Origin of the sequence: Carboxylicivirga longa (assembly GCF_050589825.1) — a bacterium.
Lineage (GTDB): Bacteria > Bacteroidota > Bacteroidia > Bacteroidales > Marinilabiliaceae > Carboxylicivirga > Carboxylicivirga longa.
In genome coordinates this window covers 1-57,671 of record NZ_JBNGOZ010000006.1, presented here as the reverse complement: position 1 = coordinate 57,671, position 57,671 = coordinate 1, and the positions used below count along the sequence as shown (strand labels likewise).

Annotated in this window: 49 protein-coding genes and 1 rRNA gene (1 of these 50 running past the window's edge); 23 read left to right on the top strand and 27 right to left on the bottom strand. The window is 43.9% G+C overall.

Features of this window, described 5'->3' with window-relative positions:
* From ACRD7A_RS06895 to glsA, 10 genes are all read right to left on the bottom strand, one after another.
* A protein-coding gene (locus ACRD7A_RS06895; protein WP_430810400.1) for a hypothetical protein crosses the window boundary here: on the bottom strand, window positions 1–279 show its beginning. 585 nt of this gene lie to the left of the window's left edge; 279 of the gene's 864 nt are visible here — the first part of the coding sequence; its start codon is at window positions 277–279; its stop codon lies beyond the left edge, outside the window.
* A gap of 8 nt (window positions 280–287) precedes the next feature.
* Entirely contained in the window at window positions 288–1,598 is a 1,311-nt protein-coding gene (kamA, locus tag ACRD7A_RS06890; RefSeq protein WP_430810399.1) for a lysine 2,3-aminomutase, read from the bottom strand.
* A gap of 53 nt (window positions 1,599–1,651) precedes the next feature.
* On the bottom strand, window positions 1,652–2,692 hold the full coding sequence (gene kdd / locus ACRD7A_RS06885; RefSeq protein WP_430810398.1) for an L-erythro-3,5-diaminohexanoate dehydrogenase: 1,041 nt from the start codon (window positions 2,690–2,692) through the stop codon (window positions 1,652–1,654).
* A 91-nt stretch (window positions 2,693–2,783) separates the two neighbouring features.
* Entirely contained in the window at window positions 2,784–3,611 is an 828-nt protein-coding gene (gene kce / locus ACRD7A_RS06880; RefSeq protein ID WP_430810397.1) for a 3-keto-5-aminohexanoate cleavage enzyme, read from the bottom strand.
* Between the two features lie 52 nt (window positions 3,612–3,663).
* Complete coding sequence (locus tag ACRD7A_RS06875) at window positions 3,664–4,440, bottom strand: CoA-transferase subunit beta (protein ID WP_430810396.1); 777 nt, start codon at window positions 4,438–4,440, stop codon at window positions 3,664–3,666.
* A 20-nt stretch (window positions 4,441–4,460) separates the two neighbouring features.
* The gene (locus ACRD7A_RS06870) at window positions 4,461–5,444 is read right to left on the bottom strand and encodes a CoA transferase subunit A (RefSeq protein WP_430810395.1); all 984 of its coding nucleotides are present in this window, start codon (window positions 5,442–5,444) and stop codon (window positions 4,461–4,463) included.
* Between the two features lie 56 nt (window positions 5,445–5,500).
* Window positions 5,501–6,748 carry an aspartate aminotransferase family protein gene (locus ACRD7A_RS06865; RefSeq protein WP_430810394.1) on the bottom strand — a complete coding sequence of 416 codons (1,248 nt, stop codon included), beginning with the start codon at window positions 6,746–6,748 and terminating at the stop codon, window positions 5,501–5,503.
* A gap of 318 nt (window positions 6,749–7,066) precedes the next feature.
* The gene (locus tag ACRD7A_RS06860) at window positions 7,067–8,551 is read right to left on the bottom strand and encodes a dihydrolipoyl dehydrogenase family protein (RefSeq protein WP_430810393.1); all 1,485 of its coding nucleotides are present in this window, start codon (window positions 8,549–8,551) and stop codon (window positions 7,067–7,069) included.
* An 85-nt stretch (window positions 8,552–8,636) separates the two neighbouring features.
* Window positions 8,637–9,587 carry a glycine N(alpha)-acyltransferase GlsB gene (glsB, locus tag ACRD7A_RS06855; RefSeq protein WP_430810392.1) on the bottom strand — a complete coding sequence of 317 codons (951 nt, stop codon included), beginning with the start codon at window positions 9,585–9,587 and terminating at the stop codon, window positions 8,637–8,639.
* Between the two features lie 31 nt (window positions 9,588–9,618).
* Window positions 9,619–10,455 carry a lyso-glycine lipid O-acyltransferase GlsA gene (gene glsA / locus ACRD7A_RS06850; protein ID WP_430810391.1) on the bottom strand — a complete coding sequence of 279 codons (837 nt, stop codon included), beginning with the start codon at window positions 10,453–10,455 and terminating at the stop codon, window positions 9,619–9,621.
* A 202-nt stretch (window positions 10,456–10,657) separates the two neighbouring features.
* Here glsA and ACRD7A_RS06845 point away from each other — a divergent pair, with 202 nt between their 5' ends.
* The 14 genes from ACRD7A_RS06845 (at window position 10,658) to ACRD7A_RS06780 (ending at window position 26,419) form a co-directional block, all read left to right on the top strand.
* A complete protein-coding gene (locus ACRD7A_RS06845) occupies window positions 10,658–11,128 on the top strand; it encodes a division/cell wall cluster transcriptional repressor MraZ (RefSeq protein WP_430810390.1) in 471 nt (156 codons plus the stop codon).
* 5 nt (window positions 11,129–11,133) lie between these two features.
* Window positions 11,134–12,042, top strand: coding sequence for a 16S rRNA (cytosine(1402)-N(4))-methyltransferase RsmH (rsmH, locus tag ACRD7A_RS06840; RefSeq protein ID WP_430810389.1), 909 nt, complete (start codon window positions 11,134–11,136; stop codon window positions 12,040–12,042).
* Window positions 12,039–12,419, top strand: a complete 381-nt coding sequence (locus ACRD7A_RS06835; protein ID WP_430810388.1) for an FtsL-like putative cell division protein — start codon at window positions 12,039–12,041, stop codon at window positions 12,417–12,419. The genes rsmH and ACRD7A_RS06835 overlap by 4 nt, the downstream gene beginning before the upstream one ends.
* Window positions 12,420–14,522, top strand: a complete 2,103-nt coding sequence (locus ACRD7A_RS06830) for a penicillin-binding transpeptidase domain-containing protein (protein ID WP_430810387.1) — start codon at window positions 12,420–12,422, stop codon at window positions 14,520–14,522.
* A complete protein-coding gene (locus ACRD7A_RS06825) occupies window positions 14,522–15,982 on the top strand; it encodes a UDP-N-acetylmuramoyl-L-alanyl-D-glutamate--2,6-diaminopimelate ligase (RefSeq protein WP_430810386.1) in 1,461 nt (486 codons plus the stop codon). The genes ACRD7A_RS06830 and ACRD7A_RS06825 overlap by 1 nt, the downstream gene beginning before the upstream one ends.
* A 10-nt stretch (window positions 15,983–15,992) precedes the next feature.
* Window positions 15,993–17,225, top strand: coding sequence for a phospho-N-acetylmuramoyl-pentapeptide-transferase (gene mraY / locus ACRD7A_RS06820; RefSeq protein WP_430810385.1), 1,233 nt, complete (start codon window positions 15,993–15,995; stop codon window positions 17,223–17,225).
* Window positions 17,226–17,232: 7 nt separating this feature from the next.
* Entirely contained in the window at window positions 17,233–18,570 is a 1,338-nt protein-coding gene (gene murD, locus ACRD7A_RS06815; protein WP_430810384.1) for a UDP-N-acetylmuramoyl-L-alanine--D-glutamate ligase, read from the top strand.
* A 9-nt stretch (window positions 18,571–18,579) separates the two neighbouring features.
* Entirely contained in the window at window positions 18,580–19,764 is a 1,185-nt protein-coding gene (locus ACRD7A_RS06810; protein ID WP_430810383.1) for an FtsW/RodA/SpoVE family cell cycle protein, read from the top strand.
* Window positions 19,765–19,766: 2 nt separating this feature from the next.
* Entirely contained in the window at window positions 19,767–20,861 is a 1,095-nt protein-coding gene (murG, locus tag ACRD7A_RS06805; protein ID WP_430810382.1) for an undecaprenyldiphospho-muramoylpentapeptide beta-N-acetylglucosaminyltransferase, read from the top strand.
* Window positions 20,862–20,867: 6 nt separating this feature from the next.
* Window positions 20,868–22,256, top strand: a complete 1,389-nt coding sequence (gene murC, locus ACRD7A_RS06800) for a UDP-N-acetylmuramate--L-alanine ligase (protein ID WP_430810381.1) — start codon at window positions 20,868–20,870, stop codon at window positions 22,254–22,256.
* A 95-nt stretch (window positions 22,257–22,351) separates the two neighbouring features.
* Window positions 22,352–23,080, top strand: a complete 729-nt coding sequence (locus ACRD7A_RS06795; protein WP_430810380.1) for a cell division protein FtsQ/DivIB — start codon at window positions 22,352–22,354, stop codon at window positions 23,078–23,080.
* 6 nt (window positions 23,081–23,086) lie between these two features.
* Window positions 23,087–24,424, top strand: a complete 1,338-nt coding sequence (ftsA, locus tag ACRD7A_RS06790; RefSeq protein ID WP_430810379.1) for a cell division protein FtsA — start codon at window positions 23,087–23,089, stop codon at window positions 24,422–24,424.
* 18 nt (window positions 24,425–24,442) lie between these two features.
* Window positions 24,443–25,942: a cell division protein FtsZ gene (gene ftsZ / locus ACRD7A_RS06785; protein ID WP_430810378.1), complete on the top strand. Its 1,500-nt coding sequence runs from the start codon at window positions 24,443–24,445 to the stop codon at window positions 25,940–25,942.
* 27 nt (window positions 25,943–25,969) lie between these two features.
* Window positions 25,970–26,419: a GatB/YqeY domain-containing protein gene (locus ACRD7A_RS06780; RefSeq protein WP_430810377.1), complete on the top strand. Its 450-nt coding sequence runs from the start codon at window positions 25,970–25,972 to the stop codon at window positions 26,417–26,419.
* 61 nt (window positions 26,420–26,480) lie between these two features.
* Here the strand turns inward: ACRD7A_RS06780 and ACRD7A_RS06775 are convergent, their stop codons facing one another.
* The 12 genes from ACRD7A_RS06775 to ACRD7A_RS06720 all read right to left on the bottom strand — a co-directional run bounded on the left by ACRD7A_RS06775 (window position 26,481) and on the right by ACRD7A_RS06720 (window position 37,529).
* The gene (locus tag ACRD7A_RS06775; RefSeq protein ID WP_430810376.1) at window positions 26,481–27,344 is read right to left on the bottom strand and encodes a protoheme IX farnesyltransferase; all 864 of its coding nucleotides are present in this window, start codon (window positions 27,342–27,344) and stop codon (window positions 26,481–26,483) included.
* On the bottom strand, window positions 27,341–28,294 hold the full coding sequence (gene coxB, locus ACRD7A_RS06770) for a cytochrome c oxidase subunit II (protein ID WP_430810375.1): 954 nt from the start codon (window positions 28,292–28,294) through the stop codon (window positions 27,341–27,343). The genes ACRD7A_RS06775 and coxB overlap by 4 nt, the downstream gene beginning before the upstream one ends.
* A gap of 2 nt (window positions 28,295–28,296) precedes the next feature.
* Window positions 28,297–28,584, bottom strand: coding sequence for a cytochrome C oxidase subunit IV family protein (locus ACRD7A_RS06765; RefSeq protein ID WP_430810374.1), 288 nt, complete (start codon window positions 28,582–28,584; stop codon window positions 28,297–28,299).
* A 10-nt stretch (window positions 28,585–28,594) separates the two neighbouring features.
* Window positions 28,595–29,200, bottom strand: coding sequence for a cytochrome c oxidase subunit 3 (locus ACRD7A_RS06760; RefSeq protein ID WP_430810373.1), 606 nt, complete (start codon window positions 29,198–29,200; stop codon window positions 28,595–28,597).
* Window positions 29,197–30,810: a cytochrome c oxidase subunit I gene (locus ACRD7A_RS06755; protein ID WP_430810372.1), complete on the bottom strand. Its 1,614-nt coding sequence runs from the start codon at window positions 30,808–30,810 to the stop codon at window positions 29,197–29,199. The genes ACRD7A_RS06760 and ACRD7A_RS06755 overlap by 4 nt, the downstream gene beginning before the upstream one ends.
* Before the next feature lie 11 nt (window positions 30,811–30,821).
* On the bottom strand, window positions 30,822–31,586 hold the full coding sequence (locus tag ACRD7A_RS06750; protein WP_430810371.1) for an SCO family protein: 765 nt from the start codon (window positions 31,584–31,586) through the stop codon (window positions 30,822–30,824).
* A 161-nt stretch (window positions 31,587–31,747) separates the two neighbouring features.
* Window positions 31,748–32,023, bottom strand: a complete 276-nt coding sequence (locus ACRD7A_RS06745; RefSeq protein WP_430810370.1) for a DUF493 family protein — start codon at window positions 32,021–32,023, stop codon at window positions 31,748–31,750.
* 158 nt (window positions 32,024–32,181) lie between these two features.
* Entirely contained in the window at window positions 32,182–32,589 is a 408-nt protein-coding gene (locus ACRD7A_RS06740) for a YchJ family protein (protein WP_430810369.1), read from the bottom strand.
* A gap of 61 nt (window positions 32,590–32,650) precedes the next feature.
* The gene (locus tag ACRD7A_RS06735; RefSeq protein ID WP_430810368.1) at window positions 32,651–33,283 is read right to left on the bottom strand and encodes a DEAD/DEAH box helicase; all 633 of its coding nucleotides are present in this window, start codon (window positions 33,281–33,283) and stop codon (window positions 32,651–32,653) included.
* A gap of 130 nt (window positions 33,284–33,413) precedes the next feature.
* On the bottom strand, window positions 33,414–33,641 hold the full coding sequence (locus tag ACRD7A_RS06730; RefSeq protein ID WP_430810367.1) for a hypothetical protein: 228 nt from the start codon (window positions 33,639–33,641) through the stop codon (window positions 33,414–33,416).
* Window positions 33,642–33,890: 249 nt separating this feature from the next.
* Window positions 33,891–35,513: a phosphoenolpyruvate carboxykinase (ATP) gene (gene pckA, locus ACRD7A_RS06725; protein ID WP_430810366.1), complete on the bottom strand. Its 1,623-nt coding sequence runs from the start codon at window positions 35,511–35,513 to the stop codon at window positions 33,891–33,893.
* Between the two features lie 411 nt (window positions 35,514–35,924).
* On the bottom strand, window positions 35,925–37,529 hold the full coding sequence (locus ACRD7A_RS06720; protein WP_430810365.1) for a fumarate hydratase: 1,605 nt from the start codon (window positions 37,527–37,529) through the stop codon (window positions 35,925–35,927).
* Between the two features lie 320 nt (window positions 37,530–37,849).
* On the opposite strand from ACRD7A_RS06720, the gene ACRD7A_RS06715 reads away from it, so the two are divergent.
* From ACRD7A_RS06715 to ACRD7A_RS06700, 4 genes are all read left to right on the top strand, one after another.
* A complete protein-coding gene (locus tag ACRD7A_RS06715) occupies window positions 37,850–39,217 on the top strand; it encodes an alanine/glycine:cation symporter family protein (protein WP_430810364.1) in 1,368 nt (455 codons plus the stop codon).
* A 55-nt stretch (window positions 39,218–39,272) separates the two neighbouring features.
* Window positions 39,273–39,962 carry a head GIN domain-containing protein gene (locus tag ACRD7A_RS06710; protein ID WP_430810363.1) on the top strand — a complete coding sequence of 230 codons (690 nt, stop codon included), beginning with the start codon at window positions 39,273–39,275 and terminating at the stop codon, window positions 39,960–39,962.
* A gap of 191 nt (window positions 39,963–40,153) precedes the next feature.
* Window positions 40,154–41,971 (top strand): DUF3857 domain-containing protein, encoded by a 1,818-nt coding sequence (locus ACRD7A_RS06705; RefSeq protein WP_430817935.1) that lies wholly within the window; start codon window positions 40,154–40,156, stop codon window positions 41,969–41,971.
* A 22-nt stretch (window positions 41,972–41,993) separates the two neighbouring features.
* Window positions 41,994–43,961, top strand: coding sequence for a DUF3858 domain-containing protein (locus ACRD7A_RS06700; RefSeq protein WP_430810361.1), 1,968 nt, complete (start codon window positions 41,994–41,996; stop codon window positions 43,959–43,961).
* A 10-nt stretch (window positions 43,962–43,971) separates the two neighbouring features.
* Here ACRD7A_RS06700 and recG read toward each other — a convergent pair whose 3' ends face one another.
* The 3 genes from recG to ACRD7A_RS06685 all read right to left on the bottom strand — a co-directional run bounded on the left by recG (window position 43,972) and on the right by ACRD7A_RS06685 (window position 48,777).
* Window positions 43,972–46,071 (bottom strand): ATP-dependent DNA helicase RecG, encoded by a 2,100-nt coding sequence (gene recG / locus ACRD7A_RS06695; protein ID WP_430810360.1) that lies wholly within the window; start codon window positions 46,069–46,071, stop codon window positions 43,972–43,974.
* 111 nt (window positions 46,072–46,182) lie between these two features.
* Window positions 46,183–47,160, bottom strand: a complete 978-nt coding sequence (locus ACRD7A_RS06690; protein WP_430810359.1) for an HAD family hydrolase — start codon at window positions 47,158–47,160, stop codon at window positions 46,183–46,185.
* Between the two features lie 78 nt (window positions 47,161–47,238).
* A complete protein-coding gene (locus tag ACRD7A_RS06685) occupies window positions 47,239–48,777 on the bottom strand; it encodes an arylsulfatase (protein ID WP_430810358.1) in 1,539 nt (512 codons plus the stop codon).
* A 383-nt stretch (window positions 48,778–49,160) separates the two neighbouring features.
* Between ACRD7A_RS06685 and ACRD7A_RS06680 the strand changes: the two genes are divergently transcribed.
* Window positions 49,161–50,348, top strand: coding sequence for a tetratricopeptide repeat protein (locus ACRD7A_RS06680; RefSeq protein WP_430810357.1), 1,188 nt, complete (start codon window positions 49,161–49,163; stop codon window positions 50,346–50,348).
* Window positions 50,349–50,626: 278 nt separating this feature from the next.
* Here ACRD7A_RS06680 and ACRD7A_RS06675 read toward each other — a convergent pair whose 3' ends face one another.
* Complete coding sequence (locus ACRD7A_RS06675; RefSeq protein WP_430810356.1) at window positions 50,627–51,874, bottom strand: hypothetical protein; 1,248 nt, start codon at window positions 51,872–51,874, stop codon at window positions 50,627–50,629.
* Between the two features lie 335 nt (window positions 51,875–52,209).
* Here ACRD7A_RS06675 and ACRD7A_RS06670 point away from each other — a divergent pair, with 335 nt between their 5' ends.
* From ACRD7A_RS06670 to ACRD7A_RS06660, 3 genes are all read left to right on the top strand, one after another.
* Entirely contained in the window at window positions 52,210–52,929 is a 720-nt protein-coding gene (locus tag ACRD7A_RS06670) for an O-methyltransferase (protein ID WP_430810355.1), read from the top strand.
* Window positions 52,930–53,048: 119 nt separating this feature from the next.
* Window positions 53,049–53,753, top strand: coding sequence for an ABC transporter ATP-binding protein (locus ACRD7A_RS06665; RefSeq protein ID WP_430810354.1), 705 nt, complete (start codon window positions 53,049–53,051; stop codon window positions 53,751–53,753).
* Between the two features lie 212 nt (window positions 53,754–53,965).
* Window positions 53,966–54,187, top strand: a complete 222-nt coding sequence (locus ACRD7A_RS06660) for a DUF2795 domain-containing protein (RefSeq protein ID WP_143304314.1) — start codon at window positions 53,966–53,968, stop codon at window positions 54,185–54,187.
* Window positions 54,188–54,270: 83 nt separating this feature from the next.
* On the opposite strand, the gene ACRD7A_RS06655 is transcribed toward ACRD7A_RS06660, so the two are convergent.
* Window positions 54,271–55,863 carry an OstA-like protein gene (locus ACRD7A_RS06655; protein ID WP_430810353.1) on the bottom strand — a complete coding sequence of 531 codons (1,593 nt, stop codon included), beginning with the start codon at window positions 55,861–55,863 and terminating at the stop codon, window positions 54,271–54,273.
* A gap of 809 nt (window positions 55,864–56,672) precedes the next feature.
* On the opposite strand from ACRD7A_RS06655, the gene ACRD7A_RS06650 reads away from it, so the two are divergent.
* A 16S ribosomal RNA gene (locus ACRD7A_RS06650) occupies window positions 56,673–57,671 on the top strand; the annotation flags it as partial.

Genomic DNA, 57,671 nt, shown 5'->3' with positions numbered 1-57,671 from the left:
GGCCTTCTCTATCCTGAATAAAGCGTTGCTTTTTTGCAACATGGGATAGCTGCTTACCACACCATCGCCCGGCTCGCACTTAACCTGTGGCTTGGCACGACCATCAATCTGGTCGTGTTGCTCACCATCCACCCCTATGGTAGCAAACGCCGGTGATTCAAGCCTCCTAATGCTGCTTAAAACCCAGTTCATAAAAGTGGTTTTACCTGCATTCTTTCGGTTGCCCATCACAAAGGTGGTGGTGTTAGTAAAGCGATATGGCGCGTATCCTGTGTTCATATACCTTCTCAGTTGCTCTCGGCTTTTGCCTTTACATAGTGTTTGCTGTTGCCATTGGTGCGTTTCTCGCGACGAAGTGACTGTGGAATGATGGTGCCGCCTTCATTCAGCAATTTGGCTACACCATCTTTGGCCACCAGGGCTTCGTCGCTGCAAAAATCACAGTCCTCAATTTTATGACCTTGGTAATCGGAGGGTTGTGTGTAGCTGGTGATCATGCCTTCGTAGTTGCGCAGCACCACACGTTTCTCGGTCTGTGAAATCAGATAGTCAGGCATCACCGGTATTTTGCCACCGCCACCGGGTGCATCAACAACAAAGGTAGGTACGGCCATTCCGGTGGTATGGCCACGCAGGTTCTCAATAATCTCAATGCCTTTGGAAATGGTGGTGCGGAAGTGAGATATTCCTTCGGACAAGTCGCACTGATAGATATAATAAGGCTTCACGCGTATGCGTAATAAGTCGTGCATTAGCGCTTTCATGATGTTGGAGCAGTCATTGATACCTTTGAGCAGTACCGATTGGTTGCCTAGTTGGACACCAACATTGGCCAGTTTTTCACAGGCTAAACGTGCTTCATCAGTTATTTCCTTGGGGTGATTAAAATGGGTGTTGACATATACGGGGTGATGCTTTTTGATGATCTCGCACAAGTTATTGGTGATGCGCTGGGGTAATACTACCGGCATGCGGCTGCCGATGCGAATAATCTCCACATGATCGATCTTACGCAGCTCTCCCAGGATATAGTCAAGACGATTGTCGCTGAGGATCAGTGGATCACCGCCAGAGATGACGATGTCTCGTATTTCGGGTGTTTGAGCAATGTATTCAAAGGCCTGCTCTAAGTGTCCTTTGGCCATGTCTTCATCGGTTTCGCCCACAATGCGTCGACGAGTGCAATGACGGCAATACATTGAACACTCATGGGTTACCAGCAGTAAGGCGCGGTCGGGATAACGGTGCGTGAGTCCGGGTACCGGCGAATCCACATCTTCGTGCAGAGGATCACTTAAGTCAGACTCATCAATGTGCAGCTCGTTGAGTGCTGGCACGGCCAGTTTGCGCACCGGGCATTTGGCATCTTCCCTACTCATCAGCGCCGCATAATACGGAGTAATAGCCATTTTGAATTTCTTCAGGGTGCTGGCCAGGTGTTCCTGTTCTTCTGTGCTTAAGGGTAATACCTTTTGTAAGCTGGGTACATCGCGAATGGCATTTCGCATCTGCCACTTCCAGTTGTTCCAATCCTCCTCACTTACATCTTTAAAGAGGGGGATGCTTTTATAATCAACGTTCGTAAATTTTCTTTTCATTGTGTAGATTTTTTGTTCGATGCTTGCGTAGTGAACTAATTACTGAGCACTTTTTATGTGTACAGTTCTTCGTATAGGCTTCTGATTTTTTTATTCCTTCTTAAAATGTCGATGGCCATGTTGGCATGCCCCACAGCATATCCGTTGCCGATGAGCATATTCACGTCTTTGCCCACGCCTTCGGCACCCAGCGCCGCCTTGGTAAAAGAGGTTGCCATGCTGAAGAAATACACGGTTCCACGCTCTTTGCACATTAAAATGCTGCCCATCTCTGTGTTGGGTATGTTAACATTGTTAATTACCACATCGGCCATTTTTCCCTCACTCAATGCTTCGATGGTCTGATAGCAGCCCAGTGCATCGGTGGCATTCAGCTTTATGGCCTTGTGGCATACCTCCACCTGACGAAGACGTTCTATGTTTTCATCGGAATAATCAGCGCCGATGACCAGTCCCTGGTCACCTACCATCTGTTTAGCCACGGCACAACATAAAATTCCGGATTTACCACCGGCACCCAGCACTACCACTGTATCACCTTCTTTCACCAGACGTGCAGTTTGTGCGGGGGCACCACATACATCCAGTACCGCCAGCGACAGAGTTTCCGAAAGGTCATCAGGTAGTTTGGCATATATGCCGCTCTCAAAAAGAATGGCTTTTCCCTTGATTCTTACCTGGTCTATGTCGGTCTTAATATCCAGTATCTCATCGATGCGCAGCGGGGTTAGGGAGAGCGATATCAGGGTGGCAATACGATCGCCTTCCTTCAAGTCAATTTTACCTTGCAGCGCCGGGCCTATCTTGTTGACGGTGCCAATGAGCATGCCCCCTGACCCGGTAACCGGGTTTTTCATTTTTCCCTGCTTTGATACGATATCCAAAATAATGGATTTGATGGCTTCCTTGTCTCCGTTGGCCTCCTCTTTAATCTGTGTAAAGCTGGCGGAGTCAATATTTAGCACGTCCACATCAATGAGCAGTTCATTGTCGTAGAGGGTATTTATGTTATTGTTCACCTTGGTGGCCGGTTGGGGGAGTACGCCTTGGGGTTCGATGACCCGGTGTGTACCGTATTTGTTTCCTATCTTCATTTTTTATCGTAGATAAAAGAAAGCTAATTGCTGATAGCTTTTCGTTTGTGGAATCAATAGACTTTGTAGTTAAATCTGTCTTTTAAAGACATTATTGAATTCCTTTTAATTGCAATATTTCACGTACATCGGCCGGTGTGGCAATTTCGTAGCCCGCATCGCGCGATAGTTTGGCCGTGCGCTCTACCAGCTGTGCATTACTCTCGGCCAGCACACCTTTCGAATAGTACACATTGTCCTCGAAGCCTACACGAATAAAGCCATTGCCAAGGGCAAAAGTTCCATAGTGCGCCGGCACACAGGCTCTGCCAACGCCCATCACGGTCCAGAAAGCACCTTTTGGAATACGATTTACGAGCAGATTGAGCAGTTCTACATCGTAGGGGATGGCCGCCGGCACATTCATTACAAAGCCATAGTGGTACGGAGGGGTTAGCAGCCCTTCTTTAATCAGGATATCGGCAGCTGTCACATGCGATATGTCGAAGCATTCGAGGGTGGGACGCACCTGGTATTTATTCATCTCTTTGGCAAAGCGTCGCATGGTCGGCAGGGTATTTACAATGTATTCATCGCCGAAGTTAACGGTGCCACAGTCCAGCGAGGCCATCTCAGGCTGTAGTTCTTTAATAACCGCCACCCGCTCGTCATCGGTCATGCCTACGGCGCCTCCTGTTGTTATTTCAATAACAATGTCGCAGCGCTCGCGAATGAGTCGTATGGCCTCTTTAAATACTTCCGGATCCTGCGTGGGTCCACCATTCTTATCGCGTACATGCAGGTGCACAATAGCGGCACCGGCCTTGTAGGCATCGTAAGTGGCTTCGGCAATCTCTAGTGGTGTTAAGGGTAGGTTAGGATTGTGCTCGCGGGTGGTTTCCGCCCCGCAGACTGCACAGGTAATTATCATTTTTTTCATTTTTTCAGAGTTTTAGTTGTTGATTAAAGGTGTGGGTGTGAAGAAGGGGTTATTAGCCACGTCCAATGATCACGCCGCATGGATCTACTTTCTCACGCAATATTTTTAGTTCCTCGGCGCTGGGTTTAAGTGTTGTTTTGTAGTCATCGGGTATGATGATGTCGAACTGTGCATTGGCTTTCACATCCTCCAGTGTTTTTCCGGGATGCAAGGACAATAACATCATGGCTTTGGAAGTGGGATGATAACCATATACACCGATATCGGTAATTACCTTATAGGGGCCGGTGTGAGCCGGTAGTCCGGCATCGGTGCGCGAGGTACCTCCTTCCAGATAGCCCGGCGATGTGATGAAATCTACCTTATTGGCAAAGCGCTTGGGGTTTTGGGGCGTTACCACCAGGGTACGCCAGCACAGCGAGGCAAGGTCGTTGGCACCGCCACTGCCGGGGAAGCGTGTTTTGGGCTTGTTGTAATCATCGCCGATAAGGGTGGAATTGAGGTTGCCAAATTGATCAATCTGTGCCCCTCCCAGGAAGCAGTAATCCACCACGCCGGCCTGGCATAATTCCATAATCTCGGCCATGGAAGTAGCTTTCAGTCCTTTGTGGGTGGTGCGCGAATCGCCTACTGAGATGGGCATGGTGGGCAGTAGGGGTGCTATTCCGCCGGCCTCAAACATAATTGTGAGGTTGGGTGACTGGGTCATCTGTGCCAGCATGGCAGCAGCCACCGGAACACCTGTTCCAACGACCACCATTGCGCCGTCTTCCAGACTACGTGCGGCAATCGTAATCATCAGCTCCATTGGATTATATGAATTTTCCATGTTGTTGGGTATTTTTATTGTTAGTACAGGTGTTCATCTTTCATGAGTTTGCGCATCTTGTTCATGCCGCCATTCTTCGATAGGTAGTCGTAAAAGTCTTTTGACGACAGGATATGGTGATCGATAAACTTTTTCAATGCTTCCTCGTCCTTTTCGGTCATTAACCAATCGGTAAGATGTTCTTCGTCAGAGAAGTATTCGCCCGGCATATTGCCAGGATAGGAACCAAAGGGAACTTCAATCACGGCATCTACACACCAGTAGGGGATAACAGTTTTTGAGGGTTCGCGTCGTATTTCTTCGTTGGATATGATTTTTTCAGTGGTGATGATAACGCGCTTGGAGGCTTTGGCAATATCATCATCGGCCACTAGGATACCATCGATTTGGCAGTTGCCGTACACATCGGCACGGTGCACATGAATGATGGCCACATCAGGATAGAGGGCTGGCAGAGCGGCTAGCTTTTGTCCTGTGAATGGGCAGGCTACTTCTTTGGCAGCCGAGTGTTTAAAGGTATCGGTGCCTAGCATTACGCGTGAGGGCAGATAGGGCAAACCCATGGCGGCTGCCTTAAAGCGCCACGACAGGGCTCCATTGGACCATTCTGTTACCTTCACATTACCTGATTCGAACATGCGGCGCGAGTTTTTAGACAGTCCCCGTGCTTCCAAGCCCACGATGTAGGCCGCATCGCAGCGATTAAAAGATTGACCGGCACTCAGCAGCTGACAATCGTGCGTGGATACATGACCGGCAAAGCCCAGATCTTTTTTCTTTTTGCGAATGATTTCATGAATCAGTGCCGTGGGTATGCGTACGCCGCCAAAGCCACCAATGGCCAGGTAGTCGCCATCATTCACCAGTGTGTCGATGGCCTCTGATACTGTTGTCACCTTGCTTTTTAGTTGCTTTTTTTTGTGGCGCAGAAAGTCCCGCATTTGGTCGGCATCGGGCGACATAAATAGTTCGCCAATACCGTTTTTTAATTGTTGATTGCTCATATCGGGGAGGGTTTAAAACCACTGAGACCCTTCAGAGCCTCAGCGGTACTTTGTGTTTAGTAATTATCAGTTAAATATTGCAGGGCTTCTTCAATGGCCTTCACAGTGTAGTCCAGGTCTTCCTGTGTATGACGATGGCAGATGTAACCATGGTGATAGGGCTGCAGGAATACTTTGCGACGAATCAGTTGAGTGTAGAAATCGTTGCGTTTCTTTTTGTAGCTTCCATCTTCATCTTTATCAAAAGTGATGAACATCATTGGAGCAATACCACTAATGCGTGCTCCAACCGGATATTTCGTCAGCAGCTTCTCAATTTTTCCGTTAAACTCTTCGCCTTTTTCCCAAATTTTGTCCAGCACCTTGTCGCGTTGAAGTATTTCAATGGTTTTAAGGGCGGCTATATAGCTCAGACTGTTGGGGAAGAAGGTGGAGGAGATGAAAACATTGGACTCACCCTCTTTCATAATTTCAGCCTTCCCGGTAACGGCTCCTATGGGATATCCGTTGGCCATGGCCTTGCCAAAAACGGCCAGGTCGGGTGTTACTTTGTAGAGCTTTTGCGCTCCGCCAATGCTGGCACGGAAACCGGTGCGAATTTCGTCAAAGATCAGCACCACGCCGTATTGTTCACACAAGGCCTTTACGCCTTCGAGGAAACCGGCCTTGGGCTCGGTAATGGGTGCCGCCAGGGGATGCCCCAGGGGCGTGATGATAACCGCTGCGGTATCGTCACCGTATTCTTTCAGTAGATTTTCCAGCGAATCCAGGTTGTTATACTCAAACTCATGCACGTCTTCATATAACTTTTTGGGGATGCCGCCTTTTACTTCCACGCACCAGTCGTGCCAGCCATGATAACCGCAGCGCATCACCTTGTTACGCTGAGTGTAGGAACGGGCCAAACGAATGGCTGTGGTGGTAGCATCAGAACCTGTGCAAACAAACAGACTCATTTCGGCGCAGGGAATGAGTTCGTTCATTTTTTCGGCCAGCATGTTTTGATAGGTCTGTGTTAGTGAGAAACAAAAACCTTTGTTCTGAATTTGTTCAATCACTGCGTCGTCCACTTCCTTCTCGCGGTTCCCCAGTATTATAGGGCCGTAGGCACACAGATAGTCGATGTATTCGTTACCGTCGATGTCGGTAACGCGTCCACCCTGACCATGATCGAAATAAATGGGGAACTCACCTTCTACGAAGTTATAGGGGCGACGAATGCCTAATACTCCGCCGGGAATCAGGGTTCTACCTTTTTCTAATTCGTTTAATGACTTCTCTAATTGTAGCTTCTTTGCTTCCATAATATTATATTTTTGAACTTTTCAATGTGTGGAGGGGCCCAGGGGGGCTAAATGTGTGGGTGCAAACAAGTAGTTACGTGTCTGGCGAGACTGTAACGGGCAGATTTAGAAGTCAGTAACTTCTATGCGTTCAAACTTGTCGTAGATAAATTTAAATACCCAATGCATATTTATATAGATTAACACACTGTGATAAATGTTAAAATATACACAAATATAAAGATGTAGTTAAAAATACAACATGATAAAGCGCAGTTTTTACTTGCGCCGTCATTCATAATAGTTATTTATACTCATTCTAAACGGAGGGGTATTGCTTTATTCAGGTCGCCACTCTCTGATGTTGATGAGGTCGGGAAATGCTTCGGGTTTGAAGATAGATTTGCCACTGAGGGTGCGCAGGCATTCTTGTATGCCTTCCGGTATGCTGGGGTGAGGATAAAATATTTTAAGTACTTCGTGCAGGCTATTGCCCTGATTAATTAGGTGGGCTACCGATACAATAAAGGCTGATGCCTGGGGGCCTGCAGCGCGCATGCCCAATATGCGTTGCTCCTCATCGTTACTCACAAGTATTTTTACAAAGCCATTGGTGTTGCGCATAGCGATAGCGCGGTTAACCAACTGGTTGGAGTAATAGGCAGCCTTATAGGCGATCTTCTTTTTTTGTAGCATTTTTTCGTTGGCGCCAACGGCCGCTACCTCCGGTTTAAAGAACATAAGAGTGCTCATGTGGGAGTAGTCCAGGGGATATTCCGGTACATTACCAATTTTTTCGGCCGCCAGGCGTCCCTGAAATTCAGCTACGCTATACAGTTGCGTGTGTCCGGTAACATCACCCGCGGCATACACATGGCAGTGGCCTTTGTCATCTTCCAAAAGGCAGTCGTCTTTGATAGGAATGGTGCCGTTTTTGTGTAGCTCAATGCCAATTTTCTCCAACTGGAGGCCTTCGGTATTGGGAACACGACCAATGGCCACCAGTGCCACATCCACTTCAATTACCTTACTGTGTCCATCGTGGTAGTCAAGCACAACCTCCAGGTGATTGGGGTGCTTGCGAATGTGACGCAGGGTGGCTGTGTGGTGAATATTTACACCGTTGGTTTCCAGGTTGTGCGACACGAAGTTACTTACATCGTCATCTTCGTAGGGTAGCACACGGTTGGATCGATCCAGCAGGTGTACTTCTGTTTGGCCAAAGTTGGAAAAGATGGTGGCAAACTCGCAGCCAATGATGCCGGAGCCAATGATGAGCATGCGTTCTGGAAATTCTTTCAGATCGAGAATGCCATCGGAGGTAATGATACGTTGGCCATCAATTTGTAAGCCTTCGTAGTGGCGGGGGCGCGACCCGGTGGCAATCACAAAATTCTTACCTTTAATAAGTTTGCGATCATTTTCATTACTTACTTCAATGTGGTCGCTGTCAACAAAGGCGGCCCAGCCGTACTCAATGGTTAAAGCGCCTTTTTTGTTCTGTGCCGGCGAAAAGGTTTCAATCTGACTGAGCATTTGATACTGCTTTTCTTTGGCAGCCTGAATTACGGTTTTCTTGACCTTCTCAAAATTAACACTGAGTGATGATACACGATAGCCTCGATCAACGCGTGCGGCGATGGCGTAATCCATGGATAGTTCATACATGGTTTTGGAGGTGAGAGCGCCGTTCATAATGCCTGCGCCGCCCAAGTGCTTGCCTTCAATTATGCAAACATTTAATCCATAGTCTAATGCGCGAATGGCGGATGAGAAACCGGCGGGGCCGCTGCCAATAACAACTAGGTCGTAAGTGTGTATCATCGGTTAAAAACTTATAACACTATAAAAAAAAAGAGTCGCAATTGTTTATTGGCGACTCTTCTTTCTTTATATCTAGTTGATAAGATTATTTTTCGTGTGTTTCATTGGGCTTGAAGGTGTCCACGTGACGGGTAATTTTTTGTTTATACAATTCATTGATTGTAAGAATTATGCCCGTTTCTTCCACATCGCCAAAGCGATCGTTGATAGCAGTGCCAAAGGTTTTCATAGAGGGCGATAAGTTCATGTATGCATTGATTAGCGGAGGTATGTTTTCGCCAAATTCACGCACTCGCTTCGTTAGGATTTTATAATCCTCCTGATAGTTTTCACCACAAAAAATTTCTTTCAAGTCCTGTTCGCTTAAATCTATTTTCACGGGTTCGTGAGGATAGAGCAATTTGTCGGGATCGTTAAAATATTTCTGCATGAAGCCCAATATCAGGTCGCGCGCATAACGGTTGAAATGGGTGTACATGGTTACCTTGCCAAAGAAATATTTCATTTCAGGGTGACTTACGATCAGCGAACCCAATCCGTCCCATAGGTTGTCCAGTGCAAAAAGACTTTTGGTACCTGCTTTGGATGACTGATAGGTGGGTTGCACAAAAGAGCGGCCCAGTTCAATCATGTGGGGCAGGTATTCTTTTATAAATTTATCGGAGAAATGAAACAAGCGCGAGGTGGCCAGTTTTACATTACCCAATTGGTCAACGGGAATATCGCTACCCAGCAAATAGCGGTAGCCCCCCAGAATTTCTTTTGCCTGCGGATCCCACACGATTAGCTGTCGGTAGGGTACCTCGGCTGTATCGTAATCATCTATATCCGCTTCCTTTCCGGTGCCGCCACCAGCCATACGAAAAGTGATTTCACGCAAGCGTCCCACTTCGCGCATTAAGGCAGGTGCCTGCTGTGCTGTGAAGTCGTATATCTTGTTGTCACCTTTGTTGGTGTTGCGCACAAACGTCTCCTGATTTAGCTCAGCTTCCAATTCTTCCCTCGGCACAGGAGGTATTATTTCTTTTACTCTCATTCAGTGAAATCTTAACAAGTAGGCTACAAATTTAATGTAATTTTGGTAAGGCATACACTTCATCTTTTATTTTTTGTGCCCACGCTTTACCTGTTTTTAGTTCTTCTACGTCACTTATTTTAATTGGTTTCCCAAAAGTAATGGTAATTGTTTTATGGCGCTGCAGATAAAGTTCGTCAACCAGGTAAAGCATTTCTATGTTGGCCTTGATGCCTAGTTTCTTACGCCAATTGGCCAGGTTGTAAAAGCGATTGGTGTTACGTCCCGAAATATGTACAGGAATAATATCCCGCTTGTGTGTGCGGGCTTTTTTAATAAAATTGGGTTTCCATTCCAGGTCTTTGATACTGCCATCTTTTCGTTTACGCGATACCAGGCCGGCCGGAAACATGAGTATTTGGCTGTCGCTGGCGTAGGCATCGTCAATGGCGCGTGCGGCTTCTCGACTGTGTCCGCCGTGTTTGTTAATGGGAAGGAAAATTTCTTTCAGGTTGGTGATATTCATAAGAATATCGTTAACCGGGAATTTTAGCTTATTAAAATAGCGCCCCACAGCCGCAACAAACACCATTCCATCCATTCCGCCCAAGGGATGATTGGCTACAAAAACAAAGCGACCCTCTTTGGGTATATTTTCTTCTCCTTTAATTTCGTAGCGCGACTTAAAGTTGGCAATAATGGCTTCAGCATAGGCGATGCCGTAAATGTCTTTGTGATCGGCAATAAAAGTGTTGATCTCTTCCTGATGGGTGATGCGCTTTAGGTAGTTGATCAGAAACCTCGGGATAAAACGCTTTAGTTGAGGGTTTTTATCGTGGAAGACTTTGTCGATGTCAATAAATTTATCTTCTGTATTCTTTTTCTCCATATTAGCTTGTTCAAACAGAGTTCAATTTTAGGAAATATTTTAGAAACTATGTGAATTTAGCAGTATTTCCTCAATTTTCCTGATTTATTGCAAAGGTACTATTGTAGCGTAAAAGTTATCAACAAGTGTCATAAAGTGGTTTAAAGTGGTTGTATGTGGGTTGAAAGTTTTGTACTTTTACGATTGAGATAGGCAATTTATAATGATCACATTTATAGGCGATTTTGTTTGTAAGCCCGATGCAAAAGGGCGCATTGTGCTGCCATCACTCTTTAAAAAAGTGATGAGTGAAGCCGGGCAATCGTCGTTTGTGGTTCGTAAAGATCTTTTTGACAATTGCCTTGTTTTGATACCGCAGAGCGAATGGTTGAAGGAAGTTCATATTTTTGAGCAGAAGCTTAGTGGTTTTCGTCAGAAGGATAAGCGATTGAAGCGTGCTTTATATCGTTCAACGGCCGAGGTTAATCTGGATGCTAATGGTCGTTTTTTAGTGCCTAAGCGTCTGATGGAGATGATTGATGTGCAGGGCGAAGTGGTATTGTTAGGGGTAGGAAGTAATATTGAGCTATGGAGTAAGCAGCAGTTCGATAAGGATGATTTGAGTGCTGATGAGCTCGGAGAGTTGGCAGAAGAGTTACTAGGTGGTAACTTTGCGGGCGAAGAAGAAAATTAAATAGTATGGAGCAGGGGTATCACATACCGGTTTTACTGAAGGAATCTGTAGATGGGTTAAATATTCATCCGGATGGCGTATATGTTGACTTGACCTTTGGTGGCGGAGGACATTCGCGCGAGATCTTATCGCGATTGGGTGCGGAAGGTAAGCTTATTGTTTTTGATCAGGATGAGGATGCTTATGCCAATCGTCCCGAAGATGAGCGGCTGATTTTTGTGCGTCATAATTTTCAGTACCTATCCCATTTTCTGCGCTACCTGGGCATCAATCATGTGGATGGTATTTTGGGTGACCTGGGTGTGTCGTCGCATCATTTCGATGCGGCTGAAAGAGGTTTTTCATTTCGCTTTGAAGGGAAGTTGGATATGCGCATGGGGCAGGGTCTGAAGATGACAGCGGCCGATCTGGTGAATACCTATCCGCTGGATGATCTGAAACGCATCTTTTGGCAGTATGGAGAGATAAAATCATCTTATAAACTGGCTTCTGAAATAATCAAACAAAGAAGCAGTAAGCTCTTCGAGACCACTACCGATTTAAAATTATTAGCCGAGAAGATTGGTCCTAAAAAAGAGCAGTCAAAGTTTCTTGCGCAGGTATTTCAGGCTTTACGCATTGAGGTGAATAAAGAGATGGATGTGTTGAAATCGGTGTTGATGCAAAGTGCGGCGGTGATAAAGCCGGGTGGGCGACTGTCGGTTATTGCTTATCACAGCCTCGAAGATCGTTTAGTTAAGAATTTTATCCGTTCAGGTGATTGCGACAAGAGTCAGCCTGACAAAGATATTTATGGCAGGGCTGAGTTGCCCTTTAAGGCCGTTAATAGAAAAATCATCATTCCCGGTGAGGAGGAGATAGAGCGCAACAACAGGGCGCGCAGTGCAAAACTGAGAATAGCAGAGCGACTATGAAGTTGAAAATGGATAAAATACCTGATTTTATTCTTTCCAAAGAAGAAGTTGATGAGCTGAAGAATATCTCGGTGCGTGAGCTTATAAACGGAAGGCTTTTTACCCGTTCGTTTATTGCCAAGCAGTGGTCTTTGGGTCTGTTCCTGGCGTTTTTCTGCTTTCTATATATTGGTAATCACTATAAAATGGAAGAGCAGATGCGCCGCATTGATTCGCTTAATCAAGAGCTGAAATCCTTGCGTTATGAAGCCATTACCACATCCTCGGAGTTGATGTATATGAGTAAGCAGAGTGAAGTTTTGAAACAGATAAAGGAAAAAAGCCTTGACTTGGAAGAATTAACAGAACCGCCGCGGCGCTTAAAAGTGAAGAAGTAAATGCAGATTAAGAAGAGTATCATATTACGATTTGGTTTGACGTATATATGCCTCTCTGTGTTGGCAGTGGTCATTCTTGGCAAGGCTGTTTATCTGCGTGTGGCTCATGGTGAAGAGTGGGAGGAGCTTGTGGAGGAGCATACCAATAAGGATATAGTAATTGATGCCAACCGGGGCGATATTCTGGCCACAGATAATCGTAAATTGGCTTGTTCGGTGCCCAGCTACCGTATTTATATGGATATGCGTGCCCATGGGCTAACCGATGAGGTATTTAATGCCAATATCGATAGTTTGGCGCTTATGTTATCGCGATTCTATGGCGATCGCACTTCAACAGCTTTTAAACGCGACCTGAAGCAGGCGCGGGTGAAGGGGCGACGTTATTACCGGGTGCATCCGCGCCGTATCTCTTTTACTGAGCTGAAAAAAGTGCGTGAGTTCCCCATATTTCGTTTGGGAGCGAATAAAGGAGGGTTCATTGCTAAAAAGTATGAAAACCGCGAGTTACCTTTTGGTGAGCTGGCGGCCCGTACCGTAGGAAGCCTCTATGCCGAGAAAGATCTGGGCGGACGCTTCGGACTGGAGATGGCTTATAACTACCGTTTGAAAGGGGTTGCCGGCATTAGTACGCGTACACGGGTGAGTGGTAACTGGGTAGAAGAGGAGCAGGTGGAGCCTGTGGATGGTAATGATATTGTAACCACTATCGATATTGGCTTGCAGGATGTGGCCGAAACAGCCTTGTTGCAGCAATTGCAGCGGCATAAGGCTGATCATGGCTGTGCTGTGCTAATGGAAGTAGCCACGGGTAAGATACGAGCCATTGCCAACCTGGGACGTACAAGCACCGGAAAATACATAGAGAAATATAATTATGCCATTGGGGAGGCCACCGAGCCCGGTTCCACCTTTAAGCTGGCATCTATGATTGTGGCTCTGGAGGACGGAGTAGTGAAGTTAACGGATAGCATACAAACGGGAAAGGGGTATTGTTATTTTTACGATCGAAAGATGACGGATAGTCACCGTGGTGGCTTCGGTAAGTTGTCAGTGCAACAGGTGTTTGAGAAATCCTCCAATGTGGGGATTTCAAAAATTATTTTTGATAACTACCGTGCCAACCCCAGAAAATTCGTCAATCGCATATACGAGATGGGCCTTAACAAACCCCTGGGTGTTGAGATAAAAGGTGAAGGGCACCCTTTGATAAAATATCCGGGTGATAAAACCTGGTCGGGTGTAACCCTGCCTTGGATGTCCATTGGATATGAGATAAAACAGACTCCGCTACAAGTACTAACCTTCTACAATGCGGTGGCGAATAATGGCAAAATGGTGAAGCCCATGTTTGTGGAGGCCATACAGCATCATGGTGAAAATGTGGAGGAGATGGAGCCTACGGTGTTGAATCCATCGATCTGCTCATTGGAAACCATTGAGAAGGTTCATAAGATGCTGGTGGGCGTGGTGGAGCGTGGAACAGCCGGAAATATACGAAGTGACCGCTACCTGATTGCCGGTAAAACGGGTACGGCACAGATTTCCAACGAGACGACTTCTTATGATGATAAGAAGCATCAGGCCTCTTTTGTGGGTTATTTCCCGGCCGATCGTCCTTTGTATTCTTGTATTGTGGTAGTAAATGCGCCATCAAAAAATGTCTATTATGCCAATGTGGTGGCGGGCTCTGTTTTCAAGCAAATAGCCGATAGGGTATATGCTCAAAGCTACAACCATGACGATGTGGAAACTGAATACGAAGTAGAGCTGGCTCGTCATCAACCCTATTCAAAGGGAGGGAAGAAAGAGGAGATATTGACGGTGTTGGACGAGGTGGGTGTGATGGTACAGGGGCAGGAGGTAAATTCTGAATGGATATCCGCTTCGGCCCGTGAGCACGATGTTACGCTGCAGCGTAAAAGTTTTCCGAAAGGGATAGTGCCCAATGTAAGGGGCATGGGCGCCAAGGATGCTGTATCTATACTCGAGAATATGGGATTTAATGTTGTTTTGCGAGGTGTGGGGCGCGTTGTGCAGCAGTCTATTTCTGCCGGCCAAAACTACACCAAAGGTTCAACTATTTATTTAAGCCTGGGATAATGATGCATAAATTATCAGATATATTAGTGGATGTGCAGGTTGAGAAGCGCATCAATACAATGGATTGTGATATCGAGAATATTGTGTTTGACTCGCGTCAGGCAGGGGCGTCAAGCCTGTTTGTAGCCATGCGGGGCACGCAGGTAGATGGACATGATTTTATTGAGCAGGTGTTGGCCGCCGGTTGTCGGTGTGTGGTGTGCGAAGAATTACCTGCTGCCTATCCTTCAGATGCAGTTATGATTAAGGTGGTCGATAGTGCAAAGACACTGGGTTTGCTGGCCGCTGCTTTTTATGGTCATCCTTCACAACAGCTTAAGCTGGTGGGGGTAACCGGCACCAATGGAAAAACAACAACGGCTACCTTGCTTTATCATCTAGTGATGGATCTGGGCTATAAGGCCGGATTGTTCTCTACGGTGGCCAACTTTATTGGCAAATCTAAAATACAAGCCACGCATACAACGCCCGATGCGGTGACGCTAAATAAAATAATGGCCGATATGGTGGCCGCTGGCTGCGAATACTGTTTTATGGAGGTGAGTTCTCACGCTCTGGCACAGAACAGGGTGGCGGGTTTACAGTTTGCAGGTGCCCTGTTTACCAATATTACGCACGATCATTTGGATTACCATCTTACATTTAAGGCATATATCGCTGCCAAGAAGTTGTTCTTCGATGAATTGGGAAAAGAGGCTTTTGCCCTCATTAATGGAGATGATAAAAACGGGCAGATAATGGTGCAGAACACCCAAGCTTCCGTTTATCGGTATTCGCTGAAGAGCATGGGCGACTTTAAAGGTCGCATTATCGAAAGTATGTTTGAGGGCATGCAGCTGGAGCTGGATGGGCAAGAGATATGGACGCAGTTTGTGGGCGATTTCAATGCCTATAATCTGTTAAATGTATATGGTGCTGCCTGTTTGCTGGGGCTTGATCGTGATGAGGTGCAGGTAGCGTTAAGTCGTTTAAAACCGGTTGATGGTCGCTTTGAAACCATACGGTCTGCCGCGGGTAAAACGGCCATTGTGGATTATGCGCATACACCCGATGCCCTAAAGAATGTGATTGAAACCATTAACCAGGTGCGTCAGCCCGATCAGCAGTTGATTACTGTGGTGGGTGCCGGGGGCGACCGCGATGCATCCAAACGACCCGAGATGGCTCATGAGGCTGTGGTGGGCAGCTCCAAGGTAATTCTTACTGCGGATAACCCGCGCAGTGAAGAGCCGGAAGATATTATTGCCCAGATGATGGAAGGCGTAAGCTTTAAAGAGCGTATCAAAGTATTGTCTATCGTAAACCGTCGAGAGGCCATACGCACGGCTTGTATGGTGGCTGGCCCGGGCGATATTATTCTTATTGCCGGCAAGGGACACGAGACCTATCAGGAAATTAAAGGGGAGCGCATTCATTTTGATGATCGCGAGGTGGTGAGTGAAGTATTTAACGAAGGATAAAATCTGAAACATGCTATATTATTTATTTGAATATCTTGAAAAAATGAACGTACCCGGAGCCGGTGTTTTTCAATACATCAGTTTTAGGGCAGGTATGGCCATTATTGTGGCACTACTCACGGCAACTATTATTGGCAAAAAAGCCATTTTGATGCTTCAGAAACAGCAGATTGGCGAAATAGTGCGTGATTTGGGTTTGGAGGGGCAGTTTGCAAAAAAAGGCACACCTACCATGGGCGGAGTAATTATCATTGCCTCCATCCTGTTGCCTGTACTGTTGTTTACACAGCTGGATAATATTTACATTATACTGATGATTATTTCTACCGTATGGCTGGGTACTATCGGTTTTATCGATGATTATATTAAGGTATTTAAAAAAGATAAAGAGGGATTGGCCGGGCGCTTTAAAATTGCCGGCCAAATTGGTCTTGGCCTTATTGTGGCCATCACCTTGTTTAGTAGTGGTGATGTGGTAATTCGTGAGAAGGTGCCAGGTGAAACGGTAATGGTGCAACTTGAGGATGGCAGTCAGGTAGAGCGGAGTGCTACGCGTGAGGTGAAGTCAACGGTTACCAATATTCCTTTTGTGAAAAATCATCAGTTCGATTACTCATCTTTGTTGTGGTTCTTGGGTGATCAGGCCAAGAAGTGGGGCTGGCTTATTTTTGTGGTGGCTGTTATTTTTATCATTACCGCTGTGTCCAACGGGGCTAATATGACCGATGGGCTCGATGGCCTGGCCACGGGTACCTCTGCTATTATTGGAGTTACTTTGGGTATTTTTGCGTATCTGTCCAGTAATGTGATTTATGCCGACTATCTTAATATTATGTACATCCCTCATTCGCAGGAATTGGTGGTCTTTATGGCGGCATTTATAGGTGCTACAGTGGGTTTTCTGTGGTACAACTCCTTTCCGGCACAGGTATTTATGGGCGATACAGGCAGTCTCACCCTGGGAGGTATTATTGCTGTGTTTGCCATCTTACTGCGCATCGAACTGCTGATACCTATTTTATGTGGTATCTTCCTGGTAGAGAATCTGTCGGTAATGATACAGGTGTCGTGGTTTAAATATACTAAGAAGAAATATGGCGAGGGACGACGTGTGTTTAAAATGGCACCCTTGCACCATCATTATCAGAAATTGGGATATACCGAGTCAAAGATTGTAACCCGCTTCTGGATCATCGGCATTATACTGGCCGTGTTAACAATAGTAACCCTCAAAGTACGATAGGAAGGATATGCAAAAACTGGTTGTATTAGGAGCTGGCGAGAGTGGTGTTGGAGCAGCCTTGCTGGCGAATCAGCAGGGCTGGGATGTATTTGTATCGGATAATGGAAAAATCGCCGATAAGTATCAGCAGGAGCTGGATGCTGCCAATATTGATTGGGAGCAGGGGGGGCATACGCTGGAGCTGATTTTTCAGGCGCATGAGGTGGTCAAGAGTCCTGGCATTCCCGATACGATACCCATGATACAGCAGTTGCATAACCGCGATATACCGGTAATTTCGGAAATTGAATTTGCCGGCCGTTATACTACGTCAAAAACGATATGCATTACCGGAAGCAATGGAAAGACTACTACCACCATGCTTATCTATTTTCTGCTGAAGCAGGCTGGTGTAAAGGTGGAGATGGCAGGTAATGTGGGTACGAGCCTGGCGCGCCAGGTGGCCATGGGAAAGCAGCCAGAGTGGTTTGTCATCGAGCTGAGTAGTTTTCAGTTGGATGGTATGTATCGCTTTAAGGCTGATATTGCCGTTTTGCTTAATATTACACCCGATCATCTTGATCGTTATGATTATTCGATGCAGAAGTACATCGATAGCAAGTTTCGTATTGTCCAAAATCAAACGCCCGATGATGTGTTTGTGTATTGTCAGGATGACGAGGTGATTGCCCGGGAGTTGAAAAGCAGGATATTACAATCTGAATTATTACCCTTTACGCAGCATGATATTTTGAAGCAAGGAGCTTATTCAACCATGGATGAGCTCATTATTAATTATAACGATGAAACCATGAGCATTTTAGCCAAAGAATTATCGTTACAGGGGCGCCATAATATTTATAATTCAATGGCGGCCGGTATTGTAGCCAAGGTCTTGAATATTCGAAAGAAACTGATCCGTGAGAGTCTTGCGCGTTTCAAAGGGGTGGCCCATCGTTTGGAAAAAGTAGCTGCCGTGCGGGGTATTGAGTTTATTAACGACTCAAAGGCTACTAACGTAAATGCTTGTTGGTATGCTTTGGAGTGCATGCATCAGCCTGTTGTGTGGATCGCCGGCGGGGTGGATAAAGGAAATGATTACAATGAGTTGATGCCACTTGTTGAGGAAAAAGTGAAGGCTTTGATTTGCCTGGGTGCTGATAATTCGAAGTTGCACGCAGCCTTCGGTAATCGTATCAAAACGATAAAAGAAACCCAATCGATGGAGGAAGCTGTGAAGATGGCATATAAGCTGGCCCGGAAGAACGATGTGGTTCTTTTTTCACCGGCCTGTGCTAGTTTCGATTTGTTTGATAACTATATGCAGCGCGGCGATTTATTTAAGGAACATGTGCGTAACCTTTAATCAGAACGAATGAACGAGCAGTTGAAAAATTTTATTAAAGGCGACCGTATTATATGGTATGTTATTTTATTGCTGGCGGTTTTTTCCAGCCTGGTTGTTTACAGTGCAACCGGAAACCTGGCTTACAAGCAGCAGGATGGCAATACTGTGTATTTCCTCTTTCGTCATGTTAAATTTATGCTAGTGGGTATCGGACTTATTGTACTGGTGCATCGCATTGACTACAAGTGGTTTGCTCGCTTTGCTACCATTGGCCTTTATTTTTCTATGCTGTTGTTGTTCATTACCGCCGTATCCGGCGATAGTCTTAACCAGGCAAGTCGCTGGCTCACCATACCTGTTGTGGGTTTTCGATTTCAGCCCTCTGAAATGGCCAAGGTGGCACTCATGGTGTATATTGCCAAGGTGTTGGCACAGTACCAGGCCAATGATCGCACAGCCGATGAGGCCTTTAAGCCTATTATTATTCACGTGGGACTTGTGTGTGCCCTCATTTTTAAGGATGATTTTTCAACAGCTGCACTCATTGGATTTGTCAGTATGCTGGTAATGGTGATCGGGCGTGTCTCGCTTAAGAAGATCGCTTTGACGGTGATAGCGGTCGCAATGCTTATTTCCGTGGTTATCTGGCTGTCGGAGTATGTGCCTTTACTGCATCGTGCATCCACTTGGAAGGCCCGTGTTGAGCGTTTTATAGGTGGTGATGAAGAGGGTAACGAGGGAGGCTCAACGGCCGACTATCAATCGCAGCGTTCGCAAATAGCCATTGCCACCGGAGGTGTCTTTTGGGGGCGTGGACCCGGTAATAGCCAGCAACGATATTTTCTGCCGCATCCCTATAGTGATTTTGTGTATGCAATTATTATGGAAGAGTGGGGTATATTTATTGGGGGTGTTCTTATTATGTTTGCCTATCTAATACTCTTGTTTCGCGTGGGCGTAATAGTCAGAGCCTGTAGTCGTACCTTTCCGGCCTTTCTGGTCATTGGCCTGGCTACTATGATGGTGGTGCAGGCATTTATTAACATGGGGGTTGCTGTGGGTGTGTTACCTGTTACAGGACAGCCATTGCCCTTGGTAAGCATGGGAGGTACATCAACTTTATTTACCTGTTTGGCCTTTGGTGCTATTCTCAGCGTAAGCCGAACGAATATGGTGGATAAAGAACAGTTGGAAAACGAGGAAAAGAAATAAATATGAAGCCAATAAAAGTGATTATTAGTGGAGGGGGCACCGGTGGCCATATTTTTCCGGCCATTGCCATTGCCAATGCCGTAAAAGCTATCCGGCCTGATGCCGACATACTGTTTGTGGGAGCTCTGGGAAAGATGGAGATGGAGAAAGTTCCGGCAGCCGGTTATCGCATCATCGGCTTGCCTGTTGCGGGTTTTCATCGTAAGCTCACCCTAAGAAATTTAGCTTTCCCCTTCAAGCTCATTAATAGTCTATGGCAGGCCCGTAAAGTAATCCGTGATTTTGCACCCGATGTAGCAGTAGGCGTTGGGGGGTATGCCAGTGGCCCTGTTTTGCAAATCGCCTCGCAGCAGGGTGTGCCTTGTTTGTTGCAGGAGCAGAACTCCTATCCCGGTGTTACTAATCGGCTACTGGCAAAGAAATCAGCCAAAATATGTGTGGCATACGAACAGATGGATCGTTTCTTCGATCGTGAAAAGATATTGATAACCGGTAACCCGGTGCGCAATGATTTACTTAACCAGATTCAACATAAAGAAGCGCTGGACTTTTGGCGCCTGGATGAGGGCAAAAAGACACTTTTGATTATTGGGGGGAGTCTGGGTGCCCGATCCATAAATCATGGTATTATTTCAAGTATTGATGAGCTGCCTCCTGATGTTCAGGTGATATGGCAAACGGGACGTTTTTACCTTGATGATATGCGATCGCAGCTGTCCGATCACTTGAAGGAACGCGTTATTATAACAGATTTTATCAGTCGCATGGATATGGCTTTTGCAGCTGCTGATTTGGTGGTGTCGAGAGCCGGTGCTAGCTCCATCTCAGAGCTGGCCATACTGGGTAAACCTTGTATTTTTGTGCCATCGCCTAATGTTGCTGAAGATCATCAGACAAAAAATGCCATGGCCCTTGTACATAGAGGAGCGGCTGTTTTAGTGAGTGATGATAAGGTAAATACATTGATTGATAAAGCAGCTGAATTGCTGAACGATGGCAGTCGACTTGAGGCGCTTGCTACCAGTATTAAGGCTTTCGCCAAGCCAGATGCTGCTCGTGATATTGCCCGCGAGGTGATTGGTTTGGCTAAAAAATAGAAGGATATGTTAGAGTTGAAAGATATACAAAGTGTTTATTTTGTGGGGATTGGTGGTATTGGCATGAGTGCCTTGGCACGCTTTTTTAAATGTGAAGGTTTGCATGTAGCCGGTTACGACCGCGTTGCCACAGTATTGACAAGTGAGTTAGAGGTAGAAGGAATAGCAATTCATTATGAGGATAATATTGAAAAGATTACCCTGCCTTTTCGTGATAAGAAAACTACGTTGGTGGTATACACGCCAGCGGTACCTTCTGATCATAAAGAATTAAATTATTTCCGCGATAAGGGGTTTGTTGTGCGAAAACGCGCCGCTGTGCTGGGGCTTATATCCGCGGGTATGAATAGTGTTTGTGTGGCAGGTACCCATGGTAAAACAACGATATCGTCTATGACGGCCCATCTCTACACGCAGTCGGAAGTGGGCTGTAATGCCTTTTTAGGAGGTGTAGTAAATAACTATAAGACTAATTTCCTGCACAATGCTGATTCTAATTATGTAGTGCTTGAAGCAGATGAATTTGATCGTTCCTTTTTGCAGTTGACACCTCATTTTGCTCTTTTGTCGGCCATGGATCCCGATCACCTGGATATTTACGGCGATGATACACAGATTAGCAATGCTTTTCATGATTTTGTGGACAAGATTGAACCTGGTGGTGTGCTGGTGTATAAGAAAGGCTTGCCCCTGGAGGTAAGTAATGAAGATATTGAGATTTTTAGTTATGCGGTAGATGATAAAGCTGATTTCAGTGCCCATAACATACGGCTGGTGGAGGGGTTGTATCATTTTGATATGGCAACGCCATTTGGTAGCATAAAAGGCCTGCAGATGGGGGTACCCGGGTTGGTGAATGTGGAAAATGCTGTGGGTGCCATCGCACTGGCCTTGCTGGGGGGTGTGGCAGCCGAAGAGGTGATTACTGCCCTGCCGTCCTTTCAGGGCATACGTCGTCGCTTTCAGTATCGAATCAAGTCTGATGATATGGTATTTATTGATGACTATGCTCACCATCCTGAGGAGATTAAGGCGACGCTGAAATCTGTGAAGGCACTTTATCCTAATCTTCATCTCACGGTTGTTTTTCAGCCGCACTTATATTCGCGCACACGCGATTTTGCATCCGGTTTTGCGGCGGCTCTGGATGTGGCCGATCGAGTTTTGCTCATGGATATTTACCCGGCGCGCGAACTGCCCATGGAGGGTGTAAGTTCAGAAATGATTGCCAATTTGATGATGAACAAAAATGTTGAAGTTGTTAAACGAGGGAATCTTTCCGAGGCCCTCCTTCGTGAGCAGCCTGAATTGGTTGTAACTATGGGAGCCGGTGATATAGATAAGGAAGTGTCGGTTTTGGAAGATCATTTGCGTCGGTTTACCCGTCATATCTAGTCGTTTAGCAAATTGTTAATAAAAAATTATAGATAGATAATCGTAAAAAGTCGGAAAAAGTTATATTTAAACAGAATAATGGCGAGTTGTTACAAATGAAACGGTGGAAGAACATAGCGATAGGAGCGGTGATGGGATTATATTTTCCCGTTGTTTTTGCGTTTGTAAACTACGATAATGATCGGGTGGTGTGTGGCAGCATCCAGCCGGTGGTTAATGATAGTTTGGTCAATCGTTTTGTGTCGGGTAATGAGATCAAAGATCTGGTTCTTGATGAGTATGCTGGTATATTGGGGCGTCCCCTTGGTGAGCTTGACTGTCATCAGATGGAAGCGTTTTTTTTGAACCACCCGGCCGTAAAGAATTGTGAGGTGTTTACGACCTGCGGCGGGGCATTGCATGTTCATGTAACACAGCGCGAGCCTTTGTTGCGTGTGTTTGATGTGAGTGCTTCGTATTACCTGGATGAGGATGGGCATAAGATGCCATTGTTCAAAAATCACTCGGCACATGTGCTGGTGGTTACTGGTTTTATTAAGCGTCTTAAGTCGATGGATCAGCTGATCCAACTGGCACGTTTTATACACAAGGATGCGTTTTGGAAGGCGCAGATTGAGCAGTTGTATGTGGATGAGCAAGGTGAGTTAAGCATAGTGCCGCGTGTAGGCGATCATATTATAGAGTTTGGCCACCTGGAGGATATCGATGTGAAATTTCGTAACCTCAGAGCGCTTTACACCAACGGATGGAACAGCCGTGAGTGGAATGTGTATAAGAAAGTAAGCTTGAAATATAAAGGACAAGTCGTTTGTACTAAAGGATAAAAAATTATGAATCACGAACCCAACCTGATTGCAGCGATAGACATTGGCACTACCAAGATAGTGGCCATTGTAGGTCGTAAAATGGACAACGGTAAGTTGCAACTGCTGGGGATGGAAAAAGTGCCATCAATTGGCGTGAAAAGAGGAGTTGTTTTAAATATTGATGAGACAGTAGCATCCATCAAATTGGCAATTACCCGTATTGAAGAGAAATTGAACACGAAGCTGACCAATGTTTATGTTGGTATAGCTGGGCAGCATATAAAAAGTATGCGCAACCGGGGGTACCGTTTTATTGATAGCGGACTGGAAATTACCCAGGAGGATGTGGATCATCTGTTTGATGACAATTTTAAGATTCCGGTGGATGCCGGCGAGAAAATTATGCACGTTATCCCCCAGGATTATATTGTGGATAATGAGATGGGCGTGAAAAATCCCGTGGGTATGTCGGGACGACGATTGGAGGGTAACTTTCATATTGTGCTGGGGCGCATTGCCTCAGTAAAAAATATTGAGAAATGTTTTCGACGTGTGGCCTTGCAATTAAACGACTTGATTCTGGAACCACTGGCTTCATCGAGGAGTGTGCTGACCGAAGAGGAAAAAGAGGCGGGCGTTGTTTTGGTAGATATAGGAGGCGGTACAACAGATGTTGCTGTTTTTTATGATGGTATTATCAGGCACACGGCCGTAATTCCTTTTGGTGGTAATGTGATTACCTCTGATATAAAAGAGGGATGTTCAGTATTATATAAGCAAGCTGAGTCCTTGAAAGTGCAGTTTGGCTCAGCCATGGGAGATATGGCGCGCGAAGATCAGGTGGTGACTATCCCTGGTATGTCGGGCTGGGAACCCAAGGAGATTTCCTTTAAGAGTTTAGCCTACATTATTCAGGCCCGAATGGAGGAGATTATCGATTATGTGATGTATCAGATTGAGCACTCGGGTTGTTACGATAAGGTGGGAGCCGGTATTGTGCTTACTGGAGGCGGTGCATTATTAAAGAATCTACCCCAGCTGATAAAGTTCCGCACGGGACTGGATGTGCGCATCGGTATTCCGGATCAGGGATTGACCGGTGAGGTGCTGCCTGAAGCAATGAAACCCAATTATTCTACCAGCATAGGACTTGTGTTGAGCGCTATGGAGCGTCCTCGACGAAGCATTGTAGAGCCTCAGCTGTTTGGCGAAGTGGAGCCACAATGGGAAGAGCCGGTTAAGAAAGTAAATGCCAAACGAAACAAGCCGAAGAAAGAAATTATGATTAAAACCGGTAACTTGTTTAGCGGTCTTAAAAATGGAATAGCAAATATCTTTGATGAGAAAGATGTTGAAATGTAGAAGAAATAAAGGACGGAAATGAGTGAAGAGTTGATGAATTTTGACATCCCGCAAGCTGAATCGTCCATTATCAAGGTCATTGGTGTAGGTGGAGGAGGCAGCAATGCGGTTAACTATATGTATGGCCTGGGCATTAAAGATGTGAACTTTGTGGTGTGTAACACCGATGCACAAGCCCTGGCGAGTAGCCCTGTGCCGGTTAAAATACAGTTGGGCGAATCCTTAACGGAAGGCCGTGGAGCCGGTAACCGTCCTGAAAGGGGACGAGAGTCGGCCATTGAAAACCTGGAAGATGTAGTGAGTGTGCTGAAGCAAGATACCAAGATGGTATTTGTAACCGCCGGTATGGGTGGTGGAACGGGTACGGGTGCCGCTCCTATTATTGCTAAAACAGCTAAGGAGATGGGCATCCTCACGGTGGGTATTGTTACCATACCGTTTCGCTTTGAAGGTAAGCTGCGCATTAACCAAGCCCTTGATGGCATTGCTGAGATGGAGAAAAATGTGGATTCCTTGTTGATTATTAACAACGAACGACTGCGTGAGATGTTTGGCGATTTAAAGTTGTCCAACGCCTTCTCCAAAGCTGATGATGTGTTGGCAACCGCCGCCAAGGGAATCGCTGAGATAATTACAGTACACGGATATATAAATGTGGATTTTGCCGATGTTGAAACGGTGATGAAAGATAGTGGTGTAGCTGTTATGGGCTCCGCTTATGCCGAGGGTGATAAGCGGGCGATCGATGCCATTCAGGCTTCTTTAGAGTCGCCTTTATTGAATAATAATGAAATACGGGGCGCTCGTAATATACTGCTTAATATCACCTCGGGCGAAGAGGAGGTGACCATGGACGAGGTGTTTGAAATCACTGACTATGTGCAGGAGGCAGTGGGCGATGGTGCTTCTATTATCTGGGGTACGGGTGTTGATCATGACTTGGGTAAGCAGGTGTGTGTCACCATCATTGCCACTGGTTTTGTGTCAGATCAGTTGATTGAGCATCGTGTGAGTAAGAAAAAGGATACGGTGCAGCGTTTTTCGCTCGATGAGGAAGGGCAAGTTACAGAAGTAGCGCCCGATTGTGAGGTGACTATGGATGTGCCGCCTGAAGTTAATAGTGAGCAAGGGCGTGTCATCGACTTTGAGGTGGAAGAGCGCAAAAAACAGGCCCGTATCGAATCTTTTTATCAGCCCGTAGTACCTCCACAGAACCGTAAGTCAGAGGTGGATCATTATAACCCGGCCAATGATAATTTTATCGATGAAGGTTTTAGCGCTGCGGGTGCCAGTTATTATAAGTCGCAGTTGAGTCAGGAAGAGATGGAAGACGAGCGCTATATCGAGCAAATTGAGAATGTACCTGCCTATAAGCGACGCAAGATGGCCATTGAAAATCCGGCAGGTCGACGCCTTAGTCAGGAGAAAAAAGTAAGTCGTTTTTCCTTGTCTGATGATTCAGATAAGGGACCGCAGATTAGCAGAGACAATCCATATCTTCATGATAATGTGGATTAATGTAAGAAATAATTAATATCAGATATTATGAGTTTAGAGGCACAGATAAATAATGACATTAAGGAGGCAATGAAGGCCAAGGATCGTATTCGCTTGGAGGCATTGCGTGGTGTGAAGAAGGAAGTGATTGAGGCGAAAACATCAAAAGGAGCAGCCGAGGAGCTGACCGATGCTGATGTGATGAAGATTGTGCAGAAAATGGTGAAACAGCGCAAGGATGCCGCTGAGCTTTTTAAATCGCAGAATCGCGAGGACTTGGCTGAAAAGGAGCTGGCTGAAGTGGAGGCCATCTCAGGTTATTTACCCGCTCAGTTAAGTCAGGCCGAACTGGAGCCCCTGGTGAAAGCTATTATAGAAAAAGTGGGAGCTACCACCATGAAAGAAATGGGAAAAGTGATGGGCGTTGCTTCCAAGGAGTTGGCCGGTAAGGCCGATGGTAAAGATATCTCTGCAGTAGTAAAACAATTGTTAGGATAAGGTTTACCCCTTAAAATAATGAAAGCCGGTATCTTTGTTGGGTGTCGGCTTTTTATTTATATCAAATTTGCTCCGCAAGCAAAAGAATCATTACCCATAGGTAAAAGCTGTTAAATAGGATAAATTGCTTCCTGAGCATTGATTTAGTTGTGGTTTGGTGAATGTGATAAGTGCTTATAATAACCCAAATAGTCATCATAAGCACACTAATGGATATTATGGCGCTAATGAGTTTTGAGTCAATAATATGAAAAGGTAGAAGTAAGAGTGCCGACATCAGGGTGGCGAGGCTCCAAATCATGTTAATTCTGAACAATTGCTTGTTGGACAGGTAGTCGGTAATAACAGGGAAGCCGGCCTTTTTATACTGATTCTTATACTTGATGACCAATAGCCAGAAATGGGGCATTTGGCCAAGGAAAAAGAAGAAAGCTAAAAAGTGAATACGCATATCGATGATGGAACCTCCAGCAGCTGCCCAGCCCGCTATTGGGGGTATGGCACCCACGAGGGCTCCTGGAAATACCGAGAAAGCGGTTCTTGCTTTCAGTGGCGTATAGATAAAATTGTACCAGAAGAGTCCCATCCATCCCCATAAAACGGCTTGACCATTAAAAAGAGAGAGTAGCCAGGTGCCGAAGGCGAGATATATAAGAATGATTGTAATCGCCGCGCTTTGTGATAAAAATTTACGGGGAAGAGGGCGACCACTGGTGCGCAACATTAAACCATCCCGGTCAGCTTCCTGCAGTTGATTGACTCCTGAGGCGCCGGCTGACATAAAGAATATGCCCAAGGCTGCCAGCAAACCTTTGTAGCTTAACGACTCGCTAAACATTGCATAGCCCGTGTAGGCTGTTAGAGCAACAGGCAGTGAAATGGTGTATTTTCCAAAAATAGCTATGTGTTTTATCAGTTGCTTCATTGATCCGATAAGTATTTGAAATACTCTAATAGCTTCTGAAATTCCTCTTCGCTTACCTGGTCTTTATACGAAAGCATCAATCCTTTTTCATAGCCTTTCACTATTTCTGCGTTGGGTTCATAAATAGATCGCCTGATATAGTCTTCATCTGCCACTACTTCGCGTTCTTCTCCATCAATTAGTACTGTTCGTGTACGTCCCATAATGTTTTTGTAGGATGGGCCAATCAGCTTTGAGCCATCGGCTGTATGGCAGGCATTGCAGCCGTACTTTCGGGCAATGCTGTTGCCGGCTTGTCTTGTGTCAACAATCATGTTATTGCTGGTAAGCTTGGAAGAGTCAATGCGTGTCATGGCTTCGAATTCTTCTGGAGGAATAACTTTAACCACCGATTGCATATAGGAGTGGCGAAGTCCGCAGTATTCAGCACAGAAAATTTCATATTCCCCTTCCATACCTGATTCAAACCAAATATTTGTTTGCTTGCCCGGCACCATATCTTGCTTGACCCTAAAGGCCGGTATGTATAGGCTGTGCAATACGTCTAGTGCTACAAGGTCGAGGTTTACGGCTTTGTCTCTGGGCACATATAGTGTATCGGTAATGAGGCCATTTTCATATTGAAAGGTAAAACTCCACATGCGTGCAATTGTTTTAATCGGAATGGCATCCTCAGGTATTTCTCTCTGAAATTTCCAACCCGACCATCCATAGTAAAACATTGAAAGTACTAATATTGTGGGAATGATTGTCCATATGATTTCCAGCTTGTTGTTGCCTTCGATGTGAGTGGCTTCTGTGTTTTTGCTTTTTCGATACCGGATGATATAGTAAACCATAAATGCTGTGATGCCAACAAGAAACAGCAAGGAGATGCCAAAGATAAATACAAAGGCCGAATCGACTTGTGAAACAAAGCTGGAGGCATTATTTGTAGATTGTTCGTACATAGCTAGCGGTAGTTATAGTCGAGAAATGTGATAAAAAGCACTAGGGCGACCAGTATAAAAACTGATGTGACAAGGATTTTTAAAAGGGTATTATCGAATTTCAGATGCATGAAGAATACCAATACTAACGCGGATTTTGACGAAGCCAACAGTATGGCGACAAATACTGAGAGATTGCCCAGATCTATTTTTGTTACCCCAACCGATACGATGGTCATTGTGATAAGGCCAGCTAATACGGTCAGGTATAATTTATAGGGTATAATATGATTATTATCTTGTTTGTCCATGGTTGTATAATTAGGGGATGAGGTAAAAAAGAGGAAATAGAAATATCCAGATTAAATCAACCAGGTGCCAGTATAATCCTGTGTTATCGAGTAATACAGGATTATTGTTTGTTAGGGTGTTGTTATTCACCCGGTAGCACACAACGGATATCAAAATAAAACCAACCACAATGTGTAGGGCATGTAAACCAGTCATAAAAAAATAAAGGCCATAAAATAGGGTATCACCATGTCCCAATCGAAGCAGATCATCACTGCCCGGGAATATGCCATGGCCAAATTTTCCTTTCCATTCAAAATATTTATTGGTCATAAACATAAAAGCCATAAACAGTGTGGACAATAATAGGATGATGGTCAATTGTTTGTTTTTGAGTCGGAGTGCACTGCTTGCCATGGCTATGGTGGCACTGCTAATAAGCAGTATAATGGTATTGATGGTGCCTGCTGTAATGCTTAGTTCACTGGCTGCCAAATGAAATGCCACTGGGTTAAGGTAGCGATACACGCCATATACGATGAACATACCTGCAAACAGGAGTAGTTCTGTGAAAATAAATAGCCACATGCCCAATTTGGAGGCATCATCATCTCGGTGTAATTGAATGCTCATCATGCCTCGGTTTTTTTTCGATAATCATAAGGACCTCGGGTTACTACAGGTATTTCTTCGAAATTTTCGAGTGTTGGTGGCGAGTCAACACTCCACTCCAGTGTTCGTCCGCCCCAGGGATTTTTACTTGCCTTTTCTCCTTTGTAGGCAGATCTGATTAGGTTATATACAATAATAACCAGGCCCAGTATTAATACCCATGAGCCAATGGTTGAAACGATGTTGGGGCCGTGAAAACGCTCCACATAATCATAGTAACGGCGGGGCATTCCGCTTACCCCCAGAAAAAACATGGGTAGGTATAATGTGCAAAAACCAATGAAGAAGATGATCCATCCGCTGGTGGCTAGCTTACTGTTGTACATTCGGCCCCATATTTTTGGAAACCAATAATGGATGGCACCCATAAAAGCAAAACCGACCCCGCCAAACACTATAAAATGAAAATGAGCCACCACAAAAGCAGTGTCGTGCAGGTGTACATTAGTAGCTAATGCACCTAGTGCCAACCCAGATAAGCCTCCGATCATAAATACGAATAGAAATGAGGCCGCCCAGAAAAAGGGTGTTTCCAGTTGAATAGAGGCCTTATGTAAGGTACCCACCCAGTTAAAAACTTTGATCGCACTGGGTATGGCAACAATAAAGGTAAGGAGCGAAAAAGTATACAAAGCAGTTCCGCTCATGCCTGAGGTAAACATGTGATGTCCCCAAACAAAATACCCCACAAAGGCGATGGCCAAGGTAGATATTACAATTACTTTATACCCGAATATGGATTTGTTAGCAAAAGTAGGAATTATTTCAGAGATGGCACCCATGGCTGGTAGTATCATAATATAAACGGCCGGATGGGAATATATCCAGAATAGATGCTGATAGAGAATAGGATCCCCTCCCAATGCCGGATCGAAAAAGCCGATACTGAAGATTCGCTCGCCAACAATCATAAGTAGGGTGATGCCAACAATGGGGGTGGCCAGTATTTGTATCCAGCCTGTGCCATATAGTGTCCAGGGGAAAAGAGGCATTTTGAACCATGTCATGCCGGGTGCCCGCATGCGATGTATGGTTACAATAAAGTTAATGCCTGTGAGGATGGATGAGAAGCCCAGAATGAAGGCTCCTATAACAGCCGGTAGCATGTTGGTGTTTGTCTTAAATGCGTAGGGTGCATAAAAAGTCCAGCCGGTGTCGGGAGGGCCACCACTCATAAATAATGAGGACAGCGCTATGATGGCGCCTATGACGTAAATCCACCAGGACAAGAGGTTTAACCTTGGAAAAGCAACATCCTTGGCTCCAATCATAATGGGAAGCATGAAATTGCCAAATATAGCCGGCAGGCCAGGTATCACCACCAGAAAAATCATGATAACACCATGTAAGGTAAAGATGGCGTTGTAGGTGGCTGCGTCCATCACTGTTTTTCCGGGAGCTAATAATTCAAGTTTCATAGCTGCTCCCAATATTACACCTGTGAAAAAGAAGATAATAATGGAGTAGAGATAGAGTAGGCCAATTCGTTTATGGTCGGTAGAGAAAATCCAGGCGAAAATGCCTTTATAGCGGCTTTGTGCTTCTCTGAAACTGACTGTTTCATGCTTGGTCATCGGATGGGGATTTAGGATTTGATACTTCTTTTAGGCTTGAGGGTTAACACCAATAAGACGAGTCCGGCAATGATGATTATGAGTAAGCCGGCCATTTTGGTTATGTTAAGAACGTAGGATTGACCGACAGGATCGTAACTGTAACAAAATTGCAGAATACGATTAACGGTGGGACCGGGAATGCCTTTCGACGCTTCTATAACGGCCAGTTTAAATTCAAAAGGCAGAAAATAGGTGCCGTTTAAGTAACGCGTAATTTTGCCTTCGGGGCTAATGAGAATTAAGCCTGCTGTGTGAATATAATCGTTGCCGGTTTTTTTATAGGTAAATCCGGTCGCTGTGGTCAGTCGTCTGATATTTGCGCTGTCGGCTGTAAAAAAAAGCCATCCTTTCTCCATGCCCTCTTTTTTTACCAGCATTGAGTAGTTATTTCTTTTTTTCAGGGCGAGTTCCGGTGTTTCCTTGTAGTCAAAACTAATGGTAACGACTTGGTAATCCTGTCCCAATTGCATATCAGACAAGTTAATTACTTCTGCAAGGCCATCCATCAAGGGAGTGCAAATACCCGGACACCGGTAGTAAACGAAGTTAAGAACCGTGGGTTTGTGTTTGATTACGGAAAGGAGATTAATGGTGTCTCCTAGAGTGTTGATTACCTCAATATTATTCTGAAGCGACTCGTCCAGGTGCTCGGTGATCCCAATTTTTTGTGTGTCTTGTCCCAGGCTTAATGTAGCAATCATTAATCCCAAAAGCACAAAAGCATTTAACTTCATAATGGTGATATTCAGTGATAAAGTATAAAAATACCCCATTATCTGCTAAAAGGCAATGTCCAGAAAAATAAACCTCAGAAAAATAGAGGACGCATAAATTGAAATGAAGAATTAGGGTTGTATCTTCGATATAAAGTAGGGAGGGGTTAGGTGTCAGGTCTTTAGAGGCTGATAACTCCCTTGATTTCCGAAATTTTGCTGGTGACCTCAATAATGGCATCGGCGCTTTTCATGCTTGCTTTGCAGGTTACCGATACATATTTTAAGTTTTTCGTGTGCTTATAAGTTACTGTGCCATGCTTGGGCAATAGGTCAACAACATCTTGCACCTTGCCGTCCTGATTGGGGGCAATAAACTTAAACATATATAGCAGGGGCCATTTTTTGTTCTCAGTCAGCAGGGCTTTCAACTTTTCATATTTCTTTTCTATCGACATGGTTCTGAATTTTAGAATCTAATAAATAAGATTTTTGTGCTTGTTGGCAAAGTTTTTTTAACTGGCTTTAAATTCATTTTGATATTTACAGCTTGGCACCTAGATTATTTTTGGCGTGTCTGCATTAGGCTTACAAAAGTAATTTAAAAAGGCGAGGCTTAATAATGTTGGCCCGATACATAGTACCACATTCCTTTTTCTTTACGAAATAAGGACTGCTCATGAATGGCCTTTAGCTGCCCCTCTTCCATATATACGGCCTTGAACTCAACCATGCCGGTGTTATCATTTGCCTGTCCGGCATCTGAATTAATCACTGTTAGCCCTATCCATTGCACTGACTGAGTCCATTGGCGTATGCTGTTTTTCTCGCGAACAGGGCGAGTACTGGAATGGTGGCTTTTCATTAGGTAATCAATTGCGGCCCGGGTGAAAGCGGTGTATCTCGACCGCATTAGTTTTTCGGCTGTGGGGGCATTATCTGCTCCTTCGATAAAAGGTGCGCAGCATGCCGAATAGGCAATGCCGATTCCGCAGGGGCATTTTTCTTGGCTTTCTTGTATCAATGTGTTGTGCCTTAATGGTTTTTTGTATTGTTTTAGCTGTTTTGTGTACGGCGGTGCGTGCTTAGTCCTGTTCAATATCATTCAGGGTGTTGATGATGTGTGGCCCTTTCATGATGCGCTCCTCAACCGTATCAAAGCTTTGGTGCCATTGATCGGCAAAGAAGAGTACCTGAGCATTTTTGAGTCCATCGGCTATGCGGTAAATAATGGCATGGTGCGTGTTGCGTATCACCAAGTCGGCATCGTCAACAATTAGCAGCTTCACCTGTGTCATGGGCACTCCGTTGATGTTGACCAATTCCATCAGACGTTTGGGCGTACAGATAAGTACATCCAGTCCGTCGTATATTTCATCTTTTTGATATTGTAGTATGCCTTGATCAAAGGCTACGAAGGTACGTAAATTGGTGTTTTTACCCAGTACTTTAAACTGCTCCTCCAGTGCGAAGGCTTTCTCTTTGCTCGATGTGATAATGATGGCACGGGGAGCTTCTTCAAAGGCTTCCTTGAGCTGTTGGATAGTGCCAATGATGGCACAGCTTGTTTTGCCTGCATCGGTGGGGGCAATGCAGAACAGGTCGGCACCCGATTTTATTTTCGGGATACACAGTGATTGAATTGTTTTGGGTGAATGCTCAAAACCGGCATCAACAAGGGCTGATGCCAGTGGGGGGAATATTTTCTTAAGTTTCATTACTACGATTCTTTGACTGCAAAGATGGTGAAAAGTAATAAAACACAAATGGCCTTCGTTTGAAAAGGCCATTGCGTAATTGTGTCGAACAAGTTATTGTACCCTGTCCATCACATGTTAAAGTTATTTTTTAGGCGTAATAAGCAATTAGATTCTTATCGGTATACATCTCAATGCTGCTATCTGAAACCTGCTTTATCTGAAAGCTAAATTCCGGATTTTGCTTCTCCATGTATTGGTGAAGGCGTTTTATTAAAATGGATGCTTTTGTATTGTTGCGCTTGGTAATAAAATTATCTAAGGCAATTAAAAATGCTATTTGCTTATTCTTGGCTTTTGATGTTATACGAAGATTCATAGCTGACATTTTTAAATTAATTTTTGACAATTATACCAAAATTCTTTATTGAGGTTTCATTTTTAACAATTAATAACTTTCTTGTAGTGTGCTAGTAGTTGTCTAACGAAATGCTAAGCAGCTGATGATGATCGTTGATTGATGTTGCACCAATAAGTGTGCCAAAAAAAACGGAGGTTTTTGTGTGTTTGGGAGGTATAAAACAAACGGTATTATCCCTTGGATAACACCGTTTTGTAATTGCTTTTTTCACTCTTTAATGATGGGTCCGGCCTTCTCAAGTGTTTGCCCTTGAGGGGTGTCGGTGTATTTTTTAAAGTTGGTAATAAATTTTTTCGCCAATGTCCTTGCCTTTTTATCCCATTCCCCGGGATTCTTGTAAGTATTACGCGGATCCATTATTTCGGGATTAACATCGTGCAGATATTTGGGTATTTCCAAATTGAAAATAGGAATAGTGCTTGTTTCTGCTTTTTCGATGCTGCCGTCGAGTATGGCATCAATGATGGCGCGCGTATCTTGAATGGAGATGCGTTTACCGGTTCCGTTCCAACCCGTGTTCACCAGATAGGCTTTTGCACCGTGTTGCTCCATTTTTTTTACCAGCTCGGTGCTGTATTGGGTGGGGTGCAGTGACAGGAAGGCTTCGCCAAAGCAGGCCGAGAAGGTAGGGCGGGGTTCGGTTACACCTAGTTCAGTACCTGCCAGTTTAGCCGTGAAGCCCGACAGGAAGTGGTATTGCATTTGCTCCGGAGATAGCTTCGAAACAGGCGGCATTACCCCAAAGGCATCTGCTGTTAGGAATATAACTTTCGTTGCATGGCCGGCTTTAGAAACCGGTTTAACGATGTTGTCGATGTGATAGATCGGGTAGGATACTCGTGTGTTTTCTGTGACTGAGTTGTCGTCGAAATCGATTTTGCCATTTTGATCCACCGTTACATTTTCCAGCAGTGCGTGCTTTCGTATCGCATGGTAAATATCCGGCTCGCTTTCTTTGTCCAGGTTGATAGTTTTGGCATAGCAGCCGCCTTCAAAATTAAAAATACCTTCATTGTCCCAACCGTGTTCGTCATCGCCGATGAGGGCGCGCTTGGGGTCGGTCGACAGGGTGGTTTTGCCCGTGCCCGACAGGCCGAAAAAGATGGCTACATCACCGTCTTTTCCGCGGTTGGCTGAGCAGTGCATTGCTGCCATGCCGCGCAAGGGAAGGTAGTAATTCATCATGGCAAAAATACCTTTTTTCATTTCGCCGCCATACCAGGTGCCACCAATAATCTGCATGCGTTCAGTAAGATTGAAGATGGTGAAAACATCAGAGTTAAGCCCTTGCTCTTTCCAGTTTTTATTTCGCATCTTGGAGGCATTCAGTACCACAAAGTCTGGTTCTCCATAAGTAGATAATTCCTCAGCACTGGGGCGGATGAACATATTTTTCACAAAATGGGCCTGCCAGGCCACTTCCGTAATAAAGCGTACCTTCAGTCGGGAGTTGGCATTGGCACCACAGAAAGTATCAATGACATATAGCTTTTTGTCTGAAAGGTGCAGGCAAACGTCTTGTTTGATGGTTTTCCATACCGCCGGCGAGATCGGTTTATTGTCGTTTTTGGCCTGTTCGGAAGTCCACCAGATAGTATCTTTGGTGATTTCATCTTTAACGATGTACTTATCTTTTGGAGAGCGGCCTGTGAATTTACCGGTCATCACGTTTACTGCGCCTAACTCGGTTAGTTGGCCTTTTTCATAACCCTCTAATTCCTTGTTCAATTCATCTAAATATAAATCTTCATAGGACGGATTGTAAATGATGTTTTGCTCGTTCACAATGCCATACTTCTTTAGCTGAACTGTTGATTTTACTGCTTCCATTTTGTGTTTCATTAATTGGGTTTGCTTTCAAATAGAAATTTAATTGGGGTTTAGTGTGACTTGATTGTGATAAAAATATCCTAATATCTTTAAATGTTTAACAGATTTTTCGATGTTAATAGAATAAAAATGATGAAAATTCATCTTTATTATCAGTTGATTAGATGTTTTTCATCAAAGAAATATGAAACAATACGCTAAGGTTTGTTAATTGTTGTTAAATAAACAAGTAATTGTTAAGCTTTGTTTTTGTAAGTGGTGTAACGTATTGATATAGAGGGATAAAAAATTAATTAAAGAAATAAGTATTCAATACGACTTCCAAATCGTAATTGTTGTGCATTCTGAGATGTCGCAAAAAAAAAGGTGCAGCTGATTTCAGCTGCACCTTTTTATGGTAGGATACTTTGATTATAGTTTAGCGAAGAAGTCATTGCCCTTATCATCCACAATGATGAATGCGGGGAAGTTTTCAACCTTGATTTTGCGCACGGCTTCCATGCCCAGTTCTTCAAAATCCACTACTTCAACCGATTTAATGCTGTTTTTTGCTAATATGGCTGCCGGTCCACCGATGGAGCCCAGATAAAAGCCGCCATTGTTTTTGCAGGCGTCGGTAACATCTTGCGATCGGTTTCCTTTGGCTACCATAATCATGGAGCCACCTTTTTTCTGAAATAGATCAACATAAGGATCCATACGACCGGCCGTGGTGGGACCGAAGCTACCTGATGCCATGCCCTTTGGTGTTTTAGCAGGACCGGCGTAATATACCGGATGATTCTTAAAATATTCGGGCATTTCTTTGCCCTCATCTAGCATTTGCTTGATGCGTGCGTGTGCTATATCACGTGCCACAATAAGGGTGCCCGAAAGGTTCAGGCGCGTTTTAATGGGGTGCTTGCTAAGCTCTTTAAGAACATCTTCCATAGGTTGATCCAGGTCGATATTAACCGCCGGTGCCATATGTGGTGCCTCTTTCGGAACAAAACGAGATGGATTCTTCTCCAATTCTTCAACAAAAATGCCTTCCTCGGTAATTTTTGCCTTGATGTTGCGGTCGGCACTGCAGCTTACGCCAAGGCCAACGGGGCAAGAGGCAGCGTGACGAGGCATGCGGATAACACGCACATCATGCACAAAATATTTACCGCCAAACTGAGCACCAACAGTGCTTTCCTGGCAAATTTTCTGTACTTTTTCTTCCCACTCCAAATCACGGAAAGCCTGTCCTCCCTCGTTGCCTTCAGTAGGTAGATGGTCAAAATATCCGGCCGATGCTTTTTTCACGGCTGCTAATGTTGCTTCGGCAGAGGTACCGCCAATAACCAATGCCAGGTGATAAGGTGGGCAGGCAGAGGTACCAAGATCTTTAATTTTGTCCTGCACAAATTTTGTCAGGTTTTCCTCGGTTAGCAATGCTTTGGTCTGCTGATATAGGAAAGTTTTATTACCCGATCCGCCTCCCTTGGTCATGAAGAGAAATTCATACTGATTACCTTGTTCGGCATAGATATCGATTTGTGCCGGTAAGTTCGTTCCCGTATTTTTCTCATCAAACATAGAGAACGGAACCACTTGTGAGTAACGCAGGTTGCGATCGCGATAGGTTTCAAACACGCCTTTTGACAGGTGTTCGGCATCGTTGGCACCTGTAAATACGTTCTCTCCCTTTTTTCCGAGAACAATAGCGGTTCCGGTATCCTGACAAGTGGGTAGTTCGCCCTCGGCGGTTACCACCTGATTCATCAACATGGTATGTGCCACAAAGCGATCGTTATCCGATGCTTCTTCGTCCTGAAGAATATTGGCCAGTTTTTGCAGGTGCGTTGGGCGTAGGTAAAACGAAACGTCTGCAAAAGCCTCTTTTGATAGGAGCTCCAGGCCCTTGGGATCAATCTTTAAGATCTTTCGGCCATCCACTTCAATGCTTGAAACATAATCTTTGGTAATCAAACGATACGGCGTTGTATCTTTTAAGATTGGAAACGGTTTTTGGTATTTAAAATCAGCCATAACTTGAAATTGGTTATTGGGCAGAAGTCATTAGTTTGTGAGGATGACACGAAACTACTGGCTTAAGCACGATTAGTTATTTTGTAATTCGTATTCAGCTAGGCGAATATTGCTTTTTTCGCCCCTTGTTATGCAAATCTAAAATATAATTCAACATTGATTAAGGAAAAAGGTCTTTATTAGCGTTAAAAAAATATAAAGGCAGGGCTGTAAATGAAACGGGTTGAAATATATAGTCTGCTCATAATCAGATAATCGTGGGGTGATGGTGCATGTCAATTCATTTTGTTTCGTTTTGTAGTTTTTTTTATCTTTCTGTGATGAAAGATTTTGAACAACGGATTATCGAATTTAGTGAGTTTATTTGGGGAACGCCACTCTTAATATTGCTCTTGGGTGGTGGTTTCTTTTTTATGATTTACAGTCGCCTTATGCCCTTTCGGCATATTGCTCATGCTGTGGCCATTCTTCGTGGAAAATATGATCAGGCGGATGAGGCCGGACAGATTAATCATTTTCAGGCATTATCAACGGCCTTGGCTGCTACGGTAGGTATGGGTAATATCAGTGGTGTGGCGGTGGCAATAATGGCCGGAGGCCCCGGTGCGATCTTTTGGATGTGGATCAGTGCACTATTGGGGGTTTCCACCAAATTTTTTACCGGCACCCTGGCTGTCATGTTTCGTGGTAAGGATGATGCTGGCGAAGTTCAGGGTGGTCCCATGTATATTATCACCGAAGGATTGGGAAAACGATGGAAGCCCATGGCCGTATTTTTCGCTGTGGCCGCTATGTTTGCTGTCTTTCCGGTTTTTCAGAGTAATCAACTAACACAGGTGTTTCGCGATATTGTATTGGAGCCCAATGGTATTACTACCGGCTTTACTAGCGATTTTATTTCGGGTATTATTATTGCGGCATGCATGTCAGTTGTTATTTTTGGGGGTATTCAACGCATTGGCAAGGTAACGGCAGGTATCGTGCCCTTCATGGTATTGCTGTATGTGTTGGTGGTGCTGTTTATTATTTTTTCTCATCCCGATAAGTTGTGGAGTGCCTTGGTACTAATTTTTACCGATGCCTTTGAGGCAGAGTCGGTGCTGGGGGGCGCCGTGGGCATTCTTATTATCACGGGTATTAAGCGGGCAGCCTTCTCTAACGAGGCAGGTATTGGTACGGCGCCGCTGGCACATGGTGCAGCCAAGACCAACGAGCCTGTGCGCGAGGGTTTGGTGGCTATGCTGGGGCCTATTGTGGATACGCTGATTGTGTGTACCATGACGGCGCTGGCTATTTTGGTAACCGATGTGTGGCAAACGAGCGATGCCGATGGTATCACCTTAACCGCTTTGGCCTTTGATAAAGCTATTCCCGGGTACGGACCATACTTGCTGATTATTTGTGTAATGTTTTTTGCCTTGTCAACTTTGTTTACTTTTCCCTATTATGGAAATAAGTGCTCTTCGTATTTGTTTGGTACAAAATCGCGGAATATTTATAATGTGCTAAGTGTGATAAGTGCAGTTGTAGCTGCCGTTGTATCCATTGATGTAGTGATTGCGTTTATCGATTCAGCTTATGCATTAATGGCCTTCCCCAATATGATTGCTGCCATTATATTGGCGCCTCATGTAAAAAGAGCCACCAATGATTATTTTAAACGATTGAAAGCAGAAAAGAAAAAATAAGAGCCTGTAACCGGAAGTCATAATAATGCGTCTTTTTTAATATAAAACCACAACTATGAGGAATATTGCATTGATGGTGATGGCACTATTATTCACGAGTGTCATCGCGGGACAAGAAAAGGAACTACGTTCGGTAAGCGAGTTTGTAAGTGTGGACGTTTCGTCCGGCATTGACCTGTATTATACGCAGGCATCGGAAACAAAGGTGGAGGTAGTTTGCTCCAAGGATGATTTGCATCGTTTGATTACCAAAGTACAGGGCAATACGCTAAAGGTGTACATGGAGGGCAGCAGTGGCTGGAACTGGATTACCGGTGCAGCACCCAAGGTATATGTATCTGCCGCACAGTTGGAAAACCTGAGTGCCAGTGGTGGTGCAGATGTGTATGGACAGAATGTGATAAAAGGAGCTTCCGTTACATTAAATGCCAGTGGAGGAGCTGATATTTATATGGAGCTGCGAAGCCGTGTGTTGACCCTGATAAGTTCTGGCGGTGCCGATATTAAGGTGAAGGGGCAATGCGATCAGTTGGAGGCTACGGCAAGTGGTGGATCTGATATTCATGCCCGTGAGCTCAAAGCACAAAAGGTGAAAGTTACCACATCGGGTGGTGCAGAAGCTATTGTATGGGCTGAAAAGGAGATTATCGCCAAGGCCAGTGGGGGCAGCGATATTGACTACTATGGGAAACCAGACCTCAAGGAGCTGAATGAGTCAGGTGCAGGTGATATTAGTCAGCGATAAAAGTTCTAATAGAAAAGGGTTGTGTTGTTATTCTTACATCTTACACGACCCTTTTTTTTCACAACTTGTTGGATAAGCGCTATGCGATCAGTCGTTAAGTTATTGTAAGTATGAAGTATTTTGGTTAGTTTTTAACAAAAATACTATCTTCAAAGAAAAAAATAATGCGCCTACCCCTCATTTTTTTACTATTGATAATAGTAAAGTCCTCATTGTATGCCCAGCTGCCCGATTGCCAGATTAATAAAAGGCTTACTTCCATAAAATATACGGGTAATAAGGTTATTGAACATGCTGAGTTTGAAATTCAGATAAATACAGCCAAAGGCGCCGAATTCGCCGAAATTGATATTTCTTATGTCAAGGGCAATAATATTAAGGAATTGGAAGCAGGTATTTACGATTTGATGGGTGATGAAATACGTTCGTTAAAGAGAAAAGACATTATACATTCTCACGCCTATTCGAGTGGACAATTTCATGGCGACGATATGATATTGTCTTTTAAGCTAATTCATAATCGTTACCCTTACGTTATTAAGTATAGCTATACGCAGGAGCGTAATGATTATTTATTTTTAGCTTACTGGATTCCTCGCTGGCAGAAAAAAGTTCCTGTTAAAGATGCCGAGCTAACAGTTGAGGTGCCCGGGGAAGCAAGTTTTGAGCTTTTTCAGCAGGGTATTGATTCAGCTAAAATCACTGAACTATCAAGTGGCTATCGCTACCAATGGCAGGCTAAAGATATACCCTACGTGGAAAGAGAAAAGTATGGACCACGGAAAGAGGAGCTGGCAGCAAAGGTTATTATAGTACCGAAAGATTTTAAATATGGCATAAAGGGTAGCCTTCACAACTGGAGGAGTTTTGGGCTTTGGATGAGTAGGTTAAAATCTAACCTCGATCTTTTGACAAATGAAGAGAGGGCAAAGGTTCATGCTTTAACGCAAAACTGTGCCACAGACATAGAAAAGATAAAAGTACTGTATCAGCATTTGCAAAATAACACCCGTTATATCAATGTAGCCTTAGATATAGGAGGCCTGATGCCTGAAAGTGCGATGTATGTGTGCAATAATAAATATGGTGATTGCAAAGCCCTGACTAACTATATGCAGGCCCTGCTGAAGGAGGTGGGTATCAATTCCATTTACACACTGGTGTATGCTGATTCTCATCCCGTAAAAATTAGGACAGACTATCCATCTCAGCAGTTTAATCATGTGATACTCTGTGTCCCACAAGCTAATGATACGATATGGCTTGAATGTACGGATAGCACGGCCCCTTTTAATTATTTGGGTACTTCTACCCAAAATCGTTCAGTGCTTTTAGTAGATGGAGAAAACAGTAAGCTTACCCGTACGCCGAGTCTTAGGGCAGAGCAGGTTGGTAATTATTTTAGCACTAAAGTTACGGTTGACGATTCCGGAGAGGTAGGCATGGTATGTACTGGACGAGCGAAGGGGCTGCTTTTTAGTTATCTGAAAGGGTTAAATGAAGCTTTGTCGGAGCGTGATAAAATAGGATATCTGGAAGATTTGGGTTTGTTTGAACGTTGCGATATACAAAGTTATGAAATGAAGCGCACAGACTCCGATTCTGCATTTATAGATATCAGCATGGAAGCAACACTAAATAATGCAGTTGAGAAAATAGGCGCTCGCTTATTGTTGAAACCCATTCGTCCCATTGTCTTTCATCTTGATAAACCCGAGAAGAGAACTCAGGAATTGCGTTTTGATTATCCCTACAGCTTCTGTGATACGATTGTGTATGAAATGCCTAAGGCAATAGCAGACGTTTCCGGCATCAAATCACTTCAGTTCGAATCGGAGTATGGCTATTATAAAAGGGAGCTTAGGGTGGAAGGCAATTGTCTGCGGGTGCATCGGCAGGTGCTTATTGAGGCGGGCATTGTTCCGGTGGAGGAATACCCCCAGGCTTATGCCTTTATTAAAGCTTGTAACAATGCTGAATTACAAAAAGGAATTGTAAAATATTTATAATGTTACTAATACCCCACAAACGATGAAAAAAATATTTATAGCTTACTCATTATTTTTATTATTTATCAGTTTCAGTGTTAATGCCCAGGATGTTAAGTTTGGTTTTTTACAGCCTGAAGAACTGCAAATTAAAGAATGTGATTTCGAAGAAGATGCCCCCGCCGTGGTGTTATTTGACAAGGGTAATTCTTGGTTTGTACAGGAGGTTGACGGTTTTGTGTTGCGTTTTGACCGACACGTGCGGATTAAAATTTTTAACGAGGCGGCCTTTGATCAGGGTGAGTTTGAGATTGCATTATACCGAACGAAAGAAGGACTTGAAAAGTTGAAACAAGTAAACGCATTTACTTTCAACCATGAGGATGGTATTTTAAAGAAAGTAGCACTTGACCCCGATCAGGTGTACCAGGAAGAGATTAATAACAATTGGTACGTGAAAAAATTTGCCATGCCGCAGATTAAAGAAGGTTCCATTATTGATGTGCAATATTCCATCTATTCTCCTTTTTATACACATTTGCGAGATTGGGATTTTCAAACCAATATCCCAACCCTGTATAGTGAATACAAAGTGAATATGATTCCATTCTATTCCTATCGTTACCGTATGCAGGGAACCACTAAAATGGATCATTTTAAGAGTTACAAGAAACCCGGATTTGAGCGTACTTTTGCCAATATCCCCTTTAAAGACATGGTGTATGAGTTCGGGATGAAGAATGTACCTTCTTTTCGTGATGAAACCTTTATATCATCGAGAAATGATTATATAATAAAGATTGATTTCCAAATGTCAGAAATCAATTATCCATCCGGATATACTAAAACATACATGAATACCTGGCCATCCTTGGCGGAGGAAATGCTAGATCATGATGACTTTGGTAAATACCTGAAAAGATCAGAAAAGTGGGCCGATAAAAACCTTTCATATTTAGCAGAAATGGCCGAGGAAGAGCGCCTTGGTGAGGTGTTAAACTATATGAAAACCAATTATAAATGGAATGAATACTATGGGAAGTATGCTCAGTATTCATTAAAGGAGTTCAATGAGAATAATACCGGAAATATTGGCAATATAAATTTATGTACCATTGGAGCATTACGTTCTGTCGGCTTGCAAGCTTTCCCGGTGATTGTTAGTACGCGCGATAATGGTAAAGTTACCGACTCATTTCCCTATTCCAACTTATTTAACTATGTATTAGTTTTAGTTGAAGTAGATGGTAGGGTGCGTTTGGTTGATGCAACTCAGTCTATGTGTCCTAATCACCTGATACCTGCCCGATGTATTAATGGAAAAGGCTTTGTAGTAAAGGAAGATAGTGAAAGTTGGGTGACAATCGCCAACAGTGCAACATCACTTGAGGAGATTAATCTGTCCTTACATCTTGATGTTGAAGAAAATCAGCTAGCAGGCCTTTGCAAAGCTAAAAGTACCGGTTACATGGCACTGGCAAACAGGAGCGGGTTTCATAATGATAAAGAGAAATTTAAAAGAAGAATAGCCCAAAAGGGCTTAACGATTAAGGATGAGATTGAGCCGGATAATCTATATGATAAGGCTTTGCCATTCAAGTATAGTTTTGAATTTTCTCAAAGTATCGATAGGGTTGATAATCAATTAATTATTTCTCCTTTTGCTAATTTAACACAAAATGATAACCCTTTTAAACAGGAAAATCGTTCATTGCCAATTGATATGGTGTATCGGCAAGGCTATCGTTACATAACAACTATTCAAGTGCCCAAAGGTTATCGCATTGAGGAGTTACCGACCCAGCAAAAGATTAATTCGGATAATGTTGCATTTAATTTTGTGGTAACGGAAGCCGAAGGGAGTATTCAGATTATTGCCAGCTATAACTTTAAAAAGCAAAGTTATTTGGCCAGTGATTATCGCGAGTTGAAGAATTTTATGAATACGGTGGCATCAAAAATTAATACAAAGATAATTTTAATCGAAGATGAAGAGCTGGCAGAACTTTAATGGTTATGCCTTAACTAATCATGCTCCAGTTCATCTTTTCACTGGCCAGTTTTTTTAGCTGTTTATCGAGGATGAAATTTTCTTGTTTCTCCAGCAGGGGGTCGTTGCTTAATATGGCTTCGGCCACCTGGCGGGCAAACTGTAATATTTGGCCATCGCGCCCCAGGTTGGCAATTTTTAAGGTAAAGGGCAGGCCTGACTGCTGGGTGCCCTCCAGGTCGCCCGGCCCCCTCAGTTTTAAATCGGCCTCGGCAATTTCAAAGCCATCGGTCGAGCGGGTCATAATGTCCATACGCTTGCGGGTCTCTTCCGATAGCTTATAGTCGGTCATCAGGATGCAATAGCTTTGATCGGCACCGCGCCCCACGCGGCCGCGTAGCTGATGGAGCTGCGACAGGCCAAAGCGTTCGGCGCTTTCAATTACCATCACCGAAGCATTGGGTACATTCACGCCCACTTCAATCACGGTGGTTGAAACCAGTATCTGCGAGCGATTGGCGGCAAACTCCTGCATCTCGGCATCTTTTTCGGCCGGCTTCATGCGGCCATGTACCATGCTCACCTTGTAATCGGGGAATACGCGTTGCATATACTCATAGCCTTCGCCCAGATTTTTAAAGTCCATCTTCTCCGACTCCTCAATGAGTGGATAAACCACGTACACTTGTCGGCCTTTGTCCAGCTCGCCCTTGATAAATTTGTTGAGGTTATTGCGTCGGTTGTGAAAATAATGGGCTGTTTCGATGGGTTTACGTCCCGGGGGTAATTCATCGATGACTGATACTTCCAGGTCGCCGTAGATAGTCATGGCCAGGGTGCGTGGGATGGGTGTGGCCGTCATCACCAGTATGTGAGGGGGCTGGGTATTTTTACGCCACAAGCGCGCACGTTGTGCTACGCCAAAGCGGTGCTGCTCATCCACCACCACTAGACCCAGGTTGTTAAATATTACCTTATCTTCCAAAAGGGCATGGGTGCCAATGAGTATCTGAAGCTCACCCGATTGAAGATCCTTGTCGATCTGTTCGCGCTCTTTCTTTTTAGAGGAGCCCGTTAGTAAGGCTACTTTTATATTTAAGCCATCAACCATCTCGCTGATGGTTTCGAAGTGTTGGGTGGCCAGTATCTCTGTGGGTGCCATCAGGCAGGTTTGATACTTATTGTCTAATGCAATCAGCATCACCATCAGCGCCACTAATGTTTTGCCCGAGCCCACATCGCCCTGTAGTAGCCGGTTCATCTGCTTGCCACTACCCATGTCGCGGCGTATTTCTTTAATAACGCGCTTTTGTGCATTGGTTAGTTCAAAGGGTATTTTCTGGCTGTAAAAAGAATTGAGGTAATCACCCACTTTTCCAAATAGATGCCCTTTGATGGCGCGTGTGCGTTGGTTGCGTTGTCGCAATATATTTAGCTGAATATAAAATAGCTCTTCAAACTTTAGGCGCAGCTGTGCCTTCTCCAATATTTGTGCATTGGGCGGAAAATGAATAGCCTTTAATGATTCGTGTAGATTCAGAAACTTGTATCGCTCAATGATGGAGGCCGGCAGTGTTTCACTTACTTTTCCCTGAAATGACAGGAATATATTTTGCTGTAGCTTCTGAATGGCTTTGGAATTTAAAAAGCCCTTTTTCATTTTCTCCGTAGTATTGTAAAAAGCCTGTAGTGCCGATGTTATCTTCACCTGTGTTTCGCTGACTTTTTCCAACTCGGGATGCACAATGTTTATTTTACCGTTGAAGGAAGAGGGCTTGCCAAAAACAATATACTCGTTTTCGGAGCTGATGCCTTCTTTTACATATTTATGACCCTTGAACCACACAAGTTCCAGTACGCCTGTACCATCGGTAAAAGTTGCGGTGAGGCGGCTTTGACGGCCGGTGCCCACTGTGTTAAGCGCGGTAAACCGACCCTTTACCTGTATGTAAGGCAGCTTGGCATTAACCTCTCTTATTTGATAAAACTTACTACGGTCAATGTATTTATAAGGGAAATAATAGAGCATATCCTCGTAGGATGCAATCTTAAGCTCCTGCTTTAACAGTTCGGCCTTTTTGGGGCCAACGCCCGGCAGGTAGTTTATATTTTGCATCGCTAAGTCTGACATAGATGCAAAAATAATAATTCCTTTAAAATGGTTAGCGTTTTGGTTCAAAAGCAGAACGCCAAGCCCATCTTATTAAGGAAAGGCTGAGCATAAAAACCTATAGTAGTGTTCTTAATCCGGAAAGATTTGTCTAAAGTCTTTTTTCATACTGATGACATGCCATCCCTTGCTGTTGGCATCTGTAACTGCTTTTTCGGTGCCATGCATGTAGCTGTATTCTCTTTCTGCATCATCGTGATGCACCAAAATAGCCATGGAAGGCTCATCGCCAGCTAGTGTATACTCCATCATTTCATAGTCTCCATCGCTATTACCGGCAGCAAAAATTGGCTTTTTACCAATATGCAGTTCAATGTTACAGGGTTTTACGTGTTTGTCATTGGCCGATTGAATTGTGCCTGTTCTAATTATTCTGACGCCCTGTTCATCGGAAATGTAATTAAGTTTTACACTGCTGCCTATCACATTTTCAACCGGGATGTTATATATTTCTTTGGAGATGGTTCTGACGAAAGAAATTTCTCCTCCTGTAACGATATATACTTCAAAATCGTGTTGTTGTAGGTGATGAACCAATTCAACCATTGGCTGGTACACCATTTCTTTAAAGGGGCGTTCAAATTTTGGATGAAGGTTATGGGAAAGGAAATGATAGACGGACTCTTTGTACTTATCTTCATTTTGACCATTATGTAACGCAAATAGTTGTGTAATTAGGTTAAATGTGTTGTAGTCTTTCATAATGGCCAGGTTACCCTCCGCTAAGCCTTTGTATAATTCATTGGACAGTAATGATGTGTCGCCAGCAAGCTTTGTTTGAATGTTATTGATTTCAAATTCCAACGGAATGTACAGTGGCTTTTCGTTCCATAGTGTTCCGTCATTATCAAATACAGCAACCCGATTTTCAACAGGCACGTAATCAACTGATGATGGATCGGTTACTTTTTTTACAAATGAAAAAATTTGCTCTTTCACCGGTGTGTTGTTCCAAGATAGTAAGGCCTTTGATGTATTGTAATTGTGTTTCGCAGGTTGGTTGCAGGCCAATAGGAATGTAAAACTAAATACAAGTACTGAAATACGCATTTTCGTGAGTGTTTAGGAGGGTAATTCATGGCGTACAGCCCGCTGCACGCCATGAGAATATGAAATGGTAGGTTTAATTTAATTGTTTGTTGGAGTTTTCATCATTTCCATTACTTGGCTCAAACTGAAACTAGCAGCCTCTTGCCGCGGTGGATATTCCTTAAAAGTTGAAAGGAATTTTCCCACATAGGCTTGAGCAGGAACAAGCATAAATGCATGATCGAGTAACCAATCGTAATAAGTATTGGAGGTAAGCGGAGCTTGTTCATATGGGTCGCGTCTTAAGTTAAAGATGAGGGGAATCCGCAGCTCTACAAAAGGCTCTGACCAAACACCAAGTGTGCCATATTTGCGCTGTTCCATAAAAACCATTTTCCAGTCTTTATATCGTAGAGCTGTCAGGTCGCCATCATCCGAGAAATAAAAAATCTCTTCTCGAGGCCCTGTTTCAGTCTTGCCGGTCAGATAGGGTAAAAAGTTATACCCATCCAGGTGCACATTATAGGTTCTATCAGCCACTTTTTTACCTTCGAGTAGTTCGTTTTTAATATTCTCATTACCAGCAACGGCCAATAAGGTTGGTAACCAGTCCATGTGGTGCATAATCTCATTGGATACTGAGCCTGCCTCAATGTTTTTGGGCCAGCGTACCATTGCAGGAACACGCCATCCGCCTTCCCAGTTGGTGTTTTTCTCGCCACGAAAGGGACTTACGGCTGCATCGGGCCATGAATTTTTGTGAGGGCCGTTATCGGTACTATAGAAAACTAAGGTTTCGTCGGCAATACCAAGTTCATCTAAAACAGCAAGTAGCTCGCCAACATGCATGTCGTGCTCAATCATACCAATGGCGTACTCATTCAGTCCCTGGTATTTCGGATCGTTCATCAGCTCATCTTTCACGTGTGTACGAAAATGCATGCGCGTTCCATTCCACCAGACAAACCAAGGTGTTCCTGCTTTATCCATTCGTTTAATGAAGTCAACAGCTGCAGCCACTGTTTCGTCATCAATGGTTTCCATTCTTTTCCTGGTAAGCGGGCCGGTATCCTTTACGGGTCCATCAGCCGACGAACTAATAACTCCTCTTGGACCAAATTTTTCCCTGAATTCCGGATTTCTTGGGTAATCGGGAAGCTCCGGTTCTTCTTCGGCATTCAAATGGTAGAGGTTTCCCAAAAACTCATCAAAGCCATGCTGGGTAGGCAAGTGTTCGTCTTTGTCGCCCAAATGGTTTTTGCCAAACTGACCTGTGGCGTAGCCCAATGGTTTGAGTAGGCCGGCAATGGTTGGGTCTTCTTTTTGCATGCCCAATTCGGCACCTGGTAAGCCCACCTTGCTTAATCCGGTTCTGAACACACTTTGTCCCATAATGAAGCTTGATCGACCAGCAGTGCAGCTTTGTTCGCCATAATAATCGGTAAAAATTATCCCTTCGTCGGCAATGCGGTCAATGTTGGGAGTTTTATAGCCCACCAGACCATTGGTATAGGCACTAATATTTGACTGGCCAATGTCGTCGCCCCATATAACAAGTATGTTGGGTTGCTTACTCTTTTGAGCATAAGTTACGATTGCCAGCAGTAGAATCGCACCAATAAAACCAAGTTTTCTCATAATTCCAGTTTTTAATAATGATGATTTAGTACTTATTGTAATTTACATAGAAAGTTGTATGCCATAATAAAATCAAGGGAGTGATGAGTTTTTAGTAGAGCAGGGTTAAAAGTACGAGAGATATTCTGTAATGTCAATTATTGATTTGTAGTGTGTTAGTAGTGTGTGTGGGCTTGATCTTACTAGTGATAAACTAAGTATTGTTATCTTGCTCCTTATGGATGGATGGGTTTTGTATGGCGTAATAGTAGCGATTGCTTTTTTCCTTCTGTAGTTGTTAATCGCATTTTATTTATTCACTTTCCAGTAGCTGCGATAGCGTATTTTTTTGTGAGTCATTTTATTTATTAGCACCTTGTACAGCTTTATTTCAAGTATAATTTATGGGTAAGAAATATTTGCGAACGACTTTTCTCATTGCAGCGACAGTACTTGCCGGGCTTTTGTCGTCTGTTAATGCACAGGGTAGGGTAGATAGTTTAATTCAACGTGGACAGTTTTTGAGTGCCTTTGAGTGCCTGAAGCATTGTGATGATCAGCCCGATTGTGTACTTAAAAAGGTTGATTTGGCATTAAATTATCATCTGACCAGTCATTATCATCAGCGTTTTTCATTTGTCAATCTGCGTTCAGGCGAATCATTGGATCAGTTGCGGAGGCAGGAGCCACTGCTACCCGCAACCATCATTTTTCAGGTGGATTCCGTTTTGCTGAAAATGCAGCAACTTCATCCTGCTGACTTTCGCATAACCAAGGCGTTGGGCGATTTTTATACAAGGGTGTATCACGACTTTGGTGATCGTTGGGGTGAGGGATCTGAAGTATTACTCGAAAAGAGCAATCACTATTATCGGAAGGCCTTTGAAAATGGGGTGTACGATTTTTATAGCCTTTATTCCCTTGGATATTATCAATCAATATTGCAAAATTATTACGCCGCTCAGCAGTGGTTTTTAATGTCGCTTGACAGAAAACCCGATGAAGCCCTTACCAACTACAGCCTTGCGGTTACATACCTTTTCGATGGCTTGCCGCAAAAGGGAATTGAGTATGCTGTCAGGGCCTATGAGCTCTATGCTGACTCACTGGAGCGATCGGATGCCGCCCGCATAAGTGGTGTTTTGTACTTAAAAACGAAGCAGCCGGAGAGAGCAGAGTGTTATTTTGAATATGCCAATCGCTTACAGCCTAACTATCGGCCCAATGAGTTGTATTTGCTTAATGCGAAGTTAAAGCTTAATAAGGATAGTGTCAGTGGGGTGTTGGCTTACGATTTGCTGCTCGGTGCCCCCTATACTCCCACCTTGCCCGATGAATTGAACAGTATATTTGTCTCTGTAGGTAAACCTGATTTACTGCTTACTGTTTATAAGCAAGTACTTGTAGCCTGTGCCGATGATGCCGAAGCCTGTGGAAATTTGTATTTCCATTATGGAAAACTACTGTACAAAAATGGCAGGCGGGCACGGGCACGTCGTATGATTAAGAAAGCCCGTAATTATTTTCAGGAGGTTTTTGACCCTTGTCATCAGGCTTTTCAGGCAATTGACGAAAGCCTAAAGCACTTGTGATAGCTTGTGAGTCATGTGAATGAGTGGGTTTTTAAGTAGAAAATACGCCGATATTCCAAAAAATTAAGAATTTTATACAAAAAAGTACACTGTTACTATCGTACTGTCAAATAAATTAATAGTTTTACAGCGATTAAAAATTATAAGTCCGGTTAAGTCACTGGCTTACCTGCAACGGGAGGTAACTTTTCGCAATTTATTTGCGATAATATCTGAGAGAAGCTATTAGAATTTATTCATGATTCTTACACTTTCCACCTAAGCTCTCTCAGATTTTTTTATTCATCCAGCCCTGGTCGAATAAATTTTCGCGCCTCCGGAAAATAGCCCTCCAAATCTTCTCTTAAGTCGGATAGATGACGTAACATACTTAATATACTGTCTTCTTTGCTGGGGATTGCGTTTAGCAGGTTATTCCAGGCGTGTATGGATTCGTCAATGGCAATAAGGGCAATCTTGGCTGATCCTAGTGAGTCTTGCAATTCATCATTGTCGCCTTCCCTGCATTGGCGTTTGCCATTAATGGCTCGGTTTACCTTAGCGGCTATAAATAGCTGAAACCAGGTAATGGTCTCAAAATCATCCTTCAGACCGGTAGCCTGCTCGGTTACTATGCGGCTTTCGATTTCCATCTGATTTGAATTAAACCAGCGGTTTAGTTTCTCGGCATACGACTCTGCTTGTTTTTCAAGGCTGTGTTTGGGAGGCTGCGGGGGCAGCTCATTTTCTTTAATAAGGTTCATGGCTTCTTCCACGTCAATGCCTTTGTTTGAAAGCTCTTCTTCAATAATCTCAGAGGTGGCCTTAAAAAATACTTTCAGCTGTTTTGCGCCATCATCATTGCATTTTACTTTATCAAACTGTGCGTTTAACGCGTACGAGCTGCATTGATGGGTGAAGGTGCATTTCTCGCAACGGCCATCGCAATAATTGTAAATGCCGGAAATAAATGAATCATCATTGGGTTGCAGCATTAACTTCTTCAAGCGATCAACGTCATCGCGTATTTCATCATCCTCTCGCTGAAATTCCGGTATGAGGTCGGTGAAGTCAATTTGTCCTTTACACAAATGATGGCTGTCATCGTCATCAGTTTTGAAGCTGTGGCATACTTTGCATTGCCCGGGAAAGGGACACTTTCGCTCGTCAAAGGTGCAGGTTTCAATTTGCATCATGCCTTCTTTGCAGTATAACTGCTGGGTGTCCCAATGGTCACGAATGTATTGGTATTTGTTGGTTTCATCGATCTGCTCCGGAAACATAAACTCCCAGTTGTAGGCCTTCAGAAGCTTTTCCAGCGCCTTCACGATATTTTTCATCTGCATTGCATTTAGCTTATCGGGAGATGGAAAATTGACCTTCTCAATGCCGGTCACAGCAGATATTTTCTCCGCCTTGCTTTGAAGGAACTCTTGTGCAAGCAAGGTAATGTTGTTGAAATCTATCTCACTATCATATTTTTTGTGGGGCGCCTTTGTAATTGCCTCTTCTATCAATTCCAATAGTTGCGTTAAATAAGTTTCCATGCAGTTGATGCTAATGTTCGGTATACTATAATCAGTAAACAACGGCTGGGGCGAAGTGTTTACTAGGTTACACAAAAGAGTTTCTTGGCGGCAAGGTCTTTTTTGAGAATGTAGTTTGGTTCTTTTCAATTGCAATCTGTTCACTCACTAATTTGTTTTTTTACCTTTGCCTTTTGTGAATTGTAATTAGTTTTGACAAGCACCATGGCTTTTTATTTTACAGTGAGAAAGGGTGGTGCTCAATAAAATTCCGGGAGCGTTTGTAAATGAATTTTTTTCAGGCAAAATCTTATTTGAGATACCTTTTGAAAGCACGGTACCATAAAGGTTATGGCTTGCATAGCCCTTTTGTATTTAATTTGGTACGCGATGTTTTTTACAGTCCGCATTCGTATTATGCTTTTGAAACAATAAATGTGCTGCGGAAAGAGTTGTGTCGCTCGGATAAGTTTATTGAGGTGCAAGACTATGGTGCCGGAAGTAAACGTTTTAACCGTCGAAGAAGGAAGGTTGGGCATATTGCAAGGTATTCGTCTATAGCGCCACGTTATGGTGAGCTATTGTATCGCTTGCTTTGCGAGCTTCAGCCAAATACTGTGATTGAGTTAGGTACGTCGCTGGGTATTAGCGGTGGCTACCTTGGCCTTTCTGATACCCGGCGAAAAGTAATTACTATTGAAGGATGTGCAGCAACAGCTGCCTTAGCTCGCACGACCTTTCAAAGGTTGGGTTGTGATAATGTGCAGCAAATTATTGGCCAATTTCAGGATGTACTGCCTTCTTTGCTGGCAGATTTGTCAAGTCTTGATTTTGTGCTTTTTGATGGGCATCATCAAAAGGAAGCCACCCTCGATTATTTTAATCTGTGCCTTACAAAAGCGCATAATCATTCGGTTTTTGTGTTTGACGATATTCATTGGTCACAGGGGATGGAGGAAGCCTGGGAAACCATTTGTCAGCACCCCCGTGTCACGGTTTCCATGGATTTGTTTCGTCTCGGAATTGTCTTTTTTAGGAAAGAATGTCAGAAACAGCATTTTGTAGTGCGTTATTAATTCTGGCTTTGGGGCTTCACCTGATAAGTTGGTAAGGGTGCTGTGATAAGATATAAAATCTTTTGTCTTGTTTTAAATCAGCTCTAAAAAGTTATATTTGTTTGCTTAAACTTAGCTCTATGAATACTAACGTCATTGAAATAGCCGAAATTAAGAAGCATTATCAGGTGGGTACCGAGGTTGTTAAAGCTCTTCAGAGTGTATCGCTTAGTATCGCCAAAGGTGAATATGTTGCTATTATGGGGCCTTCAGGCTCGGGTAAATCTACCCTGATGAATATTATTGGGGCGCTGGATACGCCCACTGGAGGGCAATATGTGCTGAACGGCACCGATGTTAGTCGACTCACTGACGATTCCCTCGCTGAAATCCGGAATAAGGAGATTGGCTTTGTTTTTCAGACTTTTAACCTATTGCCGCGGTACACTGCTTTGGAGAATGCCATGTTACCCTTGATTTATGCCGGGGTGTCCAAGCATGATAGGCAGGCCCGGGGTAAGGAAGTGATGGAGAGTGTGGGTTTGAGTGACCGCATGCATCATCGACCCAACGAAATGTCAGGGGGACAGCGGCAGCGGGTTGCTGTTGCACGTGCTTTGATCAATAAACCTTCCATTATTTTAGCCGATGAGCCTACCGGAAACCTCGATTCCAAAACCTCTGTTGATATAATGCGCCTCTTTGATGAGATTCATAAACTGGGGAATACTATTATCCTTGTAACGCATGAGGAGGATATTGCTCAGCATGCTCATCGTATTATTCGTTTGCGCGATGGTCTTGTTGAGTCGGATATGATCAATGAACAGGTAACTGTAGTGTAGTGCAATTAGTATTGTCTTGTGGGGTAAATCGCCTTTGCTAGAGAGTTATATAGGTTTCCATTTGTACTGTAATATCGTGTCGTTTATCAAAGTATTTCATTGTTTTTGAAATTACAATGAAAGCGAAGTTGTAAGATTGGAAATTTTTTTTAAATTCGCAGATGAGTTTAGTGAGAAATAACACAATTATATTAATGTTAAATTGAGTTGCTATGTATTGGACACTCGAACTAGCCTCTAAACTGGAAGATGCACCATGGCCGGCTTCAAAGGATGAATTAATTGATTTTGCAATTCGTTCAGGAGCGCCACTTGAGGTGATTGAGAATCTCCAGGAGATTGAGGACGAAGGGGAAGTTTTTGAAAGTATTGAGGATATCTGGCCAGATTATCCGAGTAAGGAGGACTTCTTTTTTAATGAAGATGAATATTAGAGAGAGCAAACGGGGGCAATGCCCCCGTTTTTATTTTCATCGTTCATTGCTGTGTTTTTGACTTAATGTAAACGAACTGTACCTTACTTGCTGTCGTCCCCAAATTGGTAGTCGTCGTAGTCTTTGGATAACTCGTCGAGGGCAGGCATGGGCACGTGCTTAAAAATGTCTGTTTTATTCTTTGGGCGTATTGCTTCCAGCCATAAGAAGCCCTGAAGCTTAACATCTTCATCGGGCAATAGATAAGGTGGGTTTAAATTGCCACCCGGCTCTGTTCGCATCTTAATGCCGGTAATTTGACGCTTCTCCAGGAATATGGATAATGTACTACTTTCAGCGCGGTTAACACCAATAACGGCTTCCCTGTCTTTTGGATAATAAATAGTTTGTCCGTTGCCATCCACATCAATGCGGTATAATTCATTGTTCCTAATATGACCGATCATATTTCGCCCTTTTATTTGGTTGAAGAGCAGGCTATCTTTCTCCGGTGCTATAATAAAGGCTGAATTGATTAGTTCGGCTTTGTATAGGGCGTTGTTTCTACTGAACAGTTTTATGGTTTGAGCTGTCATTTGGTTTTCTTGTGCCCATATTACCGGACTGTTATAAAAGGTGTTGGTTGAGTCACGCATATCATACACCATGGAGTCGCATCGTCCTTGCATATCTTTCCTGAAGAATTTCACATTGTAATAGGCCTTAATGAGTTGGCTCTCTTCATCGGGCAGGGGAATAGCTTGCAGTGTATCGGCATGTAAATAGAGGGTGTCGCGCTGATAAATCTGCAGTAGTTGTGCTTTTTCTGTTGCCAGGGCATATTGGGTGGACTCATTATAATATCCATAGTTGCCCCTGATCATCATATTATTGGTGGTATCGTGCAGTTCAAAGTTGCTGAATGCTTCCCCAATTCCACCCTGACGATCATAATAGATGGTATCGCCCTTTAATGTGTTTTCCTTGCCCTGAACATAGCTTTGTGTTGCCCCACGGAAGAGTTTTGCTTTATCGTTTTGGGTGTCATAAAAACCATCCTCGCTGTAAATAAGGTTGTCATCACTTTGTATAAAGGTGGGGCCCAGAATACTTGCTACCTCTGTTATGGTATGGTATTTCAATGTGTCTGAAAAAATAGTGTATTTGGGATTTGTTACCACAACCGAATCTTTAAAGTGTACTTCGCTGAGGTCGGGGTAGTAGAGGCCTAAATCGCTGATAAGGGTGTTTTGCCCGCTTAACACTTCGCCACCATTAAAATAGTAACCAAAATTCTTCACCCGGTCGTAGTCCAGGTACTCCGTTAAAACGGTAACATCTTGTTTCTGTATTTTCACATTGCGCCTTACCCGGGCAATACCTTCTGTACCACTATAGGTTAGATAATCGCCATATAAATGGATGGAATCATTTTGTATGATATGAATGTGATTAAAGGCTTCGATAAATGTTGAGTCTTTATAATCGTGAAAATAGGCACTGTCGCAGTGCATTATAGTATTCTCATGCCTTAGTTTTACATTGCCTAGTAGGAGTCGTACGTTGGGTCCAAGGTTTTTTCGTTGTTCGCCTGAATTTGCGTTATCTATTTTTATTCTGTTCTTGGATTGTGCCTCCAATTGTGTGAGACTTAATATACTTATGAGTATGTGAATGAAAAATATTTTGATATGCATTGCTGGTGTTTCAATATATTGTAAGCTGCAAAGTTGGTAAAAAAATATGGTTTATTTTAGTGTTACGGAGGCTTCGGCTTTGCTTTTATAGCTTCGGAATGTGTATATAGCTTACGACAACTATTGATGATTATGCACGTATATAATAGGGGTGATGAATATTTTTGTTTTTAGCATCGTCATAAGTAATGTGTAAGTATTGTTGATTTTATTGCGATGAGGAGAGTTGTTTTTAGGAACATATTTTAACACTCGTGCAACAGTCGACAAGTCAGCGTGTAAACTGTCAAGTCTGATTTTTGCCTCAAAAAACCTTCCTTTTTAATTTGGATATGCGAAATAAACGTCGTTATTTTGCACCCGCTTTTGAGGACAATGGTTCTGCTGAAAGGCACGATTGATAAGGGTTTAGGCGCTTATCGATACATTTTGAAAGATGAAATTGCAAAGGGCTATTGACATGGAAAAAGAGAGTTCATAACTTGCCTGTTCTGTCAAAAATAAGCTCCAAAATAATCAAAAAATAATTTTGGAAGTTTGGAATAAAAAACCTTACCTTTGCAGCCGCTTCACAAACGAGGGGAGTAGCAAAAACGGGCTTCGGACAACGAACTCCGGACTTTTTTGAAAGACATAATGGTTAGTGTTTCAGTTCGATTCTGAATATGTCACTAAGATGCAAGGCATCTGAAAGATCTTTGAAAATATTGGATAGTACCTAATTTAAACGATTAAATTAGAAAGGTAAAAGTGAAACCTGAAGTCAATTAGCGTTATTAAGATTTTCGATAGATATTTAAAATTTTAATACAACGAAGAGTTTGATCCTGGCTCAGGATGAACGCTAGCGACAGGCCTAACACATGCAAGTCGAGGGGTAACAGGGAGCTTCGGTTCCGCTGACGACCGGCGCACGGGTGCGTAACGCGTATGAAACCTGCCTTATACTGGGGGATAGCCCGAAGAAATTCGGATTAATACCGCATAATGTTATTGATTGGCATCAATTAATAATTAAAACTCCGGTGGTATAAGATGGTCATGCGTGACATTAGCTAGTTGGTAAGGTAATGGCTTACCAAGGCGACGATGTCTAGGGGTTCTGAGAGGAAGGTCCCCCACACTGGTACTGAGACACGGACCAGACTCCTACGGGAGGCAGCAGTGAGGAATATTGGTCAATGGACGCAAGTCTGAACCAGCCATGTCGCGTGCAGGACGACTGCCCTATGGGTTGTAAACTGCTTTTATACGGGAAGAAATATAGCTACGTGTAGTTATTTGCCGGTACCGTATGAATAAGGATCGGCTAACTCCGTGCCAGCAGCCGCGGTAATACGGAGGATCCGAGCGTTATCCGGATTCATTGGGTTTAAAGGGTGCGTAGGCGGAATAGTAAGTCAGGGGTGAAAGTTTGCGGCTCAACCGTAAAATTGCCTTTGATACTGTTATTCTTGAGTACATTTGAGGTAGGCGGAATGTGTTGTGTAGCGGTGAAATGCTTAGATATAACACAGAACACCGATTGCGAAGGCAGCTTACTAAACTGTAACTGACGCTGATGCACGAAAGCGTGGGGATCGAACAGGATTAGATACCCTGGTAGTCCACGCCGTAAACGATGATAACTAGTTGTTTGCAATACACCGTAAGCGACAAAGCGAAAGCATTAAGTTATCCACCTGGGGAGTACGTTGGCAACAATGAAACTCAAAGGAATTGACGGGGGCCCGCACAAGCGGAGGAACATGTGGTTTAATTCGATGATACGCGAGGAACCTTACCTGGACTTAAATGTAGAGTGACAG

What these genes read in the sequence shown, in the direction of transcription:
- ACRD7A_RS06875 (WP_430810396.1), bottom strand. Translation starts at nt 4,440, where the DNA reads ATGGAAAATTCATATAATCCAATGGAGCTGATGATTACGATTGCCGCA.
- ACRD7A_RS06795 (WP_430810380.1), top strand. Translation starts at nt 22,352, where the DNA reads ATGAAACGGTGGAAGAACATAGCGATAGGAGCGGTGATGGGATTATAT.
- ACRD7A_RS06870 (WP_430810395.1), bottom strand. Translation starts at nt 5,444, where the DNA reads ATGAGCAATCAACAATTAAAAAACGGTATTGGCGAACTATTTATGTCG.
- glsA (WP_430810391.1), bottom strand. Translation starts at nt 10,455, where the DNA reads ATGGAGAAAAAGAATACAGAAGATAAATTTATTGACATCGACAAAGTC.
- murD (WP_430810384.1), top strand. Translation starts at nt 17,233, where the DNA reads ATGCAAAAACTGGTTGTATTAGGAGCTGGCGAGAGTGGTGTTGGAGCA.
- rsmH (WP_430810389.1), top strand. Translation starts at nt 11,134, where the DNA reads ATGGAGCAGGGGTATCACATACCGGTTTTACTGAAGGAATCTGTAGAT.
- ACRD7A_RS06660 (WP_143304314.1), top strand. Translation starts at nt 53,966, where the DNA reads ATGTATTGGACACTCGAACTAGCCTCTAAACTGGAAGATGCACCATGG.
- ACRD7A_RS06810 (WP_430810383.1), top strand. Translation starts at nt 18,580, where the DNA reads ATGAACGAGCAGTTGAAAAATTTTATTAAAGGCGACCGTATTATATGG.
- kamA (WP_430810399.1), bottom strand. Translation starts at nt 1,598, where the DNA reads ATGAAAAGAAAATTTACGAACGTTGATTATAAAAGCATCCCCCTCTTT.
- ACRD7A_RS06760 (WP_430810373.1), bottom strand. Translation starts at nt 29,200, where the DNA reads ATGATGAGCATTCAATTACACCGAGATGATGATGCCTCCAAATTGGGC.
- ACRD7A_RS06825 (WP_430810386.1), top strand. Translation starts at nt 14,522, where the DNA reads ATGATGCATAAATTATCAGATATATTAGTGGATGTGCAGGTTGAGAAG.
- ACRD7A_RS06835 (WP_430810388.1), top strand. Translation starts at nt 12,039, where the DNA reads ATGAAGTTGAAAATGGATAAAATACCTGATTTTATTCTTTCCAAAGAA.
- ACRD7A_RS06675 (WP_430810356.1), bottom strand. Translation starts at nt 51,874, where the DNA reads ATGGAAACTTATTTAACGCAACTATTGGAATTGATAGAAGAGGCAATT.
- ACRD7A_RS06720 (WP_430810365.1), bottom strand. Translation starts at nt 37,529, where the DNA reads ATGGCTGATTTTAAATACCAAAAACCGTTTCCAATCTTAAAAGATACA.
- ACRD7A_RS06860 (WP_430810393.1), bottom strand. Translation starts at nt 8,551, where the DNA reads ATGATACACACTTACGACCTAGTTGTTATTGGCAGCGGCCCCGCCGGT.
- ACRD7A_RS06735 (WP_430810368.1), bottom strand. Translation starts at nt 33,283, where the DNA reads ATGAAACTTAAGAAAATATTCCCCCCACTGGCATCAGCCCTTGTTGAT.
- ACRD7A_RS06655 (WP_430810353.1), bottom strand. Translation starts at nt 55,863, where the DNA reads ATGCATATCAAAATATTTTTCATTCACATACTCATAAGTATATTAAGT.
- ACRD7A_RS06710 (WP_430810363.1), top strand. Translation starts at nt 39,273, where the DNA reads ATGAGGAATATTGCATTGATGGTGATGGCACTATTATTCACGAGTGTC.
- murG (WP_430810382.1), top strand. Translation starts at nt 19,767, where the DNA reads ATGAAGCCAATAAAAGTGATTATTAGTGGAGGGGGCACCGGTGGCCAT.
- ACRD7A_RS06765 (WP_430810374.1), bottom strand. Translation starts at nt 28,584, where the DNA reads ATGGACAAACAAGATAATAATCATATTATACCCTATAAATTATACCTG.
- pckA (WP_430810366.1), bottom strand. Translation starts at nt 35,513, where the DNA reads ATGGAAGCAGTAAAATCAACAGTTCAGCTAAAGAAGTATGGCATTGTG.
- ACRD7A_RS06755 (WP_430810372.1), bottom strand. Translation starts at nt 30,810, where the DNA reads ATGACCAAGCATGAAACAGTCAGTTTCAGAGAAGCACAAAGCCGCTAT.
- ACRD7A_RS06865 (WP_430810394.1), bottom strand. Translation starts at nt 6,748, where the DNA reads ATGGAAGCAAAGAAGCTACAATTAGAGAAGTCATTAAACGAATTAGAA.
- ACRD7A_RS06690 (WP_430810359.1), bottom strand. Translation starts at nt 47,160, where the DNA reads ATGCGTATTTCAGTACTTGTATTTAGTTTTACATTCCTATTGGCCTGC.
- ACRD7A_RS06730 (WP_430810367.1), bottom strand. Translation starts at nt 33,641, where the DNA reads ATGAATCTTCGTATAACATCAAAAGCCAAGAATAAGCAAATAGCATTT.
- ACRD7A_RS06715 (WP_430810364.1), top strand. Translation starts at nt 37,850, where the DNA reads ATGAAAGATTTTGAACAACGGATTATCGAATTTAGTGAGTTTATTTGG.
- ACRD7A_RS06665 (WP_430810354.1), top strand. Translation starts at nt 53,049, where the DNA reads ATGAATACTAACGTCATTGAAATAGCCGAAATTAAGAAGCATTATCAG.
- ACRD7A_RS06830 (WP_430810387.1), top strand. Translation starts at nt 12,420, where the DNA reads ATGCAGATTAAGAAGAGTATCATATTACGATTTGGTTTGACGTATATA.
- ACRD7A_RS06680 (WP_430810357.1), top strand. Translation starts at nt 49,161, where the DNA reads ATGGGTAAGAAATATTTGCGAACGACTTTTCTCATTGCAGCGACAGTA.
- ACRD7A_RS06700 (WP_430810361.1), top strand. Translation starts at nt 41,994, where the DNA reads ATGAAAAAAATATTTATAGCTTACTCATTATTTTTATTATTTATCAGT.
- mraY (WP_430810385.1), top strand. Translation starts at nt 15,993, where the DNA reads ATGCTATATTATTTATTTGAATATCTTGAAAAAATGAACGTACCCGGA.
- ACRD7A_RS06780 (WP_430810377.1), top strand. Translation starts at nt 25,970, where the DNA reads ATGAGTTTAGAGGCACAGATAAATAATGACATTAAGGAGGCAATGAAG.
- ACRD7A_RS06685 (WP_430810358.1), bottom strand. Translation starts at nt 48,777, where the DNA reads ATGAGAAAACTTGGTTTTATTGGTGCGATTCTACTGCTGGCAATCGTA.
- murC (WP_430810381.1), top strand. Translation starts at nt 20,868, where the DNA reads ATGTTAGAGTTGAAAGATATACAAAGTGTTTATTTTGTGGGGATTGGT.
- ACRD7A_RS06750 (WP_430810371.1), bottom strand. Translation starts at nt 31,586, where the DNA reads ATGAAGTTAAATGCTTTTGTGCTTTTGGGATTAATGATTGCTACATTA.
- glsB (WP_430810392.1), bottom strand. Translation starts at nt 9,587, where the DNA reads ATGAGAGTAAAAGAAATAATACCTCCTGTGCCGAGGGAAGAATTGGAA.
- recG (WP_430810360.1), bottom strand. Translation starts at nt 46,071, where the DNA reads ATGTCAGACTTAGCGATGCAAAATATAAACTACCTGCCGGGCGTTGGC.
- ACRD7A_RS06845 (WP_430810390.1), top strand. Translation starts at nt 10,658, where the DNA reads ATGATCACATTTATAGGCGATTTTGTTTGTAAGCCCGATGCAAAAGGG.
- ftsZ (WP_430810378.1), top strand. Translation starts at nt 24,443, where the DNA reads ATGAGTGAAGAGTTGATGAATTTTGACATCCCGCAAGCTGAATCGTCC.
- ACRD7A_RS06745 (WP_430810370.1), bottom strand. Translation starts at nt 32,023, where the DNA reads ATGTCGATAGAAAAGAAATATGAAAAGTTGAAAGCCCTGCTGACTGAG.
- ftsA (WP_430810379.1), top strand. Translation starts at nt 23,087, where the DNA reads ATGAATCACGAACCCAACCTGATTGCAGCGATAGACATTGGCACTACC.
- coxB (WP_430810375.1), bottom strand. Translation starts at nt 28,294, where the DNA reads ATGTACGAACAATCTACAAATAATGCCTCCAGCTTTGTTTCACAAGTC.
- kdd (WP_430810398.1), bottom strand. Translation starts at nt 2,692, where the DNA reads ATGAAGATAGGAAACAAATACGGTACACACCGGGTCATCGAACCCCAA.
- ACRD7A_RS06775 (WP_430810376.1), bottom strand. Translation starts at nt 27,344, where the DNA reads ATGAAGCAACTGATAAAACACATAGCTATTTTTGGAAAATACACCATT.
- kce (WP_430810397.1), bottom strand. Translation starts at nt 3,611, where the DNA reads ATGAAAAAAATGATAATTACCTGTGCAGTCTGCGGGGCGGAAACCACC.